At 70.0% G+C, this 46,523-nt stretch carries 40 protein-coding genes (1 of these 40 running past the window's edge); 12 read left to right on the top strand and 28 right to left on the bottom strand.

The window, feature by feature from the left end; genetic code table 11:
- Positions 1–426 precede the first annotated feature (426 nt).
- Complete coding sequence (gene tyrS, locus ODJ79_RS35495) at positions 427–1,683, bottom strand: tyrosine--tRNA ligase (RefSeq protein ID WP_263028030.1); 1,257 nt, start codon at positions 1,681–1,683, stop codon at positions 427–429.
- A gap of 60 nt (positions 1,684–1,743) precedes the next feature.
- On the opposite strand from tyrS, the gene ODJ79_RS35490 reads away from it, so the two are divergent.
- Entirely contained in the window at positions 1,744–2,493 is a 750-nt protein-coding gene (locus ODJ79_RS35490) for a polyphosphate kinase 2 family protein (RefSeq protein ID WP_263028029.1), read from the top strand.
- 7 nt (positions 2,494–2,500) lie between these two features.
- Here ODJ79_RS35490 and ODJ79_RS35485 read toward each other — a convergent pair whose 3' ends face one another.
- From ODJ79_RS35485 to ODJ79_RS35465, 5 genes are all read right to left on the bottom strand, one after another.
- Complete coding sequence (locus ODJ79_RS35485; protein WP_263028028.1) at positions 2,501–3,052, bottom strand: Uma2 family endonuclease; 552 nt, start codon at positions 3,050–3,052, stop codon at positions 2,501–2,503.
- A gap of 4 nt (positions 3,053–3,056) precedes the next feature.
- Complete coding sequence (locus ODJ79_RS35480; RefSeq protein ID WP_263028027.1) at positions 3,057–3,719, bottom strand: adenylate kinase family protein; 663 nt, start codon at positions 3,717–3,719, stop codon at positions 3,057–3,059.
- A gap of 42 nt (positions 3,720–3,761) precedes the next feature.
- Entirely contained in the window at positions 3,762–4,214 is a 453-nt protein-coding gene (locus tag ODJ79_RS35475) for a type II toxin-antitoxin system PemK/MazF family toxin (RefSeq protein ID WP_263028026.1), read from the bottom strand.
- Between the two features lie 17 nt (positions 4,215–4,231).
- Positions 4,232–4,960, bottom strand: a complete 729-nt coding sequence (locus ODJ79_RS35470) for a CAP domain-containing protein (protein ID WP_263028038.1) — start codon at positions 4,958–4,960, stop codon at positions 4,232–4,234.
- A gap of 107 nt (positions 4,961–5,067) precedes the next feature.
- On the bottom strand, positions 5,068–5,973 hold the full coding sequence (locus ODJ79_RS35465) for a helix-turn-helix domain-containing protein (protein WP_263028025.1): 906 nt from the start codon (positions 5,971–5,973) through the stop codon (positions 5,068–5,070).
- 133 nt (positions 5,974–6,106) lie between these two features.
- On the opposite strand from ODJ79_RS35465, the gene ODJ79_RS35460 reads away from it, so the two are divergent.
- Both ODJ79_RS35460 and ODJ79_RS35455 read left to right on the top strand, forming a co-directional pair.
- A complete protein-coding gene (locus ODJ79_RS35460; RefSeq protein WP_263028024.1) occupies positions 6,107–6,730 on the top strand; it encodes a DNA-3-methyladenine glycosylase in 624 nt (207 codons plus the stop codon).
- A gap of 11 nt (positions 6,731–6,741) precedes the next feature.
- Positions 6,742–7,296, top strand: a complete 555-nt coding sequence (locus tag ODJ79_RS35455) for a hypothetical protein (protein ID WP_263028023.1) — start codon at positions 6,742–6,744, stop codon at positions 7,294–7,296.
- 138 nt (positions 7,297–7,434) lie between these two features.
- Here ODJ79_RS35455 and ODJ79_RS35450 read toward each other — a convergent pair whose 3' ends face one another.
- Positions 7,435–7,863: a hypothetical protein gene (locus ODJ79_RS35450; protein ID WP_263028022.1), complete on the bottom strand. Its 429-nt coding sequence runs from the start codon at positions 7,861–7,863 to the stop codon at positions 7,435–7,437.
- A 138-nt stretch (positions 7,864–8,001) separates the two neighbouring features.
- Positions 8,002–8,781, bottom strand: coding sequence for an alpha/beta hydrolase (locus ODJ79_RS35445; protein WP_263028021.1), 780 nt, complete (start codon positions 8,779–8,781; stop codon positions 8,002–8,004).
- Here ODJ79_RS35445 and ODJ79_RS35440 point away from each other — a divergent pair.
- Together ODJ79_RS35440 and ODJ79_RS35435 are read left to right on the top strand one after the other, a co-directional pair.
- Positions 8,744–10,033, top strand: a complete 1,290-nt coding sequence (locus tag ODJ79_RS35440) for a flavohemoglobin expression-modulating QEGLA motif protein (RefSeq protein ID WP_263028020.1) — start codon at positions 8,744–8,746, stop codon at positions 10,031–10,033. The genes ODJ79_RS35445 and ODJ79_RS35440 overlap by 38 nt on opposite strands.
- Positions 10,030–11,040, top strand: coding sequence for a hypothetical protein (locus ODJ79_RS35435; protein WP_263028019.1), 1,011 nt, complete (start codon positions 10,030–10,032; stop codon positions 11,038–11,040). The genes ODJ79_RS35440 and ODJ79_RS35435 overlap by 4 nt, the downstream gene beginning before the upstream one ends.
- A gap of 23 nt (positions 11,041–11,063) precedes the next feature.
- On the opposite strand, the gene ODJ79_RS35430 is transcribed toward ODJ79_RS35435, so the two are convergent.
- From ODJ79_RS35430 to ODJ79_RS35410, 5 genes are read right to left on the bottom strand one after another with little or no spacing between them, the layout of a single operon-like run.
- Positions 11,064–11,879, bottom strand: a complete 816-nt coding sequence (locus tag ODJ79_RS35430; protein WP_263028018.1) for an ABC transporter permease — start codon at positions 11,877–11,879, stop codon at positions 11,064–11,066.
- On the bottom strand, positions 11,876–12,757 hold the full coding sequence (locus tag ODJ79_RS35425) for an ABC transporter permease (protein ID WP_263028017.1): 882 nt from the start codon (positions 12,755–12,757) through the stop codon (positions 11,876–11,878). Before ODJ79_RS35425 ends, ODJ79_RS35430 begins: the two co-directional genes overlap by 4 nt.
- On the bottom strand, positions 12,754–13,959 hold the full coding sequence (locus ODJ79_RS35420) for an ABC transporter substrate-binding protein (RefSeq protein WP_263028016.1): 1,206 nt from the start codon (positions 13,957–13,959) through the stop codon (positions 12,754–12,756). The genes ODJ79_RS35425 and ODJ79_RS35420 overlap by 4 nt, the downstream gene beginning before the upstream one ends.
- On the bottom strand, positions 13,949–14,974 hold the full coding sequence (locus ODJ79_RS35415) for an ABC transporter ATP-binding protein (protein ID WP_263028015.1): 1,026 nt from the start codon (positions 14,972–14,974) through the stop codon (positions 13,949–13,951). Before ODJ79_RS35415 ends, ODJ79_RS35420 begins: the two co-directional genes overlap by 11 nt.
- The gene (locus tag ODJ79_RS35410) at positions 14,971–16,362 is read right to left on the bottom strand and encodes an aldehyde dehydrogenase family protein (protein ID WP_263028037.1); all 1,392 of its coding nucleotides are present in this window, start codon (positions 16,360–16,362) and stop codon (positions 14,971–14,973) included. The genes ODJ79_RS35415 and ODJ79_RS35410 overlap by 4 nt, the downstream gene beginning before the upstream one ends.
- Before the next feature lie 122 nt (positions 16,363–16,484).
- On the opposite strand from ODJ79_RS35410, the gene ODJ79_RS35405 reads away from it, so the two are divergent.
- The 3 genes from ODJ79_RS35405 to ODJ79_RS35395 all read left to right on the top strand — a co-directional run bounded on the left by ODJ79_RS35405 (position 16,485) and on the right by ODJ79_RS35395 (position 20,081).
- Positions 16,485–17,951 carry a PucR family transcriptional regulator gene (locus ODJ79_RS35405; RefSeq protein ID WP_263028014.1) on the top strand — a complete coding sequence of 489 codons (1,467 nt, stop codon included), beginning with the start codon at positions 16,485–16,487 and terminating at the stop codon, positions 17,949–17,951.
- Positions 17,952–17,981: 30 nt separating this feature from the next.
- Positions 17,982–19,421, top strand: a complete 1,440-nt coding sequence (locus ODJ79_RS35400; RefSeq protein WP_263028013.1) for an MFS transporter — start codon at positions 17,982–17,984, stop codon at positions 19,419–19,421.
- A gap of 201 nt (positions 19,422–19,622) precedes the next feature.
- A complete protein-coding gene (locus ODJ79_RS35395; protein WP_263028012.1) occupies positions 19,623–20,081 on the top strand; it encodes a hypothetical protein in 459 nt (152 codons plus the stop codon).
- 53 nt (positions 20,082–20,134) lie between these two features.
- Here ODJ79_RS35395 and ODJ79_RS35390 read toward each other — a convergent pair whose 3' ends face one another.
- From ODJ79_RS35390 to ODJ79_RS35380, 3 genes are all read right to left on the bottom strand, one after another.
- Complete coding sequence (locus tag ODJ79_RS35390) at positions 20,135–21,646, bottom strand: MFS transporter (RefSeq protein ID WP_263028011.1); 1,512 nt, start codon at positions 21,644–21,646, stop codon at positions 20,135–20,137.
- A 65-nt stretch (positions 21,647–21,711) separates the two neighbouring features.
- A complete protein-coding gene (locus ODJ79_RS35385) occupies positions 21,712–22,308 on the bottom strand; it encodes a TetR/AcrR family transcriptional regulator (protein WP_263028010.1) in 597 nt (198 codons plus the stop codon).
- A gap of 48 nt (positions 22,309–22,356) precedes the next feature.
- Positions 22,357–23,019, bottom strand: a complete 663-nt coding sequence (locus ODJ79_RS35380; RefSeq protein ID WP_263028009.1) for a TetR/AcrR family transcriptional regulator — start codon at positions 23,017–23,019, stop codon at positions 22,357–22,359.
- A gap of 50 nt (positions 23,020–23,069) precedes the next feature.
- On the opposite strand from ODJ79_RS35380, the gene ODJ79_RS35375 reads away from it, so the two are divergent.
- Both ODJ79_RS35375 and ODJ79_RS35370 read left to right on the top strand, forming a co-directional pair.
- Positions 23,070–24,536 (top strand): FAD-dependent monooxygenase, encoded by a 1,467-nt coding sequence (locus ODJ79_RS35375; protein WP_263028008.1) that lies wholly within the window; start codon positions 23,070–23,072, stop codon positions 24,534–24,536.
- Positions 24,537–24,628: 92 nt separating this feature from the next.
- A complete protein-coding gene (locus ODJ79_RS35370; RefSeq protein WP_263028007.1) occupies positions 24,629–25,534 on the top strand; it encodes a sulfite exporter TauE/SafE family protein in 906 nt (301 codons plus the stop codon).
- A 534-nt stretch (positions 25,535–26,068) separates the two neighbouring features.
- On the opposite strand, the gene ODJ79_RS35365 is transcribed toward ODJ79_RS35370, so the two are convergent.
- Together ODJ79_RS35365 and ODJ79_RS35360 are read right to left on the bottom strand one after the other, a co-directional pair.
- Positions 26,069–26,449 carry a BBE domain-containing protein gene (locus ODJ79_RS35365; RefSeq protein ID WP_263028006.1) on the bottom strand — a complete coding sequence of 127 codons (381 nt, stop codon included), beginning with the start codon at positions 26,447–26,449 and terminating at the stop codon, positions 26,069–26,071.
- Positions 26,450–26,515: 66 nt separating this feature from the next.
- A complete protein-coding gene (locus ODJ79_RS35360) occupies positions 26,516–27,127 on the bottom strand; it encodes a TMEM175 family protein (protein ID WP_263028005.1) in 612 nt (203 codons plus the stop codon).
- 92 nt (positions 27,128–27,219) lie between these two features.
- Here ODJ79_RS35360 and ODJ79_RS35355 point away from each other — a divergent pair, with 92 nt between their 5' ends.
- Positions 27,220–29,664, top strand: coding sequence for an EAL domain-containing protein (locus ODJ79_RS35355; RefSeq protein WP_263028004.1), 2,445 nt, complete (start codon positions 27,220–27,222; stop codon positions 29,662–29,664).
- Here ODJ79_RS35355 and pulA read toward each other — a convergent pair.
- The 5 genes from pulA to ODJ79_RS35330 are packed head-to-tail and all read right to left on the bottom strand — an operon-like array spanning position 29,598 to position 40,455.
- On the bottom strand, positions 29,598–35,027 hold the full coding sequence (gene pulA / locus ODJ79_RS35350; RefSeq protein WP_411267403.1) for a pullulanase-type alpha-1,6-glucosidase: 5,430 nt from the start codon (positions 35,025–35,027) through the stop codon (positions 29,598–29,600). The two genes, ODJ79_RS35355 and pulA, sit on opposite strands and share 67 nt — an antisense overlap.
- The gene (locus ODJ79_RS35345; RefSeq protein ID WP_263028002.1) at positions 34,981–36,747 is read right to left on the bottom strand and encodes a glycoside hydrolase family 13 protein; all 1,767 of its coding nucleotides are present in this window, start codon (positions 36,745–36,747) and stop codon (positions 34,981–34,983) included. The genes pulA and ODJ79_RS35345 overlap by 47 nt, the downstream gene beginning before the upstream one ends.
- The gene (locus ODJ79_RS35340; protein ID WP_263028001.1) at positions 36,744–37,589 is read right to left on the bottom strand and encodes a sugar ABC transporter permease; all 846 of its coding nucleotides are present in this window, start codon (positions 37,587–37,589) and stop codon (positions 36,744–36,746) included. Before ODJ79_RS35340 ends, ODJ79_RS35345 begins: the two co-directional genes overlap by 4 nt.
- Positions 37,586–39,199, bottom strand: coding sequence for an ABC transporter permease subunit (locus ODJ79_RS35335; RefSeq protein ID WP_263028000.1), 1,614 nt, complete (start codon positions 39,197–39,199; stop codon positions 37,586–37,588). Before ODJ79_RS35335 ends, ODJ79_RS35340 begins: the two co-directional genes overlap by 4 nt.
- On the bottom strand, positions 39,199–40,455 hold the full coding sequence (locus ODJ79_RS35330) for a maltose ABC transporter substrate-binding protein (protein WP_263027999.1): 1,257 nt from the start codon (positions 40,453–40,455) through the stop codon (positions 39,199–39,201). Before ODJ79_RS35330 ends, ODJ79_RS35335 begins: the two co-directional genes overlap by 1 nt.
- 160 nt (positions 40,456–40,615) lie before the next feature.
- Here ODJ79_RS35330 and ODJ79_RS35325 point away from each other — a divergent pair, with 160 nt between their 5' ends.
- Positions 40,616–41,650, top strand: coding sequence for a LacI family DNA-binding transcriptional regulator (locus tag ODJ79_RS35325; RefSeq protein ID WP_263027998.1), 1,035 nt, complete (start codon positions 40,616–40,618; stop codon positions 41,648–41,650).
- A gap of 76 nt (positions 41,651–41,726) precedes the next feature.
- Here ODJ79_RS35325 and ODJ79_RS35320 read toward each other — a convergent pair whose 3' ends face one another.
- The 5 genes from ODJ79_RS35320 to ODJ79_RS35300 all read right to left on the bottom strand — a co-directional run.
- On the bottom strand, positions 41,727–42,287 hold the full coding sequence (locus ODJ79_RS35320) for a DUF5134 domain-containing protein (protein ID WP_263027997.1): 561 nt from the start codon (positions 42,285–42,287) through the stop codon (positions 41,727–41,729).
- A 473-nt stretch (positions 42,288–42,760) separates the two neighbouring features.
- On the bottom strand, positions 42,761–44,179 hold the full coding sequence (gene argH / locus ODJ79_RS35315; RefSeq protein ID WP_263027996.1) for an argininosuccinate lyase: 1,419 nt from the start codon (positions 44,177–44,179) through the stop codon (positions 42,761–42,763).
- A gap of 132 nt (positions 44,180–44,311) precedes the next feature.
- Positions 44,312–44,812, bottom strand: coding sequence for an arginine repressor (locus ODJ79_RS35310; RefSeq protein WP_263027995.1), 501 nt, complete (start codon positions 44,810–44,812; stop codon positions 44,312–44,314).
- Positions 44,809–45,738, bottom strand: a complete 930-nt coding sequence (gene argF / locus ODJ79_RS35305; protein ID WP_263027994.1) for an ornithine carbamoyltransferase — start codon at positions 45,736–45,738, stop codon at positions 44,809–44,811. Before argF ends, ODJ79_RS35310 begins: the two co-directional genes overlap by 4 nt.
- A protein-coding gene (locus tag ODJ79_RS35300; protein WP_263027993.1) for an acetylornithine transaminase crosses the window boundary here: on the bottom strand, positions 45,735–46,523 show its 3' portion. 360 nt of this gene lie beyond the right edge of the window; the window shows 789 of its 1,149 coding nt (coding positions 361–1,149); the start codon falls outside the window, past its right edge — the gene reads right to left on this strand; its stop codon occupies positions 45,735–45,737. Before ODJ79_RS35300 ends, argF begins: the two co-directional genes overlap by 4 nt.

Raw genomic sequence — 46,523 nt, 5'->3', positions numbered from 1 at the left:
AGCAACAAAAAGTTGCCAAAGGAATCCAAGCCGGATCAAACCGGCCAGGGTAAAACATTCTTGGCACTGGCTTTACAAGCACCCTGTTGAGTTCTCAAAGAACAACCGCACCCGGGGTAATCCCACCCCCGGAGCACTCGCTCAACTTTACTCTCGCTCTATCGCCTCGTCAAATTCCGGAATTTCCCGGAATTGCCAAGCAAAAAAGCTCAAGTCCCGCGAAACGACCCCGCGAACCATACATGATGATCCACCGAGCGATTTCTTGGGGTTTCCGTCAGGACGGCCGTTGCGGTGACCCCGAAGGGCCGCTCGCGCTCGCCCGTCTCCCTGGCGGCTCGGAAAACATTACAGGCCGCACGCCCAAGAACCAAATCGGCCCGCTGCGAGTCGGATCACAGCGGGCCGATCAAGAAAAACGCCAGGTCAGCGCTCTAGTTCCACGCCGGCGAAGGACTTCTTGCCGCGTCGCAGCACCAGGAATCGGTCCTGCAGCAGCGCCGACGCCGGCGGCACGGCCTCACCGTCGGTGATCCGCTCGTTGTTCAGGTAGGCGCCGCCCTCGGCGATCGTTCGCCGGGCCTCGTTCGCGCTCGCCACGAGACCGGTCTCCTTCAACAGGGCCGCCACGGTCGGCAGCTCACCCCGTACGGCAAGCAAGCCTGCCTCGGCCAACGCGGAGCGCAACGTGGCCGCCGAGAGTGAGTCCAGCGAACCTCGCCCGAAGAGAGCCTGGCTCGCCGTGATCGCCTGCTGCGCCTCCTCGGCGCCGTGCACCAGCGTGGTGATCTCCTCGGCCAGCGCCCGCTGGGCGAGCCGGGCCTGCGGCCGCTCGGCCGTCGCCTTCTCCAGCTCCTCCAGCTCCTCGCGCGGCTTGAAGCTGAAGTAGCGCAGGTACTGTGCGACGTCACGGTCGTCCGAGTTGATCCAGAACTGGTAGAACGCGTACGGCGAGGTCATCGCCGGGTCGAGCCAGACCGCGCCGCCCTCGCTCTTGCCGAACTTGGTGCCGTCGGCCTTGAGCACCAGCGGGGTGACGAACGCGTGCACCGGGCCGGCCCCGCGGCGCCGCACGAAGTCGACGCCGGCGGTGATGTTGCCCCACTGGTCGGAACCGCCGAACTGCAGCGCGCAGCCGTGGCGTACGTGCAGCTGGTAGAAGTCGTTCGACTGGAGCAGCTGGTAGCTGAACTCGGTGAAGCTGATCCCGGTCTCGAGCCGGTTGCGCACCACGTCGCGGGCCAGCATCTTGTTCACCGGGAAATGCTTGCCGACGTCCCGGAGGAACTCGATCACCGAGGTCGGGCCGGTCCAGTCCAGGTTGTTGACCAGCTCGGCGCCGTTGCTTCCGTCGTAGGTGACGAACGGGGAAAGCTGGTCGCGAATGCGCGACACCCACCCCTCGATCACCTCCGGCGGATTCAGGCTCCGCTCGCTCGACTCGCGCGGATCACCGATCTGGCCCGTGGCGCCACCGACCAGCAGCAGGGGCTTGTGGCCCGCCAGCTGGAGCCGGCGAGCGGTCATCACCTGCATGAGGTGCCCGACATGCAGCGAGGCGGCGGTGGGGTCGAAACCCACATAGAACGTGATTCCAGGGCCGTTCAGCTGCTCACGCAGCTCCTCCAACGAGGTCGAGTCCTGGATCAGGCCACGCCACTGCAGATCGTCTACGAAAGTCACATCAGCAATTCTCCCGCACCCGCCGGTGCGGTTCACACCGGGTTTCGCCATGCTGTACTGATGAGCCGCCTGGGTAGCGCCGCATCACCGGTCGAGATCTCGAAGAAGAAGGCCGAGGCCCGCCTCGACGAGGCGCAGAAGCGCCTGCTGCGACTGCGCCTGATTCTCGGCGGCCAGATCGGCGAGAAGCGGATCGGCCCGCCGCTCACCTGTGTCTTCGAGGGCTGGGACGCGTCCGGCAAGGGAGGGGCGATCAAGCGGCTGGTCGCCCCGCTCGACCCCCGGCACGTGCGGGTCTCCCAGTTCGCGGCGCCCACCTACGACGAGAAGCGGCACCATTTCCTCTGGCGGTTCTGGCCGAAGCTGCCCGGCTGGGGCGGCATGTCGGTGTTCGACCGCTCCTGGTACGGCCGGGTGCTGGTCGAGCGAGTCGAGGGCTTCGCCACCGCGGAGCAGTGGAAACGCGCGTACAGCGAGATCGTCGAGTTCGAGCGGACCCTGGTCGCCGAGGGCATGATCATGGTCAAGTTCTGGATGCACGTGTCACCGGAGGAGCAGCTGCGCCGCTTCGAGGACCGCGCCCACGACCCGCTGCGCACCTGGAAGCTGACCGACGAGGACTGGCGCAACCGGGACAAGCGCCCGCAGTACGAGGCCGCGGTCGAGGAGATGCTGGAGCGCTGCGACCCGACCTGGGCGCCGTGGCACGTCATCCCCGGCGACGACAAGCACTACGCCCGCTTCGCCGTGGTCGAGGCGGTCTGCGACGCCGTCGAGGACGAGCTGACCAAGCGCGGCTTCCACCTCTGAGTCAAACTCAGCCCAGGTCGTGCTCGGCCGGGTCGGTGTTGAGGACCCACGCCAGCGGCATGGTCGCCTGAACGGTGTACGTGTCGCCGTCCAGGCGATGCATGGTGACGGTCTGGGCCGAGTCTTGATCGATCACCCAATACTGCGGGATGCCGGCGGTGGCATATTCCTTGCGCTTGGTGACCGTGTCCACGCCCTCGGAGCCCGGTGAGACGATCTCGACCGCGAGAAGCACATCGGTGACGGGGAGCCACACGGCATCCGCCTGAACCTTGCTCCAGATGATCAGATCCGGAATGCGACCACCGACGCCGTCAGGGCCGGGGATGCGCAGGCCGACTGCCTGCGCGACCCGCTCGGCGGGGACGCCCGCCGCTAGCAGCCAGGCCATCAGCCGCGTCGCGATGATGGCATGGGCGTACCCCGGGGGCGGCATGATCGAGAGCACTCCCTCGGGGCTCATCTCATAGCGGTGATGCTCGTCGGCGGTCATCATCGCCGTCAGGTCATCGAGCGTCACGACCGCAGGCATGTACCTGCCGACCGCTTCTGAGCTCATACGCTCATCCTACGGCTTTCCGGGATGGGTAGGGCGGCAGGTTGAGGGCGGCCCGGATCTTCGCCTGGACCTCGTCGGCCGGTGGGCGGGCGTCGATGTCGTGGACGAACTCCTTGCGGCGGAACAGCTCCAGGACCGGGCGGGTCTTTTCGTTGTAGTCGCGCAGGCGGGCGTCGAGGGCACCGGGGGTGTCGTCCTCGCGGGTGATCAGCTCGTGGCCGCAGATGTCGCAGCGGCCCTCCTCCTTCGGGCGGTGGGCGATCAGGTTGTAGTCCATGCCGCAGTTGGGGCACAGGCGGCGGCTCAGTACGCGGCGGCGTACCTCCTCCTCGGGGAGCTCCAGGTGGATGACGCCGTCGATGTCGTAGCTCTCCATGAAGAACTCGGCCTGGCGGCCGTTGCGGGGAAAGCCGTCGATGATGAAGCCGTAGTTCCAGTCGTGCTGCTGCATGCGCTCGCGGACGACCGACTCGACCATGTCGTCGCCGACCAGTTCGCCGGCCTTCATGATGCGGCGGACCTGGGCGCCCAACTTGGTGTGGTTCTGCACGTGCCAGCGGAAGATGTCGCCGACCGCGATGTGTACCAGGTCGAGATCGTCGCAGAGCCGATCGCTCTGGGTGCCCTTGCCGCTGCCCTGGACTCCCATGATCACGTACTTGCGCATCGATGGACCACCTCTCCTCAGACCCGAATTATCCGGCGGCGGTCAGGCCCATCCATAGTCCTGGCGCAGCTTCGCCGCGACCCGGTCGAAGCGCGCCCGGTCGAGGATCGCGCCCTCCCGGCGGATGCCGTTGCCGTCGATGTCCAGCACCCGGTCGAGGCGGACCCAGCTGGGCCGCTGCTCGCGGTCCCAGGTGCCGGGGCCGAGCGACATCCAGTTGCGCTGGCCGTTGCGCTGGCTCTTGCTGGAGAGCATCAGGCCGTAGACGTCCCGGCCGTGCCGGCCGACCACCAGCACCGGGCGGTCCTTGCCCTGGGACGGATCGTCCTCGAACGGCACCCAGGTCCAGACGATCTCGCCGGGGTCGGCGTCGCCGTCCAGCTTCGGGTCGTACTCCAGGTGCCGGCCCCGCCGTGGCTTGGGCAGGTGCTTGGGCGGTCGCGGGGTGCCCCGTTCCCGGAACTTGCTGAGCAGGGTGCTGAGAAAGTTGGCCACGGAGGGACTTTACGATGTCAGTTCACGAAGTCCTGGGTCATCCAGGTGATGCCCTTGGCGTCGCGGACGACGCTCAGGCCGATCCGCTTGAAGCTGGTGTTCAGCAGGTTCTTGCGGTGCCCGTCGTTCGGCGGCCGCTCGGCGAGCATGCTGTCGGTGAGGCCGTTCGCGGCCTTGATGATGGCGGCGTCGCTGGAGCCGCTGGAGCCGAAGCCGATGTTCTCGCCGGCGCGGGTCCACTCGACGCCCTGGGCGGTGAAGCGGTCGCCGAGGCCGCTCTCGCCGGGGCACTGGTGTTCGAGGCCGCAGCTGTTGATCATCAGCTGGTTGTGCTTGGCGGAGGCCCGGGAGAGGCCGCTGTCGAGGGTCAGCGGCGAGAGGCCGGCGTCGGTCCGGGCGGCGTTGATGTGCTCGAGGACCGCGTCGAGGATCGCGTCGCCGGTCCTCGGGACCGTGAGGGCGGCCGCGGCCCTGGTGGGCGGCTTCGTCGTCTTCTTCGGAGCGGTTGTCGTCCTGCGCGGGGCCGGCGTCTTCGTGGGGGTCGGCGTGGGACTCGGCGCCGGCGTGGCCTCCTCGGTCGCCGGGAGCGAATCCGCGACGGCCGGCGCCGTCGTGGCCTCGGCGGCGGTGGGGATCGACGCCTCGGCGGCGTGCCGGTTCAGGCCGATGACCGTGAACCCCGTCCCGATCACCACTGCGGTGACGCCGGCCACCATCGTGTAGCGGAGACGAGCGGCAGCGGACATCGACACGGGTGGGCACCTTCGGCTCGCGGGCAGGGGGACAGCGCCCCATCACTATGCGTGGCTGCCCGGCGCCGGGCCTGACTGCTAAAGAGCCCTTAAGAAAACGATCAGGGAGAGCTAACGAAGCCGTCGTCGTCGTCCTGGTCGTCCTCCTGGAGGATCGTGTGGATCAGCTCGTCCGACTCGCTCTGGCTCAGGGCGGTGTCCGCGAGGTCCGCCCAGATCGACTCGTACGCGTTCACCTCCGCCACCTTGTCGAGGTAGAGAGCGCCGGTGAGGTACTCGCAGTAGACCGTGGTGGGCTCCGGCGAGGCGGCCGCCACGGCCGGGAAGTCGAGGATGGTGAACTGGCCCGAGCCGGCCGCGCGGTGCGGGCCGGCCGCGAACGGGATCACCCGGACCCGGACGTTGGGCCGGGTGGACACGTTGACCAGGTGGGCCAGTTGCTTGCGCATGCCGAGCCGGTCCGGGATGCCGCGGCGTAGCGCCCCCTCGTCGATCACGACCTCGACCTGCGGCGCCTCGGGCAGCCGGCGGGTGAGCAGGGACTGCCGTTCCAGCCGGACGGCGACCGCGTTGTGCACCCGGGTCGCGTCCTTGCCGAACCAGCTCTCGAAGACATACTCGGCGTACTCCCGGCACTGCACCAGGCCGGGGACCACGCTGGGCGCGTACGCGCGGAGCCGGCTGGCCGCCTGCTCCATACCGACGTACAGCTCGAACCAGTCGGGCACCACGTCGCCGTACGCGTGCCACCACCCCTTGGCCTTCGACTCCTGTGCCAGCGCGATCAGCACCTCGGTCATCTCCGGGCCGGCCCGGTAGACACCGCACATCGCGATCACGTCATGCTTGCGGACGGGGACCTCGCCGTTCTCGATCCGGTACATCCGGGCCCGGGAGAATTCGAGCTCCTCGGCGGCGGCCATCAGCGAGATGCCGGCCTGTTCGCGCAGCTGCCGCATGAGCCGGCCCACCTGGCGGCGCGGAACTGTCGACCCGGTGTCCGGCATGTCTGGTCCTCTCCGAGAATTCCTGTCCCGGATTCCCAGTGGGACATAGAGTAGGCGCTTGATCGCTCCTCGTGAATGCCAAAACGGGCATGATCCGGTCGAGGGCTTTTCCCGGGTGTGCTTGGCTTGATCGGTGGATTATTCCTGGTTGGATCTGCCCGCGACGGAGGTGGAATCCGCCGCCCGGCTTCTGCTGGGCTGGCGGTTGACAGCGAACGGGGTCACCGTGCGTCTCACCGAGGTGGAGGCGTACAGCGGACTCGGCGAGGATCCGGCCAGTCACGCGCATCGCGGGCTGACCGCCCGGAATGCGGTGATGTTCGGGCCGGCCGGCCGGCTGTACGTCTATCAGATCTACGGAATGCATTTCTGCGCGAACGTGGTCTGCGGCGAACCGGGCCGGGCGGCGGCGGTTCTGCTGCGGGCCGGCGAGGTCGTCGACGGCCTCGAAACCGCGCGTCAGCGCCGGCCGGCGGCCCGCACGAGCCACGATCTCGCGGCCGGCCCGGCGAAGTTGATGCAGGTCCTGGCCCTGGACCGGGCGGCCAACGACACCTCGCTGATCGACGGGACCGGACCGGCCACCCTCGCGCCGCCGGCCGGTCCGGTCGGCGCCATCGCCGCGGGCCCGCGGGTGGGTGTCACCTCGGCGCACGACGTGCCCTGGCGCTTCTGGATCGCCGGGGACCCGGCGGTCAGCGCCTACCGGCGGCACACCCCCCGGAAAGTGTCCACGCCGAGGGCCGTGGGCGGTTAGCGTCAGAGATGATGATGCCGCGACGGTTGCTGCTGGTCTGCAGCGTGATGTGCTGCGCCGGGATGGTGTGGTCGGCGGTGCTGATCGCCGGCCTGCTCGCGGGCGTGCGCATGCTGCCCAGCGCCCTCGCGGTCGGCGTGGCGGCCTTCCTCACCGTCCCCGGCGCGATCGCCGGCGTGATCGGCAACCGCTGGTACTACCGGACCACCCGGCCCCGCCGCGCGTGGAGCCTGACCTCCTGGGTGCCACCGCACGTGCCGCACTGGGTGTCGATGCTGGCCGGGGTGGTGTTCTTCGGCTTCTGGCTGGCGGTGGTGGTCGCCTTCGCCGGCCTGGACGGCAACGCCGAGATGCTCAACGGCCAGTACGTCATCTCGCACAACGGCCGGATCACGGTGATCGACCAGTCCGGCTATGAGCGCCAACTGGCCCTGGAGCAGCAGATCTCCCTCGGCGTCCTGGGCGCGATCGCGGTCGGCGGCACGTTCATGACCTGGGCGGTGCTCACCCACCACGCGGCCCCCGAGCCCACCCACACCCAGTCGGCGGGCATGCCGCTCGCGTAGCTACCGCTGAGCGTTTCCCTTCCGCTGCTTCTACCGTACGAGCGTCAGCCGAGTCCCCGGCGTGCCAGGGCCGCAACTGCAACAACAGCCCCGACCCCGGCCGCCGGGTGGGCCCGGCCCAAGCGCAATTCTCGTTCGTTACTTCCCGCAGTTCGGCGCCGGCGGCACGTCCACGAACGCGTCGATGGTCTCGCCGGTCGACTGACTGACCGCGTGGACCGTCATGTGCTGGGTACCGGGCTGGTTCGGCGCGGCGTGCACTTCCCGAATGCCGATGACCGGCGGGGTTCCGTGCGGCCCGGATACCGAGGGCTGGTCGAAGAAGACCACCCCATTGTCGGCGAACCGCACTTGCCACACCTGACCGGCCGGCACGTTGATCTCGAATTCCTCGCCCTCCACCAACGAGCCGCCCGGCCCGTCGTCGTCATGCTTTGATTTCAATGTGTAGGAACTGCCGAGGGTGCCCACTCCGCTGGTGGAAACCTCGGGTCCGCACGGCCGCCCGCTCGCCGACGCCGGGCCGGCGAAGGTCAAAACGCTGCCGACCACGCCGGCCACCAGCATTCCCGCCACGAACGCTCTACGCATCCGTCTCCTCCTTGATCCGCATGTTCGAATTGCCGCCATGAAATACGCGGAGGGGTTACAGCCGAACAAAGGAATAGGTGAGGGTGGCAATCCAGCGCCTTTGGTGTGGCCTTTTCAGGTGGCGAGATGGGTGGCGAACCAGGCGGTGATCGTGTCGTCGACCGTCCTGGCCTGTGGTGTCTGCGGCGCGGGTTGGTCGCCGGGCCGTTCGGCGAGCGGGTGCGCCAGTCCGGGCACTGTCGTCAGGCGCGCGTTCGGCACCGCTGCCGCCAAGGCTGCGGCGTCCGCCCGGAAGGCCGGATAGTCCTCGTCGCCGCTGACGACCAGCAATGCGGTGCTCTCGAGGTCTGCGGCACGGGTGATGAAGTCCAGCCGGTCGGCGGCGGCCCGCGAGGAGACGTCCCACCGGTAGGGCCGCTCGGAGAGTTCCGAGATGAGCTCGACGACGGACGAGGCGCGGATGGCGGCGTTGACCACGGCCAGCGCGGCTACCGGCACGACTCCGCTCGCGGCCACCGTGAGGGCGACCGCGCCGCCCAGCGAAGCGCCGACGATTCCGATCGGCGCATCGGCGATGGGGAAGCGTGCCCGCAGCTCAGCGAGGGCGGCGGGGAACTCGTCGGCGGCTTGGCGCACCACCGGATCCACGTACAGCATCATCGGGTCGCGGCGTGACAGCTCGTATCCTTCGGGATACGAGCGGGAGCCGCACCAGGGCATGCCCAGATGAACGCGCCATGCCGTGACACCGGACAGCGGCAGCGCGGCGGCGAACGCCGCGTCGGTGCAGGGCGCGTCCATCATGTGCCAGGTCACGACGAGCGGGGCGGGTCCACCACCGGTGGGTGGCAGCGCAGTGAACGGGACGCCGGCAGCGGTACCGATCATGGTCATGCGCCTACGCTATGCGTCCAACCCGGCGCACGCGGTTGGCCGGGGGCGCCAATGGGCATGTGCTCCCACTGTGAACTCCGCGACGCAGCTGCTCAAGCCTGCACTGGACATCGACGTCCGCCTCGCCGAGATCGAACGCAGCGTGGACCTGCTCCTCAACGTCACGCCGGTCAACGCGGCGGAGGCCTGGGCCGACTTCGAGCGAAGCGACTTCAGCACCGTGCCCACTCTGCGCCTACGGCCGTTGGAATTCGAGCCCGACCTGGTGCGCCGAGACCTGTACAACCTCGAGATCGAAAACGTCGCCGACCCCGCACTGCACACCCTTCTGCGCACCAAGCGGGACGAGATAGCACGTCAGATCACGGCCTTGGAGGACCGCGACACGTCCCGGTTCGTGCAGGGGTCGCTGCAGCTCTACGGCGGGATCAGCCCGGCACTCGTGTCCGCCGCGAAGGACCTGCTCGCGATCATCCCCGCCCAGTCGCCCACCGCGCCCAGCGTCACCGCCGGCGCGTTCGCCGAGGCGGCGCGCGCGGAGCTGCATCGCTACCGCGCCGTGTATCCGGATTTTCCCGTGCACATCGACGTCCGCGACGACGTCTCCGAACTGATGGTGTCGTTCGGCCGCCTGCTGATCCCCGAGGCCGCGACATTCCGGGCCGATCGCGTCGAGCCCCTGCTGCAGCACGAGGTCGGCACCCATGTCGTCACCTATCAGAACGGCGCCCGGCAACCCTTGAGGCTGCTGACGATCGGTCTGCCCGGCTACGACGAAACCCAGGAAGGCCTCGCGGTCCTCGCCGAATACCTGACCGGAGGCTTGGACCCGCGACGGCTCCGCGTGCTCGCCGCGCGAGTGATAGCCGTCGGCAAGATGCTTGACGGCGCCGGCTTCCTGGACATCTTCGAGACGCTGCAGGCGCAGTATCAGATACCACGGAGGACCGCGTGGATCATCGCCATCCGGGTCGTTGTCGCGGGCGGTTCGGTCAAGGACGCGATCTACCTGCGAGGCGTCAGCCGCCTCCTCGAGGCTTTCGCGGAGGGCGTCAGCCTCGACGTGCTCCTGGTCGGCAAGCTCGCGCTCGACCACGTTCCGCTGATCCAAGACCTCCTCGATCGCGGGGTACTCCAGGCACCCTGGGTCCGGCCACGCTGGCTGGACGCACCCGGCGCCCGGGAGCGCTTCGACGGACTGCGTGCGGGCACCTCGGTCATCGACCTCTACGAAGGAGAAGCAGCACGATGAGGCTCGCATTTTTCGTCAACGACGTAACCACCGAAATCGATGAGTACGCCACCACGCGGCTGGCGCGGGCAGCGAGCCGCAGCGGCCACCAGGTCTGGTACGTCGGGGTCGGCGACGTCGAACTCGGCGAGAGCGACGGACGCCTCGTCGGCCGCGCTCACGCCGCGGTATTCGAGGAAGGCGACACCCTCGAGAGTTTCCTGAAGGCCACCAAGGAACGCGACACCGAACCGGTCGTCCTGGACGACCTCGACGCGCTGTTCCTGCGTAACGAATCGATCGACGATCTCCAGCAGCGACCGTGGGCGAGCCCGCTGGGCGCGGTCTTCGGCCAGATGCTCAAGGCCCGCGGCGTGACCGTGGTCAACGACCCGATGTCCCTCATCCGCGCCACGAGCAAGCTCTATCTCGAAGAGTTTCCCGAGCGGATCCGGCCGCGATCGCTCGTGACCCGCGACCCCGCGGCGATCGAGCGATTCGTCGCGGCGGTCGGCCGCTGCGTGGTCAAGCCGCTCTACGGGGCCAAGGGCCGGAACGTGTTCATGGTCGAGGACGAGACCGAACAGAACCTCACGCAGATCATCGAGGCCGTGCTGCAGGACGGCTACGCCCTCGCCCAGGAGTTCGTGCCCGGCGGTGAGGATGGCGACGCCCGGATCTTCCTGCTCGAGGGCAAGCTCCTCGAGCAAGGCGGTAAGGCCGCCGCCTTCCGGCGGATGCCCACGGGCAACGACCTGCGGGCCAACATCAGCAAGGGCGGCCGCTCGGTTCCGCTGGAGATCGGGGACGTGGAACGCGGCGTCATCGCCGCGATGACCGACAAGCTCGTGGCCGACGGCATGTTCTTCGTCGGCATCGACGTCATCGGCGGCAAAGTGGTCGAGATCAACGCGGAGAGCCCCGGCGGACTGCAGAGCGTCGAATGGCTGTACGAGATGGACATCTGTGACACCGTCATCACCGCCCTGGAGCGCCGCGCCGGCTCGAAGCCCTCTGGCCGATCTTGATGGCCGGGGCGGCCGGCGAGCGGTCAGGTTCGGCTGGTTCCTGCGTCGGGGCCGGCCAGGCGCTGGGCGAACCAGACCGGGATCACCGACAGGACGATCAGGATCGCGGCCACCACGTTCACCACCGGTGCCTGGTTGGGGCGGAACAGGTTGTTGAAGATCCAGATGGGTAGCGTGGTGATGCCGGGGCCGGCCGTGAACGTGGTCACGATGATCTCGTCGAAGGACAGCGCGAAGGCCAGCAGGCCGCCGGCCAGCAGGGCCGAGCGGATCAGCGGGAACGTCACGTACCGGAAGGTCTGGCCGGGCGAGGCGCCCAGGTCGGCCGACGCGTCCTCGAGGTTGGTGCCGGTGCGGCGCAGCCGGGCCAGGACGTTGTTGTAGACCGTCACCACGCAGAAGGTGGCGTGACCGACGATCACCGAGAACAGTCCCTTGCCGATGCCCAGCGGCTCGACCACCGAACGCCACGCCGAATCCAGCGCGATGCCGGTGACGATGCCGGGCAGCGCGATCGGCAGAATGATCAGCAGGGACAGGGTGTCGCGGCCGAAGAACTTGAAGCGCTGCACGGCGAACGAGACCATCGTGCCCAGCACGAGGGCGATCGCGGTGGCGCCGAGGCCCGCCTTGACCGAGGTCCACAGGGCGTCGCGGGCGCCGGAGTTGTCCCAGGCCGCCGACCACCAGCGCATCGTGAAGTCGTGCGGGGGCCAGCCGAACGTACGGTCGCCGTTGAAGCTGTTGATCAAGACCAGCATCAGCGGTGCGTAGATGAACACCAGGCCGGCGCCCATGAACAGGCGCATCGCCCAGCGGGCCCACGGGGACAGCGTCACAGCTCCTCCAGGGCGCCGGAGCGGCGGACCGCGATCAGGTAGATGACCATGATGGCCACCGGGAGGGTGGCGAGGGCGGCGGCGAACGGCAGGTTGTTGGCGGCGCCGATGTTGGCGTAGACGACGTTGCCGATCATCTGGGTCTTGCCGCCGACGATCTGGACGGTGATGTAGTCGCCCAGCGACAGCGAGAACGTGAAGATCGAGCCGGCGAAGATCGACGGTACGAGGATGGGCAGCACGATCGCGCGGAACGTGCGCCACGCGCGGGCGCCGAGATCGGCCGACGCCTCCAGCATCGAGTCGGGCAGCCGCTCCAGGCCCGCGTAGATCGGCAGGATCATGTACGGCAGCCACAGGTAGGACAGCACCAGGATCACCGCGAACAGCCCGTAGCCGGGGCCGTGCCCGGGCCCGCCCAGCAGCCAGTCGATCGGGCCGCCGTTGGCCAGCAGCACCCGCCAGGCGTACGCCTTGACCAGGTAGCTCGCCCACAGTGGGGTGAGGATCGCGATCACCAGCCAGTGCCGGGATCTCGGCGAGGCCACCTTGGCCATGAAGAAGGCCATCGGCACGGCCAGCACCACGCAGATCGCGGTCACCGCCGCGGCCACCCCGACGCTGCGCAGCATGACGTTGCGGTAGACCGCCTCCGCGAAGATCGTCCGGAAGTTGTCCAGGCTGAACACCTTGACCAGGTCGCCGGTGAAGCCGTTGACGCTCCAGAACGCGGAGATCAGCAGGACGGCGAGCGCGCCCAGGTACGCAACGCCGAGCCAGAGCAGCGGCGCCGAGAGGAGCCCGGCCAGGCGCAGCCGGGGGTGGCGGTGAAGGAAGGAGGCGACCTGGCGGCCGCCCCCCTCCGTGGTCGCGCTCATCCCTTGATCGTCGTCCAGGCCTGGGTCCAGGCCGAGTAGTCCTTGCAGGTCACGTCCTTGCGGCCGTCGAGGCACTGCGCGATCGGGGTGGTCCAGTACCAGACCTGGGAGAAGTAGGCCTCGTCGTCGGCGTGGAACGTCTTGCAGAAGTTCTTGTCCGCCGTCTGGTCGCAGGCCAGCTTGTTGGCCGGCGCCTCACCGAACCACTCGGCGACCGCGGCGTTGGCCTTCGGCGAGACGATGTGGTTCATCCACAGGTAGCCGCAGTTCGGGTGCTTGGCCTTCGACGAGATCATCCAGGTGTCCGACCAGCCGGTCGCGCCCTCGGTCGGCAGGATCGCCTCGACCGGCGCCTTGTCCGCCTGGGCCAGGTTGGTGATGATCTGCCAGGTGGTGCCGAGCACGGAGTTGCCGGCCTTGAACGCCTGCACCTCCTTGGTGTAGTCCGACCAGTACTCGCCGATCGTCTTGTTCTGCGCGGTGAGCAGGTCGGTGGCCGCCTTGAACTGGGTGTCGTCCAGCGCGTACGGGTTCTTGATGCCCAGTTCCGGCTTGGTCTTCATGAGATAGAGGGCCGCGTCGGCGATGTAGATCGGCGAGTCGTACGCGGTGATCTTGCCCTGGTACGGCGAGTTCGGGTCGAAGACCGCGCCCCACGAGGTCGGCGCCGGCTTGACCACGTCGGTCCGGTACATCAACAGGTTGGCGCCGCGGCCGTGCGGGATGCCGTAGGCAACCCCGTCGACCGAGTTCCACTGCTTCATCTTCAGCCCGTCGAAGATGTCTTGGTAGTTCGAAATCAAAGAAGTGTTGACCGGTGCGACGTCGCCGCCGTAGATCAGCCGCAGCGAGGCGTCGCCGGACGCGGAGACCACGTCGTAGTCGCCGGTCTTCATCAGCGTGACCATCTCGTCCGAGGTGGCCGCCACCTTGTTGTTGACCTTGCAGCCGGTCTCCTTCTCGAAGTCGTGCACCCAGTCGACCTTGGGGTCGTTGGAGCCGTCCTCGACGTACCCGGCCCAGGAGACGATGTTGACCTGGCCCTCGCCGGCGCCGAGCGACGCCAGCTTGTCGATCTTCGGGACCGAGATGCCGCCCGGTCCGCTGCCCTTGCTGGTGCCGCTGTCGCCGCCACCGCAGCCGGCGAGCACGAGAATGCCCGCCGCCAGCGCCGCCGTCAGAACTCTTCCGCTATGGCGCATCCGTATTCTCCTTTGAACCGGGGATCTCGATCACGTGCTCTTCGAGCCAGGTCAGATGGACCGGTTTCCCCCGCAGTTCGGCCAGCGCAGCGGTCCCGGTGCGCTGGTTCTGCTCGACGACCGTCATCCGGGCGCCCGCGTCGAGATCGACGACGTAGCGGGTGACCGGCCCCGCATAGATCACCTCGGCGACCGTCCCCGGGATGCCGGCTTCGGCGAGCGAGATCTTCTCCGGGCGTACGGAAAATGTCCCCTCCCTCCCGACAAGCGTCTGGGCGACATTTCCGGTCAAAAGGTTGGATGTGCCGACGAATCCGGCGACGAACGGGGTGGCGGGCTGCTCGTACACCTGCTCGGGCGTGCCGACCTGGGCGATCCTGCCGCCGTCGAACACCGCCACCCGGTCGCTCATGGTCAGCGCCTCGTCCTGGTCGTGCGTCACGAAGACGAACGTGATCCCGACGTCCCGCTGGATCTGCTTGAGCTCCACCTGCATCTGCTCGCGCAGCTTGAGGTCGAGCGCGCCGAGCGGCTCGTCCAGCAACAGCACCTTCGGCCGGTTCACCAGGGCTCGGGCCAGGGCCACGCGCTGCCGCTGCCCACCCGACATCTCGCTGGGTTTCCGCGCTTCAAAACCTTGCAGCCGTACGGAGGACAGCGCCTCGAGCGCACGCGAACGCCGCTCCTTGCGCCCGACCTTGCGCACCTTGAGCCCGTACTCGACGTTCTCCACCACGCTCATGTGCGGGAACAGGGCATAGTCCTGGAAGACCGTGTTGACGTCGCGCTCGAACGGCGCCAGCCGGGTGACGTCCCGCCCGGAGAGCTCGACCGTGCCGGCGGTGGGCAGCTCGAAGCCGGCGATCATCCGCAGCACCGTGGTCTTGCCGGAGCCGGACGGCCCGAGCATCGAGAAGAACTCGCCGTCGGCGATCTCGAGATCGATCCCGGCGACGGCCTCGACCGCCCCGAACGACTTGCGCAGCCCGGTCAGCCGGATAGCGGGGGTGGTCATGGGCTCACCATCACGAATCGCAGTTCGGTCATCTCCTGCACGGCGTAGGCCGGCCCCTCCCTGGTGTTGCCGGCGTCCCGGAGGCCGCCGTACGGCTGCTGGTCGGCCCGGAACGTCGGCACCTGATTGATCAGCACCCCGCCGAACGCGAGCTCGTTCGCGGCCCGCAGCGCGGCCCCGATGTCGGCGGTGAAGATCCCGGCCTGCAGGCCGTAGTCGCTGTCGTTGGCCAGCGCGATCGCCTCGTCCAGATCGGCGTACGGCGTCACGGTGATCACCGGGCCGAACACCTCCCGGCGGTAGACGTCGAGATGGTGCGGGGGGTCGGCGACGACGGCCGGGGTCACCAGCGAGCCCCGGCGCAGTCCACCGGTGACGTCGGCGCCGGCGGCACGCGCGGCCGCCAGCCAGCTCTCGACCCGGGTCGCCGCCTCCTCGGAGATCAGCGGGCCGACGTCGGTCTCCTCGGCGAGCGGGTCGCCGACCCGGAGCGTCGCGACCGCGGCCCGCAGCCCATAAAGAACTTTGTCGTAAATTTCGTGGCTTACCAGGACGCGCTGCGTGGAGATGCAGCTCTGCCCGGCGTACGAGAAGCCCCCGGTCCTGATTGCCGCGATGACCCGGTCGAGGTCGGCGGACGGCTCGACGATCACCGGGGCGTTCGAGCCGAGCTCGAGCAGCACCCGCTTGCGCGGCGCGGCGTCCTGGATCCGACGGCCCACCCCGACGCTGCCGGTGAAGGTGACCAGGGCCGGGCCGGGGTGCTGCACCAGCGGCGTGCCGGCCGCCGCGCCGGTGCCGGTCACCACCGAGATCCAGTCGGCCGGCAGCCCCGCCTCGACCAGCAGGTCGACCAGGCGGATCGCGGACAGCGGGGTCAGCTCGGCCGGCTTGAGCACCACCGGGCAGCCGGCCGCGATCGCCGGGCCCAGCTTGTGCGCGACCAGGTTGAGCGGGAAGTTGAACGGGCTGATCGCGGCGACCACGCCGATCGGGTGCCGCATCGCGAAGGCGAGCCCGTCCATCGGGATCACCTCGCCGCCCAGCTTGCGAGCCTCCACCGCGGAGTACTTCAGCGTCGCCAGGCACCGCGCGGCCTCGCCGCGGGCGTCCCGGATCGGCTTGCCGGCCTCCCGGGCGATCGTCACCGCGAACTCCTCGGTGCGCTCGGCCAGCAGCTCCGCCGCCCGCTCGAGCACCTCGGCGCGCCGGTGCCGCGGGAAGTCCCGGCGAGCCAGCGCCGCCTCGGCGGCCGCCACCGCCTCGGCGACGTGGTCGGCGCCCAGGGCCGGTACGCGCGCCACGGGCGCCCCGTCGTAGGGGCTGAGCACCTCGATCCACTCGTCGGCGCTCACCGCACGCCCACCGATCCGGGCGGGTATCTGCATCACGGGACCTCCCGGGCGGGTACGGCGTGTTGCAGGACACCGTAGGGGCACTGGCCGATGGACGTAAATGGATGCCCGTCCAGTCCTTACCCGCGGCCGTTGTGCAGTCGTACAGTCCGCGGGTGACCCTGCGCCTGGCCGATGTGCTCGCCGACCCCGAACTGAGCCTGCGCCTGGCCGACGGCGACCCGGCCGCGCTCAACCAGACGGTCCGCTGGTGCGCGGTCACCGAGCTGGCCGACCCGCGCCCGTTCCTCTCCGGCGGCGAGCTGATCCTGACCACCGGGCTGAGCCAGCTGGACGAGGCGGCCCAGCGGCAGTTCGTGGCCCGGGTCGCCGACGGGCGGGCGGTCGGGCTCGGCTTCGGCATCGGGCTCACCCACGACCGGATCCCGGCGGCCACCCTCGCCGAGGCCCGCGGGCACCGGCTGCCGGTGCTGGAGATCCCCTACTCGACGCCGTTCATCGCGGTCGACCGGTTCGTCGCCGACCGGGTGCTGGAGGAGCAGTACGGCCGGTTCGCCGACCTGCTCGACGAGCACGACACCCTGGCCCGGGCGCTGCTCTCCGGGCGCGGGCTGGGCGCGCTGATCGGGTCGCTGCACCAGATCCTCGGCGCACCGGCGATGGTCGTCGACGTGTACGGCCGGGTGCTCGCCACCGCCCCGGCCAGCGCGGCCTGGCCGGTCGAGCAGATCCTGTTCGCGGCCCGGAACGGCCACGCCGGCGACACCCCGATGGCGGTACCGGTGAGCGTGGAGGACAGCGTCGTCGCGTACCTCTGCTGCCGCAGGCCCCGGCGCTCGGCGGACGTGCTGCCCTATGCGGTGAGTCTCGTCGGTCTGGAACTTGCCCGCCGGCAGGCGGAGCTGGCCGGCAAGCGGCGACTGGCCGGGCAGGTGCTGGAGGACCTGGTGCGCGGGACGATCGGCGGCGCCGAGGCCGAGCGGCGACTGTCCCCGTTCGGCATCCGGCCCGCGGACGAGCACGCGTTGCTGGTCGCCACCGCCGGCAGCCGAGGTGACCTGCGCAGACGCCTGGTGGCGAGCCCGCCGATGAGCGGCGCCACCACGGCCGTGCTGGAGGACTGCCTGATCGCCGTGCTCGAGCCCGGCCACTCCGCCCGGGCGGCCGCGCTGCTGCTGCAGGACTATCTGAGCCGCTACGGCTCGGACGTGCGCGTCGGCATCGGCGGCTGGTACGCCGGCATGACCGGGCTGCGCTGGAGCTACTACGAGGCGCACGAGGCGATGAACCGCGGGCCCTGCATCAACGACCGCGAGCAGATGAGCCTGTCCGGGCTGCTGGTGGCCAGCGAGGACGTCCCGCTGCGCGACCTCGCCCACGAACTGCTGCGGCCGCTGCGCGACTTCGACGCCGCGCACGCGGGTTCGCTGGTCGCGACGCTGCGCGCCTATCTGGACGCGGACGGCTCGGTGGCCGCGGTGGCGACCCGGCTGATCGTGCACCGCAACACCGTGCGCTACCGGCTCGAACAGATCGAGCGGCTGACCGGCCGGTCGCTGGCCCGCACCGCCGACCGGGTGCAACTGTGGCTGGCCCTCTCCGCCTCGGATCTGCTGCGGTAGTTTCGATGGATCATGGGTAGGTTGGCCGGAGTGTCCGCCAACTCGATCGGCCTGCGGTCCGAACGCGGTCCCGTGCTCGCCGCCGTCATGCTCTCCACCGCGCTCGTCGCGATCGACGCGACGATCATCGCGACCGCGGTCCCCTCGATCGTCAAGGACATCGGCGGGTTCACCGAGTTTCCCTGGCTGTTCTCGATCTACCTGCTCGCCCAGGCCGTGTCGGTGCCGATCTACGGCAAGCTCAACGACCTGTTCGGCCGCAAGCCGGTGGTCCTCTGGGGGATCGGGCTCTTCCTGGTCGGTTCGATCATGTGCGGGGTGGCCTGGGCGATCTGGCCGCTGATCGCCTTCCGGCTGGTGCAGGGACTGGGCGCGGGCGCGATCATGCCGACCACCATCACGATCGTCGGCGACCTCTACTCGGTACGGGAACGAGCCCGGGTCCAGGGCTACGTCGCCAGCGTCTGGGGCATCGCGTCGGTGGTCGGCCCGACCCTCGGCGGCGTGTTCAGCGAGTACCTCTCGTGGCGGTGGATCTTCTTCGTCAACATCCCGCTGTGCCTGCTCGCGGCCGCGATGTTCGTCCGCCGCTTCCACGAGCGGGTCGAGCGCGGCCACCCGGTGATCGACTACACCGGCGCGACGCTGCTCGCGGCCGGGCTGGCGCTGGTCGTTCTCGGCGCGCTCGAGGGCGGCCAGGCGTGGGCGTGGGACTCCCCGGCCGGCATCGCCGTCCTCACGCTCGGCGCGGCGTTGCTGGTCGCGTTCGCCGTCGTGGAGCGGCGGGCCGCCTCGCCGGTGCTGCCGCTGTGGGTCTTCCGGCGTCGGCTGCTGGTCACCAGCGGGCTGATCTCGGTGGGCGTCGGCGCGATCCTGTTCGGGCTGACCTCGTACGTGCCGACCTATGCGCAGGACGTGCTGGGTACCGGACCGCTGGTCGCCGGCTTCGCGCTGGCGACTCTCACGCTCGGATGGCCGATCGCCGGCAGTCAGGCCGGGCGGGTCTACCTGCGGCTGGGCTTCCGCTGGTGCGCGCTGATCGGCACGATGCTGGTGCTCGCCGGCTGCGCCCTGCTCCTGCTGCTCGGCCGCACCTCGGGGGTGCCGATGGTGGCCACCGACTGCCTGGTGATCGGCCTGGGCATGGGCCTGACCGCGTCGCCCACGCTGATCGCGGCGCAGTCCAGCGTGGGCTGGGCCGATCGGGGCGTGGTCACCGCCGGGAACCTCTTCCTGCGCTCGCTGGGCAGCGCGGTCGGGGTGGCGGTCTTCGGCGCGATCGCGAACGCCACGGTCGGTGGCGGCCCGGTCGACCCGGCCGCCCTGACCGTCGCGGTGCACCGCATCTTCGTCGGGATCGCGCTGATCGCGATTGCGCTCATCGCGCTGGCGCTGCTGATTCCGCGCTCGGCCGACGTCGCCATCACCGAAGGGGCGCCGGCCGCGACGGATAAGCAAGCTCGAATATGACCAAATGGGAGCGAGCAGCACCAGAACAATGCGTTGATCAGAGGTTTTCAAGAGTCCGACATAATAGTTGATCAAAATGTTGCTTTGATACAAGTATACCAATTTTGCAAACGCCCAGGTCCTTCTGCGCGATAGCTTGACAGCGTTCTGTCGGCCCCCAAATCAGTGAGATCGAATTCCACTGTTCAGGAGGAAAATCGCATGAGCCTGGCTCTTTCCCGTACCACTGTTCTGCGTGCCGCGTGTGCAACCGCGCTGGCGACCGGCGTGCTCGCCGCCGGGTTGCCGGGTATCGCGGCCGCCGCCCCGGCTGCCGTCGGCAACTTCCGGGTTTCCGTCGTCGTCAAGAACCACACCGATATGGTTCTGACGCTGTCGGACTTCGAAGTCACCGAGGGCCAATGGACCGACGATCCGCCGGACACGATCGCGGACGGCGGCACCGGTCGAATGGAGACGAGGTCGCTCGCCGTGGGCGGCACCAGTGGTTCCGCCACGTTCTCGTCGGATGACGGCGACATCGTCATTTCCTGGATCGATCCGCCCGGGGCGGCCAACGTGTTCACCTGCACGGCGCCATCGGAGTTGAGCTGTGCGGCGAAAGGCCCGGCTTGGGTCTCGAAGCCGAAGGTGACCGTCGATATCGACGAGCGCGCCTGACAGCGGGCGGGGGCGGCGCGACCGAGACGGTCGCGCCGCCCACCAGCGGCGGGTCAGGCAGCCACGTGCACGGCGTCGGCGGACGTGGAGGCGACCTGCTCCCGACTGGCCCTGATCAGGATCGCGGCGATCACCGCCGCCGCCCCGATCACCGCCGCGCTCACCCAGAACGCCACCGTGTATCCGTGCACCACGGCGGCCCCTTGCAGCGCCGGGATCTGCGCCGGCGACGTGGCGTGATCGGCGAGGTAGGCCGCCACCGCCGAGGTGAAGATGGTGTTGAGCAGCGCCGTCCCGAGCGACCCGCCGATCTGCTGGGTCGTGTTGATCAGCGCGCTGGCCACACCCGCGTCGTGGTCGGCCACCCCGACCAGCGCCGTGTTGGACATCGGCCCGAAGACCACGCCCATCCCGAAGCTGATGATGAGCTCGGCCGGGAAGACATGGCTCCAGTAGCCGGTGTCCAGGCCGATCCGGGTCAGCAGGACCATGCCGACGGCGGCGAGCAGCAGGCCCGCGGACATCAGCAGGCGCGGGCCGACCCGGGTGAGCATCTGGGCCGAGAAGCCGGCGCCGAGGATGATGCCGACGGTGAACGGCAGGAACGCGACGCCGGTCTCCAGCGCCGAGTAGCCGAGGGTCAGCTGCAGGTAGTAGGTGAGGAACAGGAACACGCCGAAGATGCCGGCGCCGACCAGCAGCGCGGAGAGGTACGAGCCGCCGCGGTTGCGGTCGAGGACGACGCGCATCGGCAGCAGCGGGTGCGACGAGCGCAGCTCGATCACGACGAAGGCGACCAGCAGCACCCCCGCGGCGACCAGGAAGCCGATCGTGGTGGCCGAGCCCCAGCCGTCGCTCGCCGCCTTGGTGAAGCCGTAGACCAGGGCGACCAGGCCGCCGGTCGAGGTGAGCGCGCCGGGCAGGTCGTACCGGGTGTTGCCCGAGGCACGGCTCTCGCCGACGAACCGGACGGCGGCCAGCGCCGCGGCGATCGCGATCGGGGTGCTGACCAGCAGCGTCCAGCGCCACGACGCGTACTCGGTGAGAATGCCACCCAGCAGCAGGCCGATCGCGCCGCCGCCGCCGGCGATGGCGCCGTAGACGCCGAACGCCCGCGACCGCTCCTTCGCCTCGGTGAAGGTGACTGTGAGCAGCGACAACGCGGCCGGGGCCATCAGCGCGCCGAACGCGCCCTGCAACGCACGGGCGGCGAACAGGGTGACGGCGTTCCCGGCGAGGCCGCCGAGCGCGGAGGCCGCGGCGAAGCCGAGCAGGCCGATGATGAAGGCCCGCTTGCGGCCGGTGTAGTCGGCGATCCGCCCGCCGAGCAGGAGCAGACCCCCGAAGGCCAGGGTGTACGCGGTGACCATCCACTGCCGGTTCGCGTCGCTGATGTGCAGCGCCGTCTGGGCCGTGGGCAGCGCGATGTTGACGATCGTGGCGTCGAGCACGATGAGCAGCTGGGAGACGCCGATGACCGCGAGCGCCAGCCACCGCGAACCCGATTTTTCCGGTATATCGGGCGTGACGTGGGCGTCACGCGACGACGAGGTGGAAATAGACACAGAAATCTCCCTAAAAGGGCATGAGGGGATCGCCGACTGATGGCCGGCACATGAGCGAGAACGGATCAGCGGGTCAGCAGCGGAAGAATGATGTCGTCGACAACATGGGCGATGAACGGCTCGTCGAGCGCCTCGCCGTGGGCAAAACAGTGCATGAACAGCAGGGCGGGCACGATCTCGTCGATCAGCCGGGCGTCATAGCCCGGCCTCAGCTCGCCGCGCTCGGCGGCCCGCGCGCAGATGGCTTCCGCGAACGGCACCTTGGAATCCCGCATGGCGCGCAGCTCGGCGGCCAGCTCGGGATCGGTGTGCATGGCCATGAACAAGCCGGCCAGGATCGGGCCCTCGCGACCGGTGATCGTCTCGCCGATCTGCCCGAACCACTGCATCAGGTCACTGCGCAGGCTGCCGGTGTCGCCCGGCGGCGGCTCGATCTCCTTGCAGCAGTTGACCGCGTCGACGACCAGGCCGGCCTTGGTGGGCCAGTGCCGGTACAGGGTCGCCTTGCTGGCCTGGGCCCGCGCGGCGACGGCGTCGACGCGAAGCCCCTGGTAGCCCGTCTCGCCGAGCAGCTCGTAGGTGGCGCGCAGGATCGCCTGCTCACGCTCCTCGTCGAGCTTGCGGGCCCGGCCGGCCGCGCCGACGGTCGTCTGCTCAGGCATGCCACACCCCCGCGCCGATTGTCTTGCGAAACGAAACTGTTTCGTACACTAGCGCTCCTGCCCTCCGATGGCGATCTCCCGGGAAGATTGTGACCCAGCCAACGGCGACGCCGCCGCGACGGCCGCGTCCCAGGCCGCCGCGATCGACGCACGTTGCTCGGCGGCGAACGACTCGATCGGCTCGCCGCTCAGGACCCGTCTCGCCGCCGCGACGTAGCAGACCCGCGCCGCGGCCACCACCAGCGCCGCCGTCATCTCCGGGCGCGCTTGGCCGGCCTCCGCGAACAGCCCCGCCACCAGCGCCTCGACCTCCTCCAGCGCCTCACGTACCCGGGCGCGCAGGGCCGGCGACGCGAGCACGACCCGGTAGAAATGCACGATGTTGTCGCTGGGCAGGCCGGACAGCGCGTGCCGCTGGTCGAGCAGCCCGAGCCACATGTCGCGCAACGCATCGGGCGCACTCTGCCTCGACGATCGCCCGCGAACGGCCGAAGTGATCATCTCGGCGAATTCCGGCACCCGGTCGAAGAACATGTCCTCCTTGCGCGGGAAGTAGTTGAAAACCGTCATCTTGGACACGCCGGCCGCCTCGGCGATCTCCGCGACGCTCACCGCCTCGAACCCACGCTCGAAGAAGAGCATCGTGGCGATCCCCGAGATCCGCTCCCGGACCTGCTGTTTCTTGCGCTCACGGAGCCCCGGCGTGGTCATGGTGAAATCATATACTTGATAAAAACTTTGACCCGGTAAAAACTGGTGGCATGACTTATGACGTGGTGGTGGCGGGGGCCGGCCCGGTCGGGCTCATGGTGGCGGGCGAGCTGGCCCTGCGGGGCGTGCGGGTGCTGGCGGTCGAGCGGCTCGCCGAGCCCGACCTGACGATCAAGGCGGGCGCGATCAACGTGCCGACCGCCGAGGCCCTCGACCGGCGCGGCCTGCTCCCCCAGCTCCGCGCGGCTCAGGAGGCGGTGCTCGAGCTGATGGGCTTCGCCGGCCGGCAGCTTCCGCGGCCGGCGGGTCACTTCGGGGGCATCTGGCTGAGCTCCGACGACCTCGACCCCTCCTTCGCCGCCGACCGCGGGCCGGCCGCCCAGGTGGCGATGCTCAGCCAGGCCGAGATCGAGCGCATCCTCGCCGAGCACGCGACCGCGCGGGGCGCGGCGATAAGGCGCGGGACCGCGCTGACCGGCTTCACCCAAAACCCCGATCGCGTACGAGTGGAGCTGGGCGACGAGACCATCGAGTGCGGCTGGCTCGTCGGCTGCGACGGCGGCCGCAGCCTGGTCCGCAAGCTGGCCGGCTTCGACTTCCCCGGCACCGACCCGATCATCACGGGCCATCAGGCGATCGTCGAGATGTCCGGCGCCGAGTCGCTGCGCCGCGGCTGGAACGTGACCGGCACCGGCGTCTACGTGCACGGCCCGATCCCCGGCCGGGTGCTCACGGTCGAGTTCGACGGGCCGCCGATCGACCGGGACGCCCCGATCACCGCCGCCGAGTTGCAGGCGAGCATCCGGCACACCAGCGGGGTCGACGTGACGGTGCAGCGGGTGCTGTCCGCGACCCGGTTCACCGACAACGCCCGGCAGGCCACCACCTACCGCGCCGGGCGAGTGCTGCTGGCCGGCGACGCCGCGCACGTGCACTCGCCGTTCGGCGGGCAGGGCCTCAACCTCGGGATCGGCGACGCGATGAACCTCGGATGGAAGCTCGCCGCCGAGATCCAGGGGTGGGCGCCGGCCGGGCTGCTCGACTCGTACACCACGGAACGGCACCCGATCGGCGCGTGGGTGCTGGACTGGACCCGCGCCCAGATCGCGATCATGAAGCCGGAGCCGTACGCCCGCGCCCTGCGCGGCGTGCTCGCCGACCTGGCCGGCACCGAGGACGGCGCCACCTACCTGGCCGCCAGCGTCGCCGGCCTGCGCCAGCGCTACGACCTGGGCGGCGAGGACCCGCGGGTCGGCCGCAGCGCGCCGGAGATCGTGCTGGCCGACGGCAGCCGCCTCGCCGACCACCTGCACGGCGGCGCCGGCGTGCTGATCGGGACCGGGCAGCTCTCGGCCGGGCAGCTTTCGGCCGGGCAGCTCGAGGTGGTGGCCGGCGACGTGCCCGGCATGCTGGTCCGGCCGGACGGGATCGTGGCGTGGGTCGAGGGCGACGGCGACCTCGGTGAAGCGCTGCGGCGGTGGTTCGGGAGCACGGTCGTCGAAACGGTCGCGGTCTGAGCCCCGGCCGGCGTCGTCCCAGCGAGCGGGAAAGTCGACAATCTCCACCGATTTAGTGGACAAGGTGGGGCTTCCTCGGCGAGGATCGCCGCATGGATCTCACCTTGGCGCTCGCCGGTCTGGGGGTCGGCGTCATCGTCGGCCTCACCGGCATGGGCGGCGGCGCCCTGATGACCCCCATCCTGGTGCTGGTGTTCGGCGTCCCGCCGATCGCCGCCGTCTCCAGCGACCTGGCCGCGAGCGCCGTGATGAAGCCGTTCGGCGGTTTCGTGCACGCTCGCCGCGGCACGGTGAACTGGCGGATGGTCGGCTGGCTGTGCGCCGGCAGCGTGCCCAGTGCGTTCCTGGGAGTGCTGCTGTTGCGCCTGATCGGCGACGACGACACCGTGCAGCAGACGATCCGCGCCGCCCTGGGCGTGGCGCTGGTGCTGGCCGCCGGCGGCCTGCTGGTCAAGGCCTGGACCGGCCGCCGCCGTCCGGCCACCGGCGGCCCGGCTCCCGAGATCAAGGTCAAGCCCCTGCCCACCGCGCTGCTGGGCGCGGTCGGGGGCCTGATCGTCGGCCTGACCTCGGTGGGCTCCGGCTCCCTGATCATCGTGGTGCTGCTCGCCATGTACCCGAAGCTGCGCGCCAACGACCTGGTCGGCACCGACCTGATCCAGGCCATCCCGCTGGTCACCGCGGCCGCGCTCGGCCACGCCCTGTTCGGCGACCTGAAGCTGGATCTGGCGGCGGCCGTGCTGATCGGCTCGATCCCCGGCGTCCTGATCGGCTCCCGCATCTCCTCCCGGGCGCCGGCCGGCCTGGTCCGCTCGGCCCTGGTCATCGTCCTGCTGGCCAGCGCCCTGAAGCTGTTCAACGTCCCCACCGCCGCGGTCGGCCTCATCTCCGGCGCGGCCGTCGTGGTCGCCGTGGCCCTCGGCGTGACCGGCAGGCTGCGCCGCACCCGGCCCTCCGTCGAAGCCCCCGCCGAACCCGAACTGACCCACGCCGCCTGACCCGATCCGCATGGTGGCCTTACCGGACGCTTACCCGGTGGCCGGACGGTGTCCCGCGCGGCCTGGAACGCGAGCGGCGGCAGCTGCGGCGCGCCCACCGTCCTGAACGCCACCGACACGTTCGGGCGCTTCGTCGCCTCCCCTCCCCGGCCCTGACGTTCGCAGACTTGACGGCGCGCGAGGTTTGAACCCGTCCCCGGCTGGTATTCACCGCCACGGGCGCCCCCTCGCGGACCGCCGCCGGCGCCATCGGTGATGTGGCGACACGCCGATGAACCCCCGATGCCGGCGTTCCGCCCCGGCCGGTGGACGAGGCTCTCGACCACCGGCCGGGCTCGCCCGCCGGGCGAGCCCGCGCGACCACCACCGTGCGGCTCCGCCCGGCGCCGGGCGACCGCCGACCCAGCGACCCGGGCGACCCAGCGACCCGGGCGAACCAGAGACCCGGCAGCCGGCGAACCAAAGACCCGGCGACCACGGCGACGGGCAACACCCCGACCCGGCGACGCGGAGACCCCGGGACCGGCGTGCAGGCTACTGCGGGCGGACGTTGTGGTTGGCGGCGAACAGATTCTGCGGGTCGTAGCGGCGCTTGACCGCCGCCGGCCGCCGGTAGGTCTCCGGTGGGTACACCGCGGCGACGTCCGCCTCGGTGGCCGAGCTGAGGAAGTTCGCGCAGGCGCCCATGACGTGCGGCGCGAGCCGCGCCCAGAACGCGTCCAGCCCGGGTGCCGCGGCCGCGACGACCGGGTGGGGGCCGATGGTCGTGGCGACCACCAGCAGCTCGGCCCTGCGGTAGGGGTAGGCCGTCGCGTCGTCGGCCACCCGGGCCACGGCGCCGCCGACCGAGCGGATCGCGATGAACGGGGAGCCGCCCGCCGCCGCCTCGGTGAGCGTCCGCAGGACCGGCGGCACCGAGCCGGCGGCCCGACGCCGGCGCCCGGCCGGATGTGACGCCGTGTGACCGGCGCCACGATCGACTCAGGCCGCCGCCGGGCGGATCTGCTGGAAGCAGTAGTACAGCGCGATCAGGAAGTGCGCGACCAGGCACAACGGCGCGCTGAACAGGGCCACCGCCATCGTCGTGAGGTACAGCGCGATGCCGGTCGCGCTGAACCGGACGATCGAGCCGCGCACCGCCGCCGGGTCGACGCCGTCGGCGAGCAGCGCCGGGTGCCGCGCCACCCACGTGTACAGCGCGGCGAACGCCAGTGACATCACCAGCATCACCAGCGAGTACACCAGGGCGGCCGTCCGCGCGTCGCGCCCGCCGGCCCGCAGGTACTCGGACATCAGCGCGGTGGTGAACGGGATCGCCACCACCGCCATCAACAGCAGCAAGTTCAGGAACAACGTCACCCGGTCGACCCGTTTGACCAGCTCGAACACGCCGTGATGGTTTACCCAGATGATCCCGATGATCAGAAAACTGGTGACGTAGGCGGCGTAGGCCGGCCACTCCTGCGCCAGCGCCGACGCCAGCCACCCGTCCGGCGAGGTGTTCGGCGGCACCTTCAGATCCAGCACCAGCAACGTGATCGCGATGGCCAGCACGCCGTCGCTGAAGGCCTCGGTACGTCCGGTCTCACTCACCGAATCATTATGGAGACCGTCTGGCACCCGTACTGCCCCTCATGAACGGGCCCCGCCCGCCGAATCAGGGAGGCGATGGACGGGGACACGTGATGGACGTACGGCACAAGGTGCTGGGTGCGATCCTGGCGGCTGCGGCACTGATGGCGGCTACCGGGGGTGTCGTGCTGTACGCGGACTCGCAGGCCGCGCAGCGGGCGGCGATCACCGCGGCCGAGCAGATGGCGTACGGCGCGGCCAAGGACGTCGCGATCGGCCTGCCGCCGGCGCACGCCCGCGATACCAGCACGCCCCTGTTCTACAACCCGGAAGCTCTCGCCGCCTACATCCAGCGCCTGCACGGTTCGCAGCAGCGGGACATCGTCGTGGTGGACCGGTTCAAGCGGATCCTCGCCGACGTCAACCCGAAGGACACCGGTTCCGTCTACGCCGGGGACACCGGCGACCAGGTCACCAGGACGATCGACGACGGCCGGGCGCGGACCTTCGTCGAACGCACCGCCGACAACAGCCACCCGATGCTGCAGGTGGTCGTGCCGATCACCGGCGCCACCGACGTCGTCAAGGGCGCGGTGATCTTCGAATACACCCAGCTCTACGACCAGATGATGGACGCCAGCCGGACCGCCCGGCAGGCCGTGGTGATCGCGGGCGGAATCTGCATCCTGCTGGTCGTGCTGATCGGCAGCGCGATGGCCCTGTCGATCACCCGGCGGATCACCCGCCTGACCCGGGCGATCCAGGTCATCCGGGACGGCGACTACTCCCGGCGGGTGGCGCTCAAGGGCGGCGACGACATCGCCCGGCTCGGCAACGCCTTCGACGACATGGCCGAGCGCCTGGAGACCTCGGCCCGGGAGATCCTCGCCAAGGAGTACACCGACAGCATCCTGGCCAACGCCGGCGACGGCATCGTCGGCGTGGACCCGGACGGGCGGATCACCCTCGCCAACCCGGCGGCCGGCCGGATCGCCGGGCGCGACGTGGACGGGCTGCTCGGCGAGGACGCCCGCGCCACGCTTCGCATCCTCGGCGACGACGGCTCGGCCGGCGAGGACGACGAGAGCGAGGGCACCCTGCGGCGCCCGGACGGATCGACCGTGCGGGTCGCGTACACGATCTCCCGGGTCGTCAAGGACGGCGTGCGCCTGGGCGCGGTGGTCGTGCTGCGCGACGTCAGTCGCCAGCGCGCGCTGGAGCGCGACCTGCGCCACCAGGCGCTGCACGACGGCCTGACCGGGCTGCCCAACCGCAAGCTGTTCCTCGACCGGCTGGACCACGCGATGCGTCATGCGCGGGTGCCCGAGGACTCGAAGGCGGTGCTCTACCTGGACCTGGACGGCTTCAAGAAGGTCAACGACTCGCTCGGCCACAACGCCGGCGACGAGCTGCTGCGCACCACCGCCGAGCGGCTGGTCGCGGCGCTGCGCCCGCAGGACACGGTGGCCCGGCTCGGCGGCGACGAGTTCGCGGTGCTGCTGGAGGACGCCGACCGCCCGACCGTCGAGGCGCTCGCCCAGTCCTGCCTGGACGCGCTGAACCAGCCGTTCCTGGTGCAGGGCCGCAACGCGGTGGTGTCGGTGAGCATCGGCGTGGTGCCCGGCCTGGCCGGCTACGGCGACGCCGACGAGGTGCTGCGCAACGCGGATGTGGCGATGTACGCGGCCAAGGCCCGCGGCAAGGGCTGCTTCCAGGTCTTCGAGAGTCAGATGCACGAGCAGCTGCTCGACCGGCTGGACATCGAGTCCCGGCTGCGCGACGCCGTGCACCGCGGCGAGCTGCGCCTGCACCTGCAGCCGGTGGTCGACCTGACCAGCCGGCAGGTCGCCGGGGTCGAGGCGCTGGTGCGCTGGCAGGACCCGGAGCGCGGGCTGCAGCAGCCGGGCGCGTTCATCCCGCTGGCCGAGGAGACCGGGCTGATCACCGAGATCGACCGGTGGGTGCTGTTCGAGGCCTGCCTGGTGGTCAAGCAGTGGCAGGACCGCGACCCGGACGGCGCGCCGGCCTGGGTGAGCGTCAACCTGTCGGCGGCCAACCTGGACGAGCCCGACCTGATCGACCGGGTGGCGTACGCGCTGGCCACCACCGGCCTCTCGCCGTACTCCCTGGTGCTGGAGCTGACCGAGACGTTGCTGATGCGCGACCTCGCGGCCACCTGCGCGCAGCTCGAGGAGCTGCGCGATCTGGGCGTGAAGATCGCCATCGACGACTTCGGTACCGGGTACTCGTCGCTGGGCTATCTGCGGGACATCCCGGTGGACGTGCTCAAGGTGGACCGCACGTTCGTCGACGGGATGGAGGCCAACGTGCCGCAGCAGGAGCTGGTCAGCGCCGTGATCCAGCTCGGGCACAACCTCGGCCTGAAGGTGGTGGCCGAGGGCGTGGAGACCGAGCACCAGCTCCGGCTGCTCGACCAGCTGGGGGCCCGGTACGCCCAGGGCTATTACCTGGGACGACCGGGCCCCGCAGATCAACTTTCGACGAACACCGCGACCGAACGGGCGGGCACCGTGAACGTCCCGGAGGTCCGCTCGTAGGACGCCGTCCGCACGACCGGGTCGGCCGAGGCCCGCTGGACGGGATGCAGAGTGATCCGCTTCCCGGCCAGCGCGGCCACGGTCTGGGAGGTCGCCGCCGGGGTGCCGTTGAACACCACGGTCACCGACTTCCAGGTCGGGTCGATTCCCCGTCCGTCCAGAGTCATCGTGATGACCCCCGGGGTCTCGGCCGTGCCGGAGAGCGGGAACGTGAGGCGCTTCTGCACCTCGGCGGCGGTCGGTAGGCCGAAGACCGGCGAGGAGCGGCGGATCCGCAGCAGCTCCTGGTAGGTCTGGTCGGCCTGGTTGATGGAAGCGCAGCCGGGCACCAGCTTCGGGTCCGCGAGCAACGGCCGGGCGTACTGCCATTTGTCTGCATTGTCAGACGCGGGCGGCAGGCCGCGACCGAAGCCGTTGCCGTCGCTGCAATCCCAGATGATCTGGTTGAACCAGTCACCCGAGTTGAACGAGTTGCGATCGAGCGACTTCGACCGCAGCCGCTCACTGCCCGAGGCGACGAATCCGACGCCCTGCCCGAGCGCCGTGGTGGCGAGCGCCACGGTCTGCATGCGGGCGCGGTCGGTCGCGGACGTCGCCTGCGGCAGCTTGTACGCCAGAGCGTCGTACAGGATCTCGTTGTCGTGCGCGTCCACATAGGTGATCGCGTCCGACGGCTTCTCGGTGTACCCCGCCGGCGACCCGTTGTAGTCGATCTGCGAGCCCGTCACGGCATTCCCGGCCGAGTTGACAAATCGGAAATCTCGCAAATTCCCGGAGAGCCCGACCTTGATGAGATCCTGGTCGTGCAGCAGGCGTGCCTTCTGCTCGGCCGGTGTCCCGTTCGCCGCGTCCCCGTTCGGGTCGGTGTAGAGCCCCGAGGCGAACCCCTGCAGCCGCGGATCCGAGTCGAACGGCCCACCACCGCGCACGGCATCCCGCAGCCGGTCGTTGAACGTCCCGATCCCGGTCCCGGCCATGTTCGCCTGAGTCGCCTGGACGAACCGGGCGTTGCCGGCGACCTCGCCGAAGTCCCAGCCCTCGCCGTACAGGTAGATGTTCTTGCCGTCGACGCCGTCGCTGGCGAGCGTGAGCTTGTCCAGGGCGGCCCGCACGGCCAGGATGTTCGCCTTCGGGTGGTGACCCATCAGATCGAACCGGAAACCATCGATCTTGTACGCCTTGGCCCAGGTCACGATGGAGTCCACGACCAGCTTGCCCATCATCGCGTTCTCCGTCGCGGTGTTGGCGCAGCAGGTCGAGTTGGCGACCGTCCCGTCGGCGAGCAGCCGCTGGTAGTAGCCCGGCACGATCTGGTCGAGGACCGAGTTCGGGTCGGTCCCCGCCGCCGACGTGTGGTTGTAGACGACGTCCATCACCACGCGCAGGCCGGCCTTGTTGATGCCCTGAACCATCTGCCGGAACTCCAGCGTCCGGTGGTCGGGGTTCACCGCGTACCCGCCCTCGGGCGTCGTGTAGTGCAGCGGGTCGTACCCCCAGTTGTAGCCGTCCTTGGCGGCCACCGCGGCGACGCACGCCTGCTGCTTGTCCGAGTCGGCCGGCAGCGAGGCCAGGTCGCAGGCCGGTACCTGCTGGTCGGCCCGGTTCTCCGGGATCGTGGCGAAGTCGAAGACCGGCAGCAGGTGCAGGTGGGTGACGCCGGCCTTGGCCAGCGCCGCGAGATGCTTCATGCCGGTGGTCTGCGGATTCGTGAACGCCTCGTAGGTGCCCCGCTCGGCGGCCGGCACGGTGCCGTCGGCCATCGAGAAGTCGCGCACCGACAGCTCCGAGACCTGGATCTTCGCGGGAGCGGTGGCGGCCGGTTTCCGCAGGGCCGACCAGCCTCCCGGCGCGAGCGCCGGATCGGCCAGATCGACGATCCGGCTCAGCTTCGAGTCGGTCGAGAGGCCGATCGAGTACGGGTCGGTGACGCTCGCCGTGACGATCTTCTGGGCCGCCGGCTGCCAGGCCGTGACCCGGTAGGCGTAGTACTTCCCCGTCCAGTTCGCCGGGCCGCGCACCGACCAGACGCCGGTCCGGTCGTCCCGCCGCATCGCCACGGTCTGCGCCGCCGAGGCCGGGGTGTCGTACAGCTGCAGGTCGACGGTGTGCGCGGTCGGCGCCCAGACCGACAGCCTGGTGCCGACCGGCCCGAGCGTCGCGCCGGTCGCCGCCGAGTAGACGTCGTCGAGCACGCCCGCGGTCTGCACCCCGGTCGCGGAGAGCAGCTTCCCGGCCGCGTCCCGCTCGGTGACGACCACCTGCCCGCGCAGGATGTCCGGAACATCGGCGTCGGCGATGGTGAACGCGTCGTATTGCCACAGGTGCGGGAACTTCGCGCGCTGCGCCTCGGTCAGGCCGTCATGCCGGGCCGCGATCGGGATCTCCTGGTAGGAACCGGTGAGCTCCCCGTTCGCGACGCCGATCCCGCCGTCGTTCGCGTAGACGAGCGCGTATTTCTTGCCGTCGGTGGAGTCGCTCGGCTTCCAGGCGATCGTCCCCCGGTCGATCCAGACCGCGGACTCCTTGGTCAGATCGACCACGCCGCTGTTGCCGGCCTTCTTGACCACCGGCAGCAGACGGTCGGTGACCCCGGCGAGCAGCCACACCTCGCGTCCCGCGGTGGCGAAGTCGAGCCGCTGGTCGTTCGGCAGATCCTTGGTGTCGCCGGAGTGGATGATGTAGCTGAGCCCGGTCGCGCCGGCGGCGAGCGGCACCTTGAAGGTGATCCCGTACGAGTCGGTCGCGGCCGGTTGCAGCGGCGAGCCCCAGTCGGTGCCGGTGGCCGCGCCGTCCCAGACGTGCAGGCCCCAGCCGCTGTAGTCGGCGTCGGCCCGGTGGTAGTGGATGATCGCGGTGTTCTGGTCCTGCGGCGGGTAGTCCTGGCTGGGGTAGACGGCCGGGTCGCCCTGCTTGAGCCACACCTCCGGGTTCTTGGACGGGTCGAGCGAGCGGTCGCTCTCCACGTCCTTGACCCCGTCCTTGCTGACCACGATGAAGCCCATGTTCTTGGCGCCGGGCTTCAGCTTCACGTACGCGAACTTCCCGTACGCGTCCTCGCCGACGAACGGCTGACCGTTGGGCCAGGAGGTGGACATCGAGTCGTCGACGTCGCCCCAGACGTACAGGCCGTAGTTGTCGTAGCCGCCGGCCGGCCGCTGGTAGTGCACCACGGCGTAGTCGGGACTGGTCGAGACGACCGGCGTGCCGACGGCGATCGCGCTGGTGGTCGAGCCCAGGCGGCCCTTGCTGTCCCGCACCACCGCCTTGTACCGCACGGTGGTGCCGCCCGCCAGTCCGGCGAGGTCGTGGTAGATCGTGTACGGCGCCTTGGTCGCGGTGCCGACCAGCTTCCAGGGCCCGTCGCCGACCTGCGCGGCCAGCGTGACGGTGGCGAGCGGGTCGCCGGTGACCGCGGCGGTGACCGCGGCCCGGGTGGGCACGAGCGCGCCGGACGCCGGCGAGGTGATGGTGACGGTCGGCGCCGCACCCGGGACCGCCAACGGCGAGCCGGCCTTCAGCACCAGGGTGGACAGCGGCGGGACAGTTACCGTGACTTTTCCGCTTTGCACCGAGATATCGTTGCTTCCACCGTAAATGCCGTGGAAAGCGCCCGTGGACGAGACGTCGAACGTGACCGTCTGCGTGGTCGTGGCGTTGTTGGCCGCGACGACGTATTCGGTGCGGCTCGTCGGATCGATTCGAGAGACGGCGAAGACGCCGGCGCCGGACGACGCGTACCGGGTGATCTGCTCGCCGCCGGCCAGGGCCGGGTTCGCCTTGCGCAGCGCGGCCAGCGACGCGATCGTCCGGTACAGCGGGTGCTGGGTGTCGTAGTTGTCGACCGCGTGCGTGCGGTCGGTGCCGATCAGGTCGTCCTTCAGGTAGTCGGCGGTCTTCGACGCGAACATGTCCTGCCGGGCGTCCTTGTCCCCGCCCGGGCCGGTGAAGCCCTGCTCGTCGCCGGAGTAGACGACCGGCTGCCCGCGGGTCAGGAACATCAGCTCGTTGGCGAGCTCGTCGCGCCGCAGGTAGGTGTCGGCCGCGGCGCCGCTGGACTCGAGGAACGAGCCGATCCGGCCCATGTCGTGGTTGCCGAGGAAGGTGGGCAGGCGGTCGGCGTCGGTGTCGCGGGCGGTGTAGAGCGCGTCCTTGGCGTACACGTCGGCGAGCGCCTGCCCGGAGCCGGCGCCGGTCACGAAGCCCTTGGCCGCGTCCTGGAAGGAGAAGTCCAGCGTGGCCGGCAGGCCGCCCTGGCGCACGTAGGTCGACTCGATCTCCTGGTCGGCGCTGTAGACCTCGCCGAACATGAAGAAGTTGCCCTTGCCGGCCTTCTTGGCGGCGGCGTTGATGCCGGCCGTGAACTGCGGCCAGAAGGCGAGGTCGGCGTGCTTGACGGTGTCCAGGCGGTAGCCGTCGATGCCGGTCTCGGCGATCCAGTCCGAGTAGATCTTGGTCATGCCCTTGACCACCTCGGGACGCTCGGTCCACAGGTCGTCGAGGCCGAAGAAGTCGCCGTACTCCGAGTTCTCCCCGGCGAACGTCGAGTTGCCGCGGTTGTGGTACATCGTCGGGTCGTTCAGCCAGCCGGGCACCTTAACCGTTTTATCCGATTTTTTGGCAAAAACGGGTGTGTACGGGAAGGAGCTCGTCGACACCTTCGGGAAGCCGTTCTTGCCGTCCGCGTAGTTGCGGTCCTCGAAGCGGTTCCCCTTCGCGTCCTGGTAGGGGGCGGTCGCCTTGTCGATGTAGTCGTATTTGTTCTGCTCGTACTGGATCACGTCGGCCGTGTGGTTGACGATGATGTCCAGGTAGATCTTCATGCCGCGCTGGTGTGCGAGCTTCACCAGGCGCTTGAGGTCGGCGTTGGTGCCGAAGTGCGGGTCGACCTGGGTGAAGTCGGTGATCCAGTAACCGTGGTAGCCGGCCGAGATGTCGCTGCCGCTGCCCTGCACGGGCCGGTTCTTGAAGACCGGGGCGAGCCAGATCGCGGTCGTGCCGAGCCCCCGGATGTAGTCCAGCTTGTCGATCACGCCCTGCAGGTCGCCACCGTGGTAGAAGCCCTTGTCGGTCGGGTCGTAGCCGGTGGTCAGCCGGTCACCCGTGAGCCCGCCCCTGTCGTTGGCCTTGTTCCCGTTGGCGAACCGGTCGGGCAGGACGAAGTAGTACTGCTCGGACGTGCCGAGCCGGTCGCTCCCCCACTGGGCGATCGTCCGGTCGCCGGGCGGCTGGATGGCCGCCTGCGCGGGGGTGGCTATCAGGAAGGGTAAGAACAGGCACAGGACGGCCAACAACCTCTTTGCGACCACGGTGTCCCCTTTAAATATCCTCAGCTGCCCAGACCTGGAAGGCCGGGCCGTAGCCATCGATGATGGTGGAACCATCGGGTTCGGTGCACAGCGGCTTCGCCCCGCCGTACACGTTCTCCCAGTTCGTGCTGCCCGGGAGCCCGGTCAGGTGCAGCGGCTCCCCCGCCCGCCGCCGAGCCAGCACCAGCAACGTCTGCCCCGCCGACTCCCGCAGGAAGACCAGGCAGTCCCCCTCCGCGTGCACCCATCGCAGTCCCCCTCTCCGCAGAGCCGCGTTGCCGCGGCGCAGGGCGACCAGCGCCCGGTAGCGGGCAAAGGTCACCGAGTCCGGGGCGCTCCCCCAGGGCATCGGCTGGCGGGCCGACTCGTTGGTCGAGCCGGTCAGCCCGAACTCGTCGCCCGCGAAGATCATCGGCGTGCCGGGCAGGGTCATCAGCAGGCCGGCCGCGACCTCCTGCCGGGCCGCGTCGCCGACCACGGTGCGGATCCGGGCGGTGTCGTGCGAGCCGAGCATCTGCCACGAGGTCGTCCAGGACCGCCAGGACGTCTGCGCCGCGAACGCCGACATCACCGCGACGGTCGCGGCCGCGTCCCGGTGCGGTACCTCGACCGGCACCCCGAGGAAGTCGTCGAACGGCAGGTCGTCGGCGCGCAGCCAGCTCCACAGCGGACGGGTGAAGCCGGCGTAGTTCATCGTCCCGTGCCAGCCGTCCCGGTCCAGGTCGGGCGTCGCGTCGTGGGAATGCTCGGCGATCAGCAGGCCGTCCGGGCGGGCGTCGTGCACGGCCTTGCGCAGCAGCGTGGCCACCTCGTGGGTCCAGTCGTCGGCGCCCCGCCGGCCGGTCATGTTGGCCACGTCGATCCGCCAGCCGTCCAGCCCGTACGGGTCGGCCAGCCAGCGCTGGGTCACCTCGCGGAACCGCCGGCGCAGCTCCGCCGAGCCCCAGTTGAGCTTGGGCAGGGAGGGCTGACCGAGCCAGCACTCGTACCCGCCGCTCTCCTTGAAGTAGTAGAAGCCCCGTTCCCGGGTGAACCACTCGTGCCCGGTGCCGGTGTGGTTGGTGGTCAGATCGCCCAGGATCCGCCAGCCCCGCTCGTGCACCGCCCGGGTCAGCCGGACCAGCGCCTCGTCGCCGCCGAGCAGCGGGTCGACCCGGTCGAACGAGGCCGCGTCGTAGCGGTGGTTGGACCGGCCCGGGAAGAACGGGGTGAGGTACAGCGTGTTCGCGCCGAGCGCGGCGATGTGGTCGAGCCGCTGGGCGATCCCGTCCAGGTCACCGCCGTAGAGCACTCGGGTGGCGTTCGGCCCGCGCGCGGCCGGCGTCCCCCACGAGGCGCCGGTCGCCCAGTCCGGCAGATCCTTCTCACCAGACTTGGCGTACCGGTCCGGGAAGATCTGGTAGACCACCGCGTCGCGCGCCCAGTCCGGCGGGCCGGGGTGCGCGACCAGCTTGAAGTCGGTGGCGTCCGGCACGTCGTAATGGGTCAGGCCGGCCCCGGTCAGCCAGCGCACCCCCTGCGACGTACGCACCAGGAACCGGTACGGCGTCACCGGGTTGCGCACCGGGATCTCCGCCCGCCACCAGACGTCGCCGTGCCGGTCGGTGCGGTCCACGACGGCCGAGGTGAACACCGGCTCGCCGTCGGAGATCCGGCGCAGGTGGATCCGGCTCGCCCGGACACCGGCCGGCACCCGGACGAAGACGCTCACCGTCTCGCCGAGGGCCGGGCTCTGCGACGAGACGTACAGCTCGGAGCCGTCGTGGTGGACTCTCATCCCTTGACCGCTCCCGAGGTCAGCCCCTCGACGATGTACCGCTGCAGCGACTGGAACACCAGCACGGTCGGGATCGCGGTGAGCAGCGTGCCGGCGCAGAACATGCCGAAGTTGGTGTTGCGTTGCTCGGCGGCGACCAGACCCCAGAGGCCGACCGAGAGGGTCTTGCTGGTGGAGTCGGTGAGGAAGATGTTCGCGAAGATGAACTCGTTGATCGTGCTGATGAACGCGAGCAGCCCGGTCACCGCGAGCACCGGCGCGACCAGCGGCAGCAGGATCCGGAAGAAGACCTGCGCGTGCCCGGCGCCGTCCACGGTGGCCGACTCGTCGAGCTCACGCGGCACGGTGTCGAAGAAGCCCTTCATCAGCCAGGTGCCCACGCCGAGCGCCCCGCCGAGGTAGAGCAGCACGAGGCCCCACCAGGTGTTGAAGCCGATCGCCGGCCAGTAGTCGGTGATCGTCGCGAACATCAGGAAGATCGCCACGACCGCCAGGAACTGCGGGAACATCTGGATCAGCAGCAGCGACAGCAGGCCGGTGCGCCGGCCGCGGAAACGCCGGCGGCTGAAGACGTACGCGGCGAGCGCCGACACGAACACGGCGACCCCCGACGCCGAGCCCGCGATGATCACCGAGTTCAGGAACCAGTGCGCGAAGTTGGTGTCCTGCAGCAGCTTGGTGAAGTTGTCCAGGGAGATGCCGGTCGGCACCAGCTGGCTCGAGGACAGCGTGCCGAGCGGGTTGAGGGCCGACGAGATCACGAACAGGATCGGCCCGAGTGAGAACGCCACCGCGACCAGGCCCACGGCGTGCCGCCAGCCGACCTTCTTCAGCCACTTCACGCGTAGACCTCCTCTTGCGCTCTTGTCCGGCGGAAAGCGATCGCCGAGATGGTTCCCACGATCAGGAAGATGAAGATCGAGATCGCGGCCGCGTAGCCGTACTGCGCGCCCGAGCCGCCGAACGCCAGCCGGTAGGTGTAGGTGATCAGCAGGTCGGTCGCGCCGTTCGCCGGGTTGTCCGGCTGGAACGGGCCGCCCTCGGTGGTCAGGTAGATCGCGTTGAAGTTGTTGAAGTTGAACGCGAACGACGAGATCAGCAGCGGGGTCAGCGCCACCATCAGCAGCGGCAGCACGATCCGCCGGAAGCTCTGCCAGGCGCCCGCACCGTCGATCCGCGACGCCTCGGACAGCTCGCTCGGGATCGCCTGCAGCGCGCCGGTGGTCACCAGGAACATGTACGGATAGCCCAGCCACAACTGCACGAGCAGCACCGCGATCCGGGCCGTCATCGGCTGGCCGAGCCAGTCCACGCTGATCCCGAAGAAGTTGTTGATCAGGCCGAAGTCCTTGTTGAACATGTCCCGCCAGACCAGCAACATGGCAAAGGCCGGCATCGCGTACGGCAGGACCAGCAGCACCCGGTACAGGTTGCGACCGCGCACCTTCTGCGAGTGCAGCGCCACCGCGACGAACATGCCGAGCAGGAACGTGCCGCCGGTCGAGCCGATCGCGAAGACGAAGTTCCAGATCAGCGTACGCAGGAAGGGTCCCGAGATGTCCTCGTCGGTGACCACCCGGGTAAAGTTGCTGAAGCCGACGTTGACCTTCCAGCCCTGGGCCAGCCGGTCGCCGTCGCCCGCCACGAACGAGCCGGTCTTGCCGTCCGCGACCCAGGCCTTGCCGGTCTTGGCGTCCCGAATGCAGTCGCAGCCCGCGACGTAGACCCGGCCGGCCTTGCCCTCGTACGCCCGGGACAGCCCGATCGAGCGGATCGCGCCGCCCTCGACCGGCACCGCGAGCGCGGTGATCTCCTTGCTGCGCAGCGAGGCCTGGCCGGCGGTGAGCACGGTGTAGCCGTCGGCGGCGGTGACCTTGCCGGTGCTGGTGACGGTCACGTCGGCCGCGTCGAGCCTCTTCAGGCCGTGCGCGTCGCCGGCCGAGACCGCCTTGGTGGCCGGATCGGTGACCAGGAAGACCAGGGGGCCGGTCGCGGGGTCGCCGGTGGTGGCGACGCTCAACGCGTACTCGATGGAACCCGGCACCTGGGTGACGGACGCGGTCTGAATGGCGACGATGGCCTCCTGCTTGGAGCCCCGGTGGCCGTCGCCGTAGTTGGTGAACGCCGTGCTCGCGGTGTAGAGCACCGGGAACACCTGGAACGCGATCAGCAGCAGGGTGCCCGGCGCGAGGTACTTGGCCGGGATGTGCCGCGGGGACAGGTACAGGTAGAGCAGGGCGCCCGTGGTCGCCACCAGGATCGCGAGCCCGATCCACGCCTGGTTCTCGACCAGCGGGAAGGCGGCCCAGATCGCGATCGCCACGACCAGCCCGAGGAGGGTGATCTTGACGAGTTGGGCGGCCGTGCTCGTGTCCCGCGACCGCGGCGCGCTGCTCTTGTCGGGGGCGGGGTGGGCCCGCGTGACCGCGGGCCCACCAAGCTGCGTCGTCATTACTTGTTGATGGACGCGGAGATCGTCTTGCCGGCCGCCTCGATGGTCTTGGCCGGGTCGGCGCCGCCGACCACCGCGGCCTCGGCCTTGCCGAACGGGTCCCAGATCGCCGCCATCTCCGGGATGGAGGGCAGCGGGATGCCGTCCTTGGCGGCCGCCTGCCACTTGGCCAGGTCCGGGTCGGAGCCCTTGACCTGGTCGAACGCGGCGGTCAGCGCCGGCGGCCGGGGCTCGGCCTGGTACAGGGCCACCGCGAGGTCCGGGGTGGTCACGTAGTTGGTGACGAACTCCTGGGCCAGGGCCTTGTTCTTGCCCTTCGCGGCCACGTAGAACGTCTGCACGCCGAGGAACGGCTGGGCCGGCTTGCCGCCCGCGAACGGCGGGACCGGCGTGATGTCGTACTTGATGCCGGCCTTCTTCACGTCGGTGATCGCCCACGGGCCGGAGACCAGGAACGCGCACTTCTTGCCGGTGAAGGTCGAGATCGAGTTGTCCGAGGTGATCGACCGCTTGAGCGCGCCCGAGCCCTTCTCACCGAGCGCCGCGATCTTCTTGAACGCCGCGACCGAGGCCGGCGTGCCGACGCCGAGGTCCTTCGGGTTGTAGTCGCCGTTCGCGGTGGTGCCGAACAGGTAGCCGCCGGCCGACGAGTACAGCGGGTACAGGTGGTAGGCGTCGCCGGTCTGGCCGACCTGGAGGCAGAGGATCTCCGACGCCTTCTTCTCGGTCTTCAGCTTCTGCCCGGCCGTGACCAGGTCCTCGATGGTGGCCGGGGCCTGCGGCGCGAGGTCGGTGTTGCGGATCAGGGCGAGGTTCTCGGTCGCGTACGGGACGCCGTAGGTCTGCCCGTTGAAGGTGACGGCCTTCAGGGCGTTCGCCGCGATGCCGGACTTCTGCGCGTCGGAGAGCTGCACCGGGTCGATCGCGCCGTTCTGCACGAGGTTGCCGATCCAGTCGTGCGCGCCGACCATCACGTCCGGGCCGCTGCCCTGCTGGGACGCGGTGACGAAGGTGGTCTGCTGGTCCTTGGAGATCGCCTGGATCTTCACGGTCACGCCGTTCTCGGCGCCGAACTTGTCGGCGAACGGCTTGAGCGCGGCGGAACGCTTGTCGTCGGCCCAGATCACGAGCTCGCCGGTGGGGGCCTTGGCGCTCGGATTGTCACTGGCGGTCGATTTGTCGGTCTTGTCGCCGCAGCCGGCGGCAAGCAACGCGAGGGTCAGGGCGCCGGCTACACCCGCGGCACGGATGCGCATATACGTCTCCCGTCGGTTTTGAGAGTAAGAAGTTGCAGGGACCGACAGCCACTTGATCGACTTGTGTCGGCCGTGTTGCGGGGACGTTAGCAAGCACTTGCATATTTTGGAACCCCTTGCACTCTCGTCGCTGCAAGACGTCATCGGTACAGTGCCGTGCATGCGAGCGAGGATGTCCGACATCGCCCGGCAGGCGCAGGTCAGCGAGGCGACGGTGTCGCGCGTCATCAATGACCGGCCCGGCGTGTCGCATGAAACCCGGCAGGCGGTGCTGACCGCACTCGACGTGCTGGGTTATGAACGGCCGGAGCGTCTGCGCAAGCGCTCCGCCGGCCTCGTCGGCCTGATCGTGCCCGAGTTGGACAACCCGATCTTCCCGGCGTTCGCCCAGGTCATCGAGTCGACACTGGCCCAGCACGGCTACACGCCGGTGCTGTGCACGCAGTCGCCGGGCGGGGTCACCGAGGACGAGTACGTGGAGATGATGCTCGACCGGCAGGTCAGCGGGATCATCTTCGTCTCGAGCCTGTCCGCGGACACCGCCGCCGACCAGTCGCGCTACCGCCGGCTGATCGAGCGACCGCTTCCGATCGTGCTGGTCAACGGGTACGCCGAGACGATCGAGGCGCCGTTCGTGTCGTGCGACGACCGGCTGGCCGGCGACCTCGCGGTCTCGCACCTGGTCGCCCTCGGCCACCGGCGGATCGGCATGATCTCGGGACCGAACCGGTTCATCAACACCCAGCGGAAGCTGGCCGGATATCGGGCCGCGCTCGCCCGGGAACTGGGCGCCTCGGAGGTCTCGGACGACTTCGTGGCCCTGACCCTGTTCGGCGTCGAGGGCGGCGAGGTGGCCGCGGATCGCCTGCTCGAGCAGGGGGTGACCGGGATCGTGTGCGCCTCGGACCTGATGGCGCTGGGCGCTATCCGGGCCGCCCGGCGCCGGGGGCTGTCGGTGCCGCGGGACGTGTCGGTGATCGGATTTGACGACTCGCCGCTGATCGCCTTCACCGATCCGCCGCTCACCACGCTGCGCCAGCCGGTGTCATCGATGGCGGTGGCGGCGGTCCGGTGCCTGGTGGACGAGATCGACGGCCACGGGGCGCCGCACTCGGAGTACCTGTTCCGCCCGGAGCTGGTGGTCCGCGGGTCGACGGCGATCGCACCGACCCGCCGCGAGATCGCCGCCGCCTGAGCTGTTTCCCGGTGCAAGTTCTTTCAGAGTTTGCACGAATGGTCGTCGGGCTTTCTGACTTAACCGGATCAGACCGTCAGGCCATTGCCAGCAGCGCGAGGCCCATCGCGGCGCTCATCGTGGCATGGCAGACCTCGGGCCAGCGCGGGGCCTGCGGCGCGATCGCGGCCGGGCGCAGATGCATGCCCCGGACCGCCCACCACAGAGCCGCCGCCACGAGGTAGGCACCGAGGGCCGCGCTGACCCACGCCGGAAAGCCGGCCGCCGCCGCATGGTCGTGCCCCATCCCGCGCATGCTCGACATTTCGCTTTTCGCGGTCGATGTCGTGGCGGCCATCCACAGCATCGCGGCCGTGGCGCTGGCGAAGTAGATCGGCGCCAGCCGACTGCCCGTTGCCACGAGAGCCCGGCTCACGAACCACCCGGTCGACAGCGTGAACCCGGTGACCCAAACACTGGCCGGCACCCCCGACCCCCACGGCCAGATCATCGCGATCATCGACCCGCCCATGAACAGATGCAGCACCTCATCGACGAATCCCGCCCCGGCCGGCCGCAGCACCCGCACCAGGTGAAACAGCGTGGCGATGGCAAACGCGCAGGTCAGCACCCATCGCAGACTCTCGAGACCGATCATCGTGGGAACTGCCTCCCGCGCCGAGGGAACGATCTTCCGGCCACGTTAGACGGTCGACGATCGCCACGTCAGTACCGCCCGCGAGCGATCCACCACCCGATCCGGGCACACCACGCGCCACCGCAGACCGCGGAACGGCCAGCCGAGGCGCGCGCACGACGCAGGTGGCGGCGGGAGCCGGCCACGCCGGGGTGTTGCGGCCGCTAGTGGCGGCCGCCGAGCCGCGGGCGCAGCACGAACGCCACCCCGACCCGGATCAGCCCGAGCCCGGCCGCGAACACGCCCGGGTGGAAGAGGACAGCCGCGCGCCCAGCACCGCGATCGGGAGCACTTCGGCCGGCACACCAGCGCGGCGCCGGGCGTGACTAGCCGGGCCAGGCCAAACGACCGGCGGATCAGCAGCCCGTCGGCGAACGCCGCGAACTGCCCGCCGGTCAGCCGGCCCGCCACCCGGTGCAGGCGCAGGTCCGGGTCTAGCGGGGGACAACCTTCTCGACGGCCCACTGCCGCCAGCTGTCCAGCTTGTGCTGGACCAGGGCGAGCTGCTCGGCCACCGGGCCGGGCCCGGTCGAGCCGGGGGTGGTGCGGGCGGCCAGCGCCGACTCGACCGACATGACCTCGCGCACCGACGGGTCGAGGTGCTCGCTGACCTTGGCCAGGTCGTCGTCGGTGAGGTCCTCGAGCTCGCAGCCGCGCACCGAGCACAGCGCCACCAGCTGGCCGGTGATCTCGTGCGCGTCGCGGAACGGCACGCCGCGCCGGACCAGCCAGTCGGCGACCTCGGTGGCCAGCGAGAAGCCGACCGGGGCGGCCGCGGCCAGGCGGTCGACCCGTACGGTCATCGTGGAGATCATGCCGGCCAGGGCCGGCAGCAGCAGCTGCAGCGTCTCGATCGCGTCGAACGCCGGCTCCTTGTCCTCCTGCATGTCCCGGTCGTACGTCAGGGGCAGGCCCTTGAGCATGGTGAGCACCGCCACCAGCCCGCCCACCAGCCGCCCGCTCTTGCCCCGGGCCAGCTCGGCGATGTCCGCGTTCTTCTTCTGCGGCATGATCGACGATCCGGTGGCGAAGGCGTCGTCCAGCTCCACCCAGCCGAACTCGGTGGAGGTCCAGAGCACCACCTCCTCGCCGAGGCGGGACAGGTGCACCCCGATCAGCGCCGTGACGAACAGGAACTCGGCCACGAAATCGCGGTCGGCCACGGCGTCCATGGAGTTCGGCGCGGGCGCCGCGAAACCCAGCTCCTTGGCTACGGCGGCCGGGTCGAGCGGCAGCGACGAGCCCGCGAGGGCGCCGGAGCCGAGCGGCGAGATGGCCGCCCGGGCGTCCCAGTCGCGCAGCCGGTCGAGGTCGCGCAGCAGCGGATGCACGTGGGCGAGCAGCCAGTGGCCGAAGGTCACCGGCTGGGCGTGCTGCACGTGGGTCATGCCGGGCGCGGCCGTGTCCACGTTCCGCGCCGCCTGCTCGGTGAGCGCGTCGGCCAGCTCGACCAGCGCCACGGCCAGGCCGCGGGCGTGGTCGCGCAGGTAGAGCCGCAGGTCGGTGGCGACCTGGTCGTTGCGGGACCGGCCGGCCCGCAGCTTGCCGCCGAGCGTGCCGAGCCGCTCGAGCAGGCCCCGCTCCAGCGCGGTGTGCACGTCCTCGTCGTCGATGGTCGGCCGGAACTCGCCGGACGCGCAGGCCGCCTCGAGGTCGTCGAGGGCGGCCAGCATGCGGCCCAACTCGTCCGGGTCGAGCAGCCCGGCCGCGGCGAGCACCCGGGCGTGGGCGCGGGAGGCGGCGATGTCGTACGGCGCGAGCCGCCAGTCGAACTGGACGCTCACCGACAGGCGCGCCAGGGCGTCGGCGGGGCCGCCGGAGAACCGGCCACCCCACAGCGAAGTCTTTGTCATTTCGTCCCTCCGTGCACAAGTTGCGCTGGGCGGCCCAAGACCGATTTGCAGGGTCGAATGGGCTCGATCGCTGCGCTCCTCGCCGCCACGGCGCTCAGTCTGCCAGCCGCTGGTGATGGACGACCCGCTCGATCACGGGATGCTCCCTTCGCTGTGTTCACCGGTATGTCCGGCCCAGTCGGCGAGTTTCTCGGCGAGTGCCTTGCCCCCGGTGACGTCGCGGGCCACGACGAGGATGGTGTCGTCGCCGGCGATGGTGCCGACGACATCGGTGAGTCCGGACCGGTCCAGCGCGCTCGCCAGGAACTGCGCGGCTCCCGGCGGGGTACGCAGGACGGCGATGTTGCCGCTGGCGTCCACCCCGGTGAGCAGCTCGCGCAGCAGCCGCAGCAGACGGGCCGGGGCGTCCTCGACCTCGCGCAGCGGCCGGGTCCCGTCCTCGGGGATGAGGTAGGCGCCGCCGACCTTAACGGCGCGCAGCTCCTCCAGGTCGCGCGACAGGGTGGCCTGGGTGACCTGCACGCCCTCGGCCGCCAGCAGCTCGGCCAGCTCGGTCTGCGACCGGATCGCCTTCTGCCTGATCAGTTCGACGATCCGGGCGTGCCGCCCGGCTCGGGTCACCGGTCCGGTCATTTCTCATTCACCGCCAGCAGCCAGGCCAGCAGGGCCTTCTGCGCGTGCAGCCGGTTCTCGGCCTGGTCGAAGACCGCGCTCCGCGGACCGTCCAGCACCTCGTCGGTGATCTCCTCGCCGCGGTGCGCGGGCAGGCAGTGCAGGACGATCGCCTCCGGCGCGGCGGCGCCGAGGAGCTGGTCGTTGACCTGGTACGGCCGGAACGGGGTGAGCCGGTCCTTGCCGTCGTTCTCCTGCCCCATCGACGTCCAGGTGTCGGTGGCGAGCACGTCCACGCCGTCGGCCGCCTCGAACGGGTCGCGGAGCACGTCGACCGAGCCGCCGGTGCGGGCCGCGATCTCGGCGGCCTGGGCCACCACGACCGGGGACGGGTCGAAACCGGAGGGGCCCGCGACCCGTACGTGCATGCCCGCGGTCGCACCGGCGAGCAGGTAGGAGTGCGCCATGTTGTTGGCCGCGTCCCCGACGTACGCAAGCTTGAGGTTCTTGGTCCGGCCGAAGCGTTCCCGGATGGTCTGCAGGTCGGCGAGCAGCTGGCAGGGGTGGAAGCCGTCGGTGAGCGCGTTGACCACCGGGACGTCGACGCCGGAGGCCAGCTGGGTGAGCCGCTCGTCGCCGGTGGTGCGGAAGACCAGGGCGGCGGCGTAGCGGGCGACGACCCGGCCGGCGTCGGCCAGCGACTCGCCGCGGCCGAAGTGGGTGGCCTGGGTGTCCACGATGATCGGCTGGCCGCCGAGCTCGGCGATGCCGGCCTCGAAGGAGAGCCGGGTGCGCAGGCTGACCTTGTCGAAGAAGACGGCGACCGAGCGCGGGCCCTCGAGGGGGCGGAACTGGAAGCGGTGGGCCTTCATCTTGGCCGCGAGGTCGAGGACGGCGGACTGCTCGGCGGGGGTGAGGTCGTCGTCGCGGAGGAAATGCCTAGTCACTTGAGACCGTCCAGGGCATTGATGAGGGCATCGGCTTGCTCGGCGCTGATGATCAGGGGCGGCGCGAGCCGGATGACGTTCGGGTTGGGGGCGTTGACCAGGAAGCCCGATTCTTCGAGCTTGTCCCTGATTTCTCCGGAGACCGGCCGGTGAAGGACGACGCCGAGCAGGAGGCCGGCCCCGCGGACCTCGCGGACCAGCGGATTCTTCTCCAGGCCGCGGTGCAACTGCTCGCCGACCCGTTTCACGTGGTCGAGCAGGCCCTCGCCGGCGATCGTGCGGATCACCGCGAGGCCGGCCGCGCAGGCGACCGGGTTGCCGCCGAACGTGGTGCCGTGCGAGCCGGGGGTGAACAGGTCGGCGGCCGGGCCGAACGCGATGCAGGCGCCCAGCGGCAGGCCGCCGCCGAGACCCTTGGCCAGCGTGATCACGTCGGGCTCGACGCCCTCGCTCTGGTGGTGGAACCAGTGTCCGGTGCGGCCGATGCCGGTCTGCACCTCGTCGAGCACGAGCAGGGCGCCGTTGCGGGTGCAGATCTCCCGGGCGCCGGCCAGGTACCCGGCCGGCGGGACGACCACGCCGTTCTCGCCCTGGATCGGCTCGATGATGACCATTGCCGTTTTGTCCGACACCGCCTGGCTCAAGGCGGACAGGTCACCGAAGTCGACATGGGTCACCTCGCCGGGAAGCGGCCGGAACGGGTCGGCCTTCGACGGCTGGCCGGTCAGGGCGAGCGCGCCCATCGTGCGGCCATGGAACGCCCCGTGCGTGGCGACCACCCGGGT

Source organism: Actinoplanes sp. KI2 (assembly GCF_025630775.1).
GTDB lineage: Bacteria > Actinomycetota > Actinomycetes > Mycobacteriales > Micromonosporaceae > Actinoplanes.
This window is presented reverse-complemented; position numbering and strand designations above follow the sequence as displayed.

Bases quoted from the DNA above. Each gene is read 5' to 3' on its own strand.
- ODJ79_RS35425 (WP_263028017.1), bottom strand. From the start codon at position 12,757: ATGAGCGCGACCACGGAGGGGGGCGGCCGCCAGGTCGCCTCCTTCCTT.
- ODJ79_RS35435 (WP_263028019.1), top strand. From the start codon at position 10,030: ATGAGGCTCGCATTTTTCGTCAACGACGTAACCACCGAAATCGATGAG.
- ODJ79_RS35380 (WP_263028009.1), bottom strand. From the start codon at position 23,019: ATGACCACGCCGGGGCTCCGTGAGCGCAAGAAACAGCAGGTCCGGGAG.
- ODJ79_RS35310 (WP_263027995.1), bottom strand. From the start codon at position 44,812: ATGACCGGACCGGTGACCCGAGCCGGGCGGCACGCCCGGATCGTCGAA.
- ODJ79_RS35325 (WP_263027998.1), top strand. From the start codon at position 40,616: ATGCGAGCGAGGATGTCCGACATCGCCCGGCAGGCGCAGGTCAGCGAG.
- ODJ79_RS35455 (WP_263028023.1), top strand. From the start codon at position 6,742: ATGATGCCGCGACGGTTGCTGCTGGTCTGCAGCGTGATGTGCTGCGCC.
- ODJ79_RS35375 (WP_263028008.1), top strand. From the start codon at position 23,070: ATGACTTATGACGTGGTGGTGGCGGGGGCCGGCCCGGTCGGGCTCATG.
- ODJ79_RS35470 (WP_263028038.1), bottom strand. From the start codon at position 4,960: ATGTCCGCTGCCGCTCGTCTCCGCTACACGATGGTGGCCGGCGTCACC.
- ODJ79_RS35450 (WP_263028022.1), bottom strand. From the start codon at position 7,863: ATGCTGGTGGCCGGCGTGGTCGGCAGCGTTTTGACCTTCGCCGGCCCG.
- ODJ79_RS35445 (WP_263028021.1), bottom strand. From the start codon at position 8,781: ATGACCATGATCGGTACCGCTGCCGGCGTCCCGTTCACTGCGCTGCCA.
- ODJ79_RS35410 (WP_263028037.1), bottom strand. From the start codon at position 16,362: ATGCAGATACCCGCCCGGATCGGTGGGCGTGCGGTGAGCGCCGACGAG.
- ODJ79_RS35330 (WP_263027999.1), bottom strand. From the start codon at position 40,455: ATGCGCATCCGTGCCGCGGGTGTAGCCGGCGCCCTGACCCTCGCGTTG.
- ODJ79_RS35465 (WP_263028025.1), bottom strand. From the start codon at position 5,973: ATGCCGGACACCGGGTCGACAGTTCCGCGCCGCCAGGTGGGCCGGCTC.
- ODJ79_RS35420 (WP_263028016.1), bottom strand. From the start codon at position 13,959: ATGCGCCATAGCGGAAGAGTTCTGACGGCGGCGCTGGCGGCGGGCATT.
- argH (WP_263027996.1), bottom strand. From the start codon at position 44,179: ATGACAAAGACTTCGCTGTGGGGTGGCCGGTTCTCCGGCGGCCCCGCC.
- ODJ79_RS35395 (WP_263028012.1), top strand. From the start codon at position 19,623: ATGAGCCTGGCTCTTTCCCGTACCACTGTTCTGCGTGCCGCGTGTGCA.
- ODJ79_RS35480 (WP_263028027.1), bottom strand. From the start codon at position 3,719: ATGCGCAAGTACGTGATCATGGGAGTCCAGGGCAGCGGCAAGGGCACC.
- ODJ79_RS35490 (WP_263028029.1), top strand. From the start codon at position 1,744: ATGAGCCGCCTGGGTAGCGCCGCATCACCGGTCGAGATCTCGAAGAAG.
- ODJ79_RS35370 (WP_263028007.1), top strand. From the start codon at position 24,629: ATGGATCTCACCTTGGCGCTCGCCGGTCTGGGGGTCGGCGTCATCGTC.
- ODJ79_RS35415 (WP_263028015.1), bottom strand. From the start codon at position 14,974: ATGACCACCCCCGCTATCCGGCTGACCGGGCTGCGCAAGTCGTTCGGG.
- pulA (WP_411267403.1), bottom strand. From the start codon at position 35,027: ATGGCTACGGCCCGGCCTTCCAGGTCTGGGCAGCTGAGGATATTTAAA.
- ODJ79_RS35335 (WP_263028000.1), bottom strand. From the start codon at position 39,199: ATGACGACGCAGCTTGGTGGGCCCGCGGTCACGCGGGCCCACCCCGCC.
- ODJ79_RS35345 (WP_263028002.1), bottom strand. From the start codon at position 36,747: ATGAGAGTCCACCACGACGGCTCCGAGCTGTACGTCTCGTCGCAGAGC.
- ODJ79_RS35385 (WP_263028010.1), bottom strand. From the start codon at position 22,308: ATGCCTGAGCAGACGACCGTCGGCGCGGCCGGCCGGGCCCGCAAGCTC.
- ODJ79_RS35355 (WP_263028004.1), top strand. From the start codon at position 27,220: ATGGACGTACGGCACAAGGTGCTGGGTGCGATCCTGGCGGCTGCGGCA.
- ODJ79_RS35320 (WP_263027997.1), bottom strand. From the start codon at position 42,287: ATGATCGGTCTCGAGAGTCTGCGATGGGTGCTGACCTGCGCGTTTGCC.
- ODJ79_RS35485 (WP_263028028.1), bottom strand. From the start codon at position 3,052: ATGAGCTCAGAAGCGGTCGGCAGGTACATGCCTGCGGTCGTGACGCTC.